Here is a 55045-nt window from a genome sequence, read left to right on the forward strand (position 1 = left end):
AACTCCTGCTGGCTGAGACCTATGCCTCTGCGGAGGTCACGTACTGCGTCCGGGAAATGCAAGCCGCCGCACCGCAATCCTGCAGAGTTCGACACCGTCTGCGGTGAGATGCTGGGAGCGCTGTGCTTCCCGTCTCCTAGCGCCGCTTCGCAATCAAGGACCGCGACACAACCACAACGAGCCCGATCAAAACCGTCCCCGCGATGAAGAGGAAGGCCGCCGCAGCGATCGCAGGGCTGATGTTTTCACGGATGCTGGAAAACATCTGCCGCGCCAACGTCCGCTGGTTCGGGCCTGCGACGAAGAGCGTGAGGACGACTTCGTCCAACGACGTCGCAAAGGCGAGCACCGCGCCAGAGAGTACGCCCGGCATGGCGAGCGGCAGGGTGACCCGGCGGAACACCGTGGTTGGCGAAGCACCGAGGCTCTGGGCCGCAAGCTCGACGCGCTGGTCGATGCCGGCAAGCGCGCCGGTGACGCTCACGACCACAAAGGGCACCGCAACGACCGTGTGGGCGATGATCACGCCCATGTAACTGTTGGTAAGGCCAAAACCCGCCAGCAGCACTTGCATGCCGACCCCCAGCACGACGGCCGGCACCACCATGGGCAGCAGGAAAAGTGTGCGCATCGAACCGCGAAAGAGAAGAAGGCGGTTGCGCAGGCCGAGCGACGCGGCCGTACCAAGCGCGGTTGCGAGCAAGGTCGTGCCCGTGCCGATGATCAGGCTGTTGACGATTGCCCGCCGCCAGGCGTCCGCGAAGAAGAGTTCCTCAAACCAGCGTAGGGACCACGACGGGATCGGATAGGTGAGGATCACGCTCGAGGTGAAGGCGAGCGGCAGGATGGCAATGAGTGGCGCGACGAGGAAGAGGATCGTCAGCGTGGCGAAGGTGGCCTTGGCGATTTTTATCGGCATGGTCACCGCCCCCCAACTTCGTCGCTGGAGAGCCGTGAGTAGACGCTGTAGAGCAGTAGAGTTGCGACCAGGAGTACGACCCCGAGCGCACCGGCCATGCCCCAATTCGCCGATCCCGTGGCGTAAAAGGCGATGATCGAGGAGATCATCTGGTCGCCCGGTCCGCCAATCAGCGCCGGCGTTATGTAATAGCCAATCGCAGAGATGAACACTAGCAGAGCGCCGGACGCCACACCCCTGAGGCTTAGCGGCAGCAGCACTCGCAGGAAAGCGCGCAGCGGGCGCGCGCCGAGCGAGGCGGCGGCCGGCATCAAGTTCTTCGGGATGGTGATGAGCACGGAATAGATCGGCAGCACCATGAACGGCAACAACACATGGGTCATGGCGATGATGACGCCGGTGCGGTTGAAGATCAGCGTCAGCGGCGCATCTATGAGGCCGATGGCGCGCAGGAGATCATTGATGAGACCCTGCTCCTGCAACAGGATGAACCAGGCCGCGGTGCGCACCAGAAGCGACGTCCACAGCGGCAACAACACCGCGCCAAGCATCAGATCACGCTTCCAACCCTCGAGCGAAGCGGCGATGATTGCGTACGGAAAGCCGATACAGGCGCATGCGAAGGTGACGAGCGCGGCTATCCAGAAGGTGCGCATGAGGATCACGGCGTTGACGGACTGGTCTGGTGGCAGATGCTCGATATCACCAGCCGCATTGCGACCAAGATCGACGGCGGCAAGCAGGTTGCGGTCGGTATAGGGCGAGAGCGCATCTGCGATCGCCAGCCAGAACTCCGGCTTCTCCCAGCGTTTGTCGATGGAAACGAGGTCGGCGGGTGGGTTCGCCGTATCTTTCAGTGCACTCGTCGTCTTGCCCATCAGCGTGCGAAACCCGGAGCGGGCGCTGTTGAGACGCCGCACCATGTCACCAAGCGCCTGATCGTCGTCGACGGACTTCAGGTCCTCCATCAGCGCCATCTGCATGGGTGTGGTGGGTGGAGACTTACGGTCCCAATCGGCCAGAACTTCCGCGCTGCGTGGCAGCAGCCGCAACACGGCCGGATCCGACACGGACTGCGCCATCATGCTGAAGAGCGGCCAAACGAAGAAGCCGATGAGGAAAAAGAGCAGCGGCGCCAGAAGAAGCAGCGATCGTCCAGTGCGGGAGGAGACTCCACTCATGGCGCAATGACCCGACAATCGCCGGCCGAAAACGCCGCAAAGACTTTGGTGCCTGGCGGAAACTCGCGCGACCTTCTGCCGAGTTTGGCGATCAGCGGGTGAGTGGCGTTCTGCAACTGCACGCGCAAATGATCGCCCTGATAAACGGAATCTGCAACTTCCGTTTCCAAGACGTTTCGACCCTCACTGCGCGTCTCGCTGAGATCTACCCGTTCCGGACGGATGGAGAGAAAGACGGATTGGCCGGAAGCGACGCTGCCGGAAACCGCCGACACAATTTGTGCCCCGGAACGAAGACGCACAGTCGCTTCCGCGCCTTGCACGGTTTCCACGACACCTTCGACGAGATTGGTCTCGCCGATGAATTCGGCGACGAAGCGCGTCGCCGGCTCGTCGTAGACCTGGCGGGGTGTCCCGATCTGCTCGATCTTGCCCTTGTTGAAGACGGCGACGCGATCCGACATCGTAAGCGCTTCGGACTGGTCATGCGTAACGAAAACGATTGTTAGGCCGAGGCGGCGGTGCAGATCGCGGATGTCGAGTTGCATCTGCTCGCGCAACTGCTTGTCAAGCGCGCCGAGTGGCTCGTCCATCAGCACGACACGCGGTTCGAATACAAGCGCCCGGGCCAGCGCCACGCGCTGCTGCTGGCCACCCGAGAGCTGCGAGGGCCGTCGGTCGGAAAGGGTTGAAAGCTGCACCATGTCGAGTGCACGTTTGACGCGCTCATCGATCCCCGCCTTGCCAATACCCCGCATCTGGAGCGGAAAAGCGATGTTTTCGCCGACTGACATGTGCGGGAAGAGCGCGTAGCTCTGGAAGACAACACCCATGTCCCGCTTGTAGGTGGGCACCTTATTGATGGCAGTTCCGTCGAGAAGGATCTCGCCCGCGGTCGGCTGCTCGAAGCCAGCGAGCATCATAAGAAGCGTTGTTTTGCCCGAGCCGGACGGGCCGAGCAGGCTGACGAACTCCCCCTTCCCGATGCCGAGATCGAGATGTTCAACCACGCAAAGCGGGCCGTAGAATTTCGTAATGCGGTCAAATCGAATGTATTCGGCCACGGCAGACTCCATCGCTAAAGGCGAAGGATGCGTCCTCAAGAAACGCACCCAGCCATCCAGGAAAGGGCGCTCCCGGTGGAGCGCCCTTCACCACGGATGTTCTTACTGGGCGAGCCAGGCGTTGAAGCGCTGCGTCAGCGTCTCGGCATTGTCGATCCAGAAATCGACATTGAGCGAGATGGCATCTGTCATGTTGGCAGGATCGGTTGGCAGGTCCTTGGAGAATTCCGCCGGTACTTTGGACGCGGCCTCCTTGTTCGGCAGACCGTATGCCACGAATTCCGGCAGTTTCGCCTGGTTTTCCGGCAGGCTCGCAAAAGCGATGAAGTCCTGCGCAGCCTCCTTGTTCTCCGCATCCTTCAACACGACCCAGCTATCGACGGCATAAATGCTGCCGGGAAAGACGACCTTGAAGTTCTTGCCTTCCGACCGATTGATGCCGGTGATGCGGCCGTTGTATGCCGAAGTCATAGCGACTTCGCCCGATGCGAGGAACTGCAACGGCTGTGCGCCCGATTCCCACCAGACGATGTTAGGCTTCAATTCGTCGAGTTTCTTGAAGGCGCGGGCGACCCCCTCCTCTGTACCGAGAACGTCATAGATCTGATCCTTGGAGACACCATCGGCGAGCAGCGCGAATTCCAACGTGTATTTTGGGCCCTTGCGCAGCGAGCGCTTGCCGGGGAACTTTTCGACGTTCCAGAAGTCCGCCCAGGAAGTCGGGCCTTCCTTCAGCTTGTCGCCGTCATAGGCGATGGCCGTCGACCAGACGATGGCGCCGACACCACAGTCATCGACCGCAGATTCGAGGAATTTGTCCTTACCGCCCATCTTGTCCCAGTCGATCTTTTCATAAAGACCGTCGGCACAACCGAGCGCCAGTTCTTCGGCTTCCACCTGCACCGCATCCCAGTTCGGTGCGCCGGCCTTGACCTTCGACTGGATGACGCCGATGCCGCCGTCCCAGGCTTCGTCGAGCACTGGCTTGCCGGACTTTTCGGAGAACGGTTTGAAGTAGATGTTGCGCTGGGCATCCTGATAGTTTCCACCCCATGAAACGACTGTTAGATCTCGCGCGAAAACCGGCACAGCAAGGCCCGCCGACAGAACGACGGCAGCCGCCGCCAGGACACCCGATTGAAAGATTGTCTTCATGGCATTCCCCTTTTCTTCGTTGGTGAAAGAGCCGCTGCGGCTCCGATGACGATCCCATGCAGACCGTTGTCCCCGTCCTGTTGCGGCGGTGGCTGCGGCCTCACCGGTCTTTGCGCCCATTCTCCCTTGGACGTTTCAACCGATGGATGCATTCTAGTCATTGCAGGCCAACGGGTTTTCCCGATTTGACCGTTGTCAGACGTGCTGCCCTCCGTTGATGTGGATTTCCGCGCCGTTGATGTAGGACGATGGCTCGGTGCAAAGGAAGTAGATGGTCTCCGCGACTTCGCGCGGTTCGCCCAGTCTTCGCATCGGCACTTCCGCCGCCACCAGTTCATCGGTTCCGGGCGACAGGATAGACGTTTCGATCTCGCCCGGCGCGATGGCGTTCGCCCTGACGCCGCGTTGGCCGAATTCGTGCGCCATTTCGCGGGTCAGTGAGGCCAGCGCCGCTTTGGACGCCGCATAGGCAACGCCTGCAAAAGGGTGGACGCGAGAGCCTGCGATGGACGTAACATTGACGATCGAGCCCTTCGCCGCTTCCAGTTCCGGCATGAGCGCGCGGGCGATCAAAGCGGTCGACACAAGATTTACGTTGAGCACCTGCGTCCAGACATCGGCATCGGTATCCAGCACACCGAGGCGACTCTTGCCCGGTCCCTTCGGCGAAATGCCCGCATTGTTCACGAGTGCATGCAGGCGCCCGTTCGGTAGGCGCTCGCGCACGGTCGCAGCCAGGCGGTCAATCTGCGTGAGATCGGCAAGGTCGGCCTGGATATGGCTCTCGCGTGCGGACGGCCAGGCACATTCCTCGGAAAAGGACTGGCGAGAAACGGTGAGAATGCGCCAGCCCTTCGACTGAAAGAGCTTGACCGTTGCGTGCCCGATCCCGCGGCTCGCCCCCGTCAGCAACATGTACCGGCAATCATCGGTCATCGGAGCGCTTCCTTTTGATGTTTGATGCATCGTAATATGCTGCCCATGAATTGCAAGTCTCCTATTCCAAGCGACGTCAAGCCCGGCACGCCTCCGGCTCGCTGCCCCGTTCGATGCGCTCGAGGATCGGCTTGCCGCCGAGCAGGATGTCGTCGACGATTGCCATCGAAGCGGCGGCGGGATCGTGCCGCTTCAGGGCTTCGACGACCGGGTAGTGGTGGTCAATCATCGCCCGTCCGCCCTCTATGTAAGCATCGGAAATATGTGGTCCCATCCGCAGCCAGAGCCGCCGCAGGATGCTGTTCAGCACCGGCAGACCGGCGATCTGCGGCAGCAGGAAGTGGAAGGCTTGGTTGAGTTGCGTGCCCTTCAGTCTGTCGCCGGCCTCGATTGCTTGTTCGTTTTCGCGCAAGATCCGCTCCAACGCTTCGATATCCGCGCTCGTCGCCACCTGGGCCGCAGTCTCCGCCGCCAGTCCCTCCAGGCGCACCCGTATTGCGCGGATCTCGCGGTAGCGGTTTTCGCTCAAGCCCGGGATGCGGATGTCGCGCGGCGAGCGGAAGATGATCGCCTCGTCATTGGCAAGCCGAAGGATTGCGTCGCGGATCGGCGTAACGCTTGTGCCGAATTGCTCTGCCAGATCCCGGATCTTCAGCCGATCGCCGGGTTGGAACCGTCCCTGGATCAGCGCATCGCACAACGCACCATAGACGACGCTGTTGAGGTTCTCATGATCCAGTGACGTGAATTGAGGCATGGAATTCGTCCGAAAAATGGAATAACAAGATACTTGATGCATCTTTTTCGCTGTGTTTCAAGTATGGCGTGTCGCAGACATCATTCACCGAACGGCCTGGCGCGACAATGTCGTCGTCGTCGTGGTCAGCTGACGGGCATAGATTGACGGAAATGCGGGCGACCGCGCCAACGGAGCAAGCATGACGGAGCCATCACCCACCGCCAAGAACGCCGATTCCATGTCGGCAACATGGAGCGCGACATCGCTTTCCGATGCGGAGGCGGCGGTGAAGCAGGTGTATGGCGCGAGCGGCTCGATCAGGCGGCTCTCAAGCGAAAGGGATGAGACCTTTCTTTTTACCCGCTCGGATGGAAAGGACTTCATCCTCAAGATTGCCAATCCCGCCGAAGACCCGGCCTCGCTTGAGTTCCAGGATGGTGCGCTAATGCATCTGGAGGCTGCGGCCCCCAATGTCCCGGTGCCAAGGCTCATGCTCACGAAAACCGGAGCGCCGAGCCATACGCTTTCCACCTCCGATGGCCCCCGCGTCATGCGCCTGTTGACCTTCCTCGGCGGCGAACTGCAGTACCGCACCTCGGCCTCAGAGACGCAGAGCCGCAACGTCGGCCGAGCGCTCGCACAACTTGGGCTGGGTCTCGAAGACTACAAAGGCCGCCCGCCCGCCGGAAAGTTGATGTGGGACATTTCTCATACACTCGACCTTGTCGCCCTGCTCGACCATGTCGGCATCGAGCGCCGAGCGCAGGTGGAGGCCATACTCGCCGAGTTCGAACGCTCAATGCCGGCGATCGCCGCGATCAAGCGCCGGCAGATCATCCATAACGATTTCAATCCGCACAACATCCTGCTTGATCCGGCAGAGCCGACCAAAGTTGTTGGTATCATCGACTTCGGCGACATGGTGCATGCGCCCTTGATCAATGACCTTGCCGTCGCCCTCTCCTATCACCTTGCGACCGACAACTGGGCCGCCCGCACCGGCGCCTTCCTCGAAGGCTTCCTGTCGGCGCGCGCGCTGGAGCCGGCCGAAATCGAGCTACTACCGCTTCTCGCCCGTTCCCGCCTCGCCATGTCCATCATCATTGCGGAGTGGCGTTCCGCACGTTTTCCTGAGAACCGGGCCTATATCATGCGCAACCACGCGACCGCATGCCGCGGCCTGCAGAACATAGTCGATCTCACTCCGGCCGGGCTGAAACGGCTCGCGCCCAACCTTTCCGAGGCTTGATCATGTCGATGGTGAATGCTTTTTCGCGTGCAGATTTCGACCGACTAGACGAGAGCGAAAGGGCGCTTATCGCGCGCCGAGAAAAAGTGCTCGGTCCCGCCTACCGCCTGTTTTACGAAAAACCGCTGCATCTTGTCCGCGGCGAAGGCGTTTTTCTGTACGACGCGGCCGGCGAGCGGTATCTCGACGCTTACAACAACGTCGCCTCGCTCGGCCATTGCCATCCGCGCGTTGTGGAGGCGATCACGAAGCAGACGGCCGTGCTCAACACTCACACACGCTACCTGCATGAAGGTATCGTCGCCTATGCCGAGGCGCTGACGGCCACCTTCCCCGAGGCGCTCAGCCAGGCCATGTTCACCTGCACCGGCAGTGAAGCGAACGATCTCGCCGTTCGCATCGCCCGCTTCGTCACTGGGGGCACCGGCATCATCGCGACGAACCTCGCCTATCACGGCCTGACGAGCGCGGTTGCCGAATTCTCGCCCTCGCTCGGCGAATCCGTGACGCTCGGCCCGCATGTGCGCACGGTGCCCGCGCCGGACAGCTACCGTCACTCGCCCGAACAGTTGGCGGTAAAATTCGGCCACGACGTGCGCGCCGCAATCGCCGATCTCAAACGTCACGGCATCAAGCCGGCCATGCTGATCACCGATACGATCTTTTCCAGCGACGGCATCTTCGAAGGGCCGAGAGGTTTTCTCAAGCCTGCGGTGGACGCGATCCACGAGGCTGGCGGCCTCTTCATCGCCGACGAGGTGCAGCCCGGGTTCGGTCGAACGGGCGAAACGATGTGGGGTTTCGAACGCCACGGCGTTGCACCCGACATGGTGACGATCGGCAAACCAATGGGTAACGGCTATCCGATGGCGGGTATCGTGCTGCGCCCCGAGGTTATCGCTGAGTTCGGCCCAAAGGCGCGCTATTTCAACACGTTCGGCGGCAATCCGGTCGCCGCCGCGGCCGGCAAGGCAGTGCTCGACACTATCTGCATTGAGGGGCTGCAGCAAAATGCGCTGGAGGTCGGCTCCTACCTGATGGGTGGCCTCAAGAGCCTTTCGGATCGATACCACGCTCTCGGGGACGTGCGCGGTTCCGGTCTCTTCATCGGCGTCGAGATCGTTGCCGACCCTGCCGCCAAGAGCCCTGATGCCGCGCTAACGACTCGGATCGTAAATGGTCTGCGAGATCGCCGCATCCTCATCAGCGCCTCCGGTCCCAATGCCAATGTTCTGAAAATACGGCCACCTCTCGTCTTTTCTCGCGAGAATGCGGACATGCTGTTGGATGCATTTGGCGACGTGTTGCGGTCTCTCTGAATAGGAGGCTTCGCGCCGCAGTCGGGTTTTACTACCGATTGACGCTTAGGCGAAGACACAGGTAGAACGGTCTCTCGAGTTTGCTCGCTAGCTTTGATTGTTGCGCGATTGGCATCGCGCTATAACAAACCTTCCTTTCAAAATCGCGGTCAGAACCCATGCCTAGGGCCGGGGCCTTACTTTTGCTTTGGAAGGACCCGTCACGGCCACGGCACCTCTAAGTGCTTCCAACAAAGGCATGGTTTCATCACACCTGACAAGCAGGTGTCGATGGAGCAATCTCGTCGAAGAAAAGCGCCTTACCAACGCCTGCGCGATAAGCGCGGCTAACCATTACGCAGCCAAGGAACCGCAGCACGCGGGTGAGTCCAATGCCGTCCACCAGTGGTCGCCATTGCCGCCTCCATCACAAGATAGATTGAAGGTAAACTATGAAGAGCTTGGACGAAAAACTTCTTATTATTCTGGGCGCCTTCCACAGTGTGCGGTATGGCGTGTCGCCATCCGTCTTACGCGGCGCCGCTGAAAATCATGCCAAGAAACAAGGGCTCGCGGGAAGTGAATACAGCCAGACCCTCGAAGTGGCCATTGGCTCTGGACTTATCGGACTCTCGTCTGACTCATCTCTCTCAATTCGGGCTGCGGGGCGGACGAGGCTAGGCAAACGTTAGCCAGAGCTTGGTGCGGCATGGGGGAACCGCCCCGAGTGGGGCGATACCTCATCCCACGCCTCGCCGAGCGTCGGCACTTCGGGCCGCACGAAGCAGTAAACCGGCTTTCGAGGATTCCAAGAAAACACTTCTCACCGGAAATCGCGCGTCTTCACCTTGATCTGATCGAGATGCAGATAGGGATCGACGATATCGCGCGGACGCGGCCCCTTCGGCAGGCCGCGCGGATCGGGCGCCGGCGCCCCATGATGAAATTCATCCCCCCGCCCATGCGGAAGCGGAAAGCTGGCATCCCGCTCGCCGACGCTGGCAAGTTCGCCTGACAAATCGGTCAGCCGATGGGCGACCAGATGCACGACCTCGCCTTCTCGCTGAATACGACCATAGACGCCGAGCATGCCGGCCCCGAGGACCACGCGGCGATAGCTTTCGAAGGTCTTAGCCCAGACAACCAGATTGGCAATGCCCGTCTCGTCCTCGATCGTGATGAACATCACGCCTTTGACGGAGCCCGGCCGCTGGCGGACAAGCACCAGGCCGGCCGCCTCAAGCCACCTGCCGTCACGCGTCTGCATCGCCTCCCGGCAGGTGACGATGCGGCGCTTCGTCAGATCCGCGCGCAGGAACGAGAGCGGATGGTCGCGCAGCGTCAGCCCGACATGCCCATAGTCCTCCACCACTTCGCCGCCCGCAGTCATCGGCCTTAGCGCCACTGACGGCTCATCGAGTTCGGCGACGGTCCGACTTTCCCGGGCAGATGCCGCGGCAAAGAGCGGCAGCGGCTCGTCGCGCAATGCCTTGATCGCCCAAAGTGCCTCGCGCCGGGCAAGCCTCAGTGAAGGCTGAAACGCATCGGCCTCGGCAAGCTGGACGAGCGAGGCTGCCGGAACCCCTGCCCGACGCCAGAGATCGTCGACGGTCTCGAAAGGTCGTTCATCGCGCACAACGACAATCGCCGCAGCGTCGACATTGGCCAGCCCCTTGGCCATGCGAAGACCAAGACGGACGGCAAAGCGACTTTCATCCGCTGTTGCCTCAAGCGTGCAATCCCAGCGGCTGGCGTTCACACAAACTGGCCGAACCTCGACCCGATGATCGCGCGCATCCCGCACGATCTGGGCCGGGGCGTAAAAACCCAACGGCTGCGCGTTCAGAAGCGCCGCGCAGAAGACGTCCGGGTGCCAGCATTTGAGCCACGAGGAGGCGTAGGCGATCAGCGCGAAGGACGCCGCATGGCTTTCGGGAAAGCCGTAGCTGCCGAAGCCTTCGAGCTGCTTGAAGGTCTTAATCGCAAAGTCCGGCTCATAGCCGTTTGCGACCATGCCCCGGACAAGCTTCTCACCGAACTTCGACACACCGCCGGTATGCTTGATCGGTCCGTCAAGAATGAAGCGTATCGGAGCTTTCAGCAAAGCGCCGCCTCAGCGGGAAAGCGGGAATTCGCGTCACGCGACGGGCGGAAAAAGGGCCGCCGCAGGAGCTTCAACATAGTGGCCCGAAGGGGAAGAGGGATCGACTGCCCCCGTCCGTCGCGTTCCGTGTACACTCTTTGTTTTCGAGCGACTGGCCGCGCGATAAAGCAAGTTACGTTTTAAATTGGACGGAATTCTGCTTTAAATTGGACGCCAATGGAGTTAACATTGGCCGCATGACCAATACAAATCGCCCGAACACACTCATCCAACGTAAGGCCCGCTCCATGGTCGAGACGGCGCTGTCGGACACGCGCGTCGTTCTCGTCGCCGGACCAAGGCAGGCAGGAAAGACCACCCTTGCGCGACAGTTCTCTGGAACAGAGCGGCCGTACTACACCCTTGATGACGCCGGCACACTCAGCGCCGCCAAATCCGACCCTGTAGGCTTCGTTCGCGGCCTCGACCGAGCGGTAATTGATGAAGTTCAGCGTGCGCCTGAGTTAATGCTTGCGATAAAGGAAAGCGTAGATCGCAGCGATGAGCCGGGCCGCTTCCTGCTCACAGGTTCAGCAAACCTCGCCACCGTGCCGGCGGTGGCAGACTCTCTTGCCGGCCGCATGGCCCTAATTTCGTTGCTGCCGTTTGCACAGGCTGAAATCCGATCGACCCCAGGCCGCTTTCTTGATCGCATTTTTGCGGGAGAGGTGCCCGTGATCGCGGACGGACTTGTGCTCGGCGACGACCTTGTTGAGACGGTTGTACGTGGAGGGTACCCTGAGGTCGTACGCAGGACGCAGCCCGGCCGGCGCACCGCGTGGCTTGAAGACTACGTGGCGCTTATCCTTGACAGAGACGTGCGCGACATTGCCAACATCGATCAGTTGGGCAGGTTGCCGCGCCTCCTTAATGTTCTTGCAGAGCATGCGGGACAGTTGGTCAATCATAGCGGATTCGGCGCGGCCCTCGGACTATCCAGTGTCACCGCTCAAAAGTATGTAGCAATCCTTGAGCGACTCTTCCTTGTCCGAACCCTCGCGCCATGGTCCAACAACCGGCTTAGTCGTCTGGTAAAAACACCAAAGTTGCATTTTCTCGACACTGGCCTGCTCGCAACCCTGCGCGAAGACGATGTCAACAGTATCCGTGAAAACAAGACGCGTTTCGGTCCTTTGCTCGAGAGCTTCGTCGCATCAGAACTCCTAAAGCTTGCATCTTGGTCCGAACGCCGACTTTCGTTCTCTCACTATCGGACGAAGGATCAGATCGAGGTCGATGTTGTTGTCGAGGACCGGCGCGGTCGCGTCGTCGGCATCGAGGTCAAGGCATCGTCGACGGTCAAGGCTGAAGACTTCAAAGGGCTTCGTCAGTTACAGGAGGCGGTAGGCGACCGCTTCCTGCACGGCATCGTTTTGCACGATCACGACCGCGTGACGCCATTTGGCGAAAAATTGCACGCCGCTCCGCTTTCGGTCCTGTGGACGATGTAAAATCACGTAAATCGCGCAAGCGGGTGGCCCGGCAGCTTCGATCGGGGACGGTCGGCCACAACGGTCCTCGCACCGACTTCTCGATCGGCTTCGGCGGCTTCAAGCAATCGGGCGTTGGTCGAGAAGGTGGTATCGAGGGTCTGACCGCCTTCATGGAGTCGAAGACGATCGTCATGGCATGACACCGTTTAGGCCCGTCGTCGCGGTAGGCCGCTGCCGCAACGACAGGCTTAGACCGCCTTGTCGGCAAGGAGCTCGGATTTGGCGGCTGGCGGCCATCCCCTGACAGGAACGCTGGCAACTCACATCTACGTAGCCGCGTTAGCGCTGGTCGCAGTTCATTTCAACGCAAGCGGCAGGCGCTACGCAGCGCACATTGAGCGCCTATATCGTCAAGCTTGCCCTGCGCAGGCGGCATGCGGATCGATCTCCGACCATGACGGACGCCGGCGGACACTCATGGTCGCCATGCATGTCGGCTGTGCGTGATGTTAATACTCATCCTCGCCTTGAGGCGATACGAATCATCGGCCAAAGGGCCCTCACCGAAAATCCCGCGTCTTCACCTTGATCTGATCGAGATGCAGATAGGGATCGACGATATCGCGCGGCCGCGGTCCCTTCGGGATACCGCGCGGATCGGGCGCCGGCGCCCCATGATGAAATTCATCCCCCCGCCCATGCGGAAGCGGAAAGCTGGCTTCCCGCTCGCCGACGCTGGCAAGTTCGCCTGACAAATCGGTCAGCCGATGGGCGACCAGATGCACGACCTCGCCTTCTCGCTGAATACGACCATAGACGCCGAGCATGCCGGCCCCGAGGACCACGCGGCGATAGCTTTCGAAGGTCTTAGCCCAGACAACCAGATTGGCAATGCCCGTCTCGTCCTCGATCGTGATGAACATCACGCCTTTGGCGGAGCCCGGCCGCTGGCGGACAAGCACCAGGCCGGCCGCCTCAAGCCACCTGCCGTCACGCGTCTGCATCGCCTCCCGGCAGGTGACGATGCGGCGCTTCGTCAGATCCGCGCGCAGGAACGAGAGCGGATGGTCGCGCAGCGTCAGCCCGACATGCCCATAGTCCTCCACCACTTCGCCGCCCGCAGTCATCGGCCTTAGCGCCACTGATGGCTCATCGAGTTCGGGGACGGTCCGACTTTCACGGGCAGATGCCGCGGCAAAGAGCGGCAGCGGCTCGTCGCGCAATGCCTTGATCGCCCAAAGTGCCTCGCGCCGGGCAAGCCTCAGTGAAGGCTGGAAGGCATCGGCCTCGGCAAGCTGGACGAGCGAGGCTGCCGGAACCCCTGCCCGACGCCAGAGATCGTCGACGGTCTCGAAAGGTCGTTCATCGCGCACAACGACAATCGCCGCAGCGTCGACATTGGCCAGCCCCTTGACCATGCGAAGACCAAGACGGACGGCAAAGCGACCGTCGTCCCCCGTTGCCTCGAGCGTGCAATCCCAGCGGCTGGCGTTCACACACACAGGCCGGACCTCGACGCCATGGTCGCGCGCGTCCCGCACGATCTGGGCCGGGGCGTAAAAACCCATCGGCTGCGCGTTCAGAAGCGCCGCGCAGAAGACGTCCGGATGCCAGCATTTGAGCCACGAGGAGGCGTAGGCGATCAGCGCGAAGGACGCCGCATGGCTTTCGGGAAAGCCGTAGCTGCCGAAACCTTCGAGCTGCTTGAAGGTCTTAATCGCAAAGTCCGGCTCATAGCCGTTTGCGACCATTCCCCGGACAAGCTTCTCGCCGAACTTCGAAACACCGCCGGTATGCTTGAAGGTCGCCATGGCGCGGCGCAATTGATCGGCTTCGCCCGGCGTGAACCCGGCGCATTCGATGGCGACCCGCATCGCCTGTTCCTGGAAGAGCGGCACACCGAGCGTCTTTCCAAGCACCTGCTCCAGTTCCGGCTTCGGGTAAATCACCGCCTCCTTGCCCTCGCGCCGGCGAAGATAGGGATGCACCATGTCGCCCTGGATCGGGCCGGGGCGCACGATCGCCACCTCGATGACGAGGTCATAGAAGGTACGCGGCTTGATCCTCGGCAGCATCGACATCTGCGCGCGGCTTTCGATCTGAAAGGTACCGAGTGTGTCGGCCCGCCGGATCATGGCGTAAGTGCGCGGATCTTCGGCCGGGATGCTCGCGAGATCGAGATTGATGCCCTTGTGTTCGGCGAGCAGATCAAAGCCGCGCTTCATGCAGGAGAGCATGCCGAGCGCCAGGCAATCGACCTTCATGAACTTCAGGATATCGATATCGTCCTTGTCCCATTCGATCACCTGCCGGTCAGCCATGGCTGCGGGCTCGATCGGGACGAGTTCGTCGAGGCGATCGTTCGTCAGGACGAAGCCACCCGGATGCTGCGACAGGTGACGCGGCGCCCCCATCAGCTGCCGGGCCAGATCGAGCGTGAGGCGCAGGCGCCGATCGGACAGGTTGAGATTGAGCTCCTCGGCATGTTTTTCGCCGATGTCCTCGCCCCAGCCCCAGACCTGCGACGACAGCATCTTCGTCATGTCCTCGGGCAGCCCAAGCGCCTTGCCGACATCGCGAATGGCGCCTTTCGAGCGATACCGGATGACGGTCGAGCAGAGCGCTGCATGATCGCGGCCATAGGTGTCGAAGACCCATTGCATGACGATCTCGCGGCGCTCGTGCTCGAAATCGACGTCGATATCCGGCGGCTCGCGCCGCTCCTCGGAGACAAAGCGCTCGAAGAGAAGGTCGTTGATTTCAGGGTCGATCGAGGTGATGCCGAGCACATAACAGACAGACGAATTGGCGGCCGATCCTCTGCCCTGGCATAGAATGTCCCTTGAACGGGCAAAACGCACGATCGAATTCACTGTCAGGAAGTAGGGCGCATATTGAAGCTTCTCGATCAGCCGCAGTTCGTGCTCGAGGTTCTTGCGGACTTTTTCCGGCAACCCTTCTGGGTAACGCCAGGCTGCACCTTCCCAGGTCAGTTGCGCCAGTGTCTCTTGGGCTGTCAGTGCAGGATTGGATCGCTCCTCCGGATATTGATAGGCGAGCTCGTCGAGCGAAAACCGGCACCGCTCCAGGATCTCGATGGTGCGGGTAAGCGCTTCAGGGTAGCGCGCAAAGAGCCGCGCCATTTCCTCGGGCGGCTTCAGGTAGCGATCGGCGTGGCGCTCGCGGCGGAAACCGGCCTCGTCGATCGTGATGTTGTGGCGAATGCAGGTGACGACATCCTGCAGGATGCGCCGCTCCGGCACATGAAACAGCACGTCGTTGGTGACGACCGTTGGCACGCCGACTGAAGCTGCCAGGTTGGAGAGCTGATGAAGGCGCAGCTGGTCGTTCGGCCGGCGGCGGAGTGTCAGCGACAGGTAGGCGCGGTCGCCGAATTCTTGCCTCAGACGGCGCAGCTCCCGCGCGCAGTCCTCGTCAGCGGCATCGGGAAGGAGAACCGCGATCAGTCCCTCGCCATAGGCAACGAGATCGGACCAGGCAAGCCGGCATTTCGCCTTGCCGCCGCGCTTCTTGCCGAGCGACAGCAGCCGGCAAAGCCGCGCATAGGCCGGCCGGTCGGTCGGAAAGACGAGGACCGATAGATCGCCTTCAAGATCGAGGCGGCAGCCGACGACCAGCCGCACGCCGACATCCTTGGCCGCCTGGTGCGCTCGCACGATGCCGGCGAGGCTGTTGCGATCGGCAATGGCCAGCGCCTCGAGCCTAAGTTCGGCGGCACGTTGGAATAGCTCTTCGCAGGAGGATGCGCCGCGCAGGAAGGAGAAATGCGAGGTCACCTGCAGCTCGGCATAAAGCGGCGTCGTCATCCGAAAATCCCGTGCAGGAACCATTGGTGGCTGCCGGTCTCGCTGTGTTCGCCGTCGCCGGCGCGATAAATCCAGTAGCGCTCGCCGGCGTCATCCTCGACCTGGAAATAGTCGCGTACGGCAACGAGCTCGGCATCGCGCTTCCACCATTCGCCGAAGACGCGTTCGGGGCCGTCGGCACGTTTCACCCGTCGGCGCACACCACGCCATGTGAAACTGACCGGCGGATGATCGGGCAGAAGCGCCATCGTCTCGATCGCTTCAGGATGGAGAAGCAAGCGCACCGGTCTTGGCCAATGGCCGGGCCAGGCGAGACCTTCGTCCGGCGCCATCGGCGCGATGCGTTTGATGGAGCGTTCGGGCACGTCGCTGGCGACCGGTTGAAAACGATACAGCCGGCGTGCGCCGATGCGGTTTCCCAGGATGTCGATCAGGCCGGAAACATCGGCCTCCGGTTCCTCGACCAGCGAGGAAACGACCTGTCTTGCCACCAGCGGCTCGGCGTGGGTTGCCGTCAGCGACATGATTTCGATCCCGAAGCCCGGATCGATCGTCTCGATCCTATCAGTGATGAGCCGGATCAGGCGCTTGGCGTCGCGAACGGGCGTCGCGGTGCCTGCGCGGATCGCCTGGTAGGTGTTATCAACGCGATGGAAGAGAAGGTCGACGCGCCGCGCGCCGAGGCCTCTTTCTTCCAGTACCAGACAGAGCGCGCCCACAAGCTTCGCGGCATAGCGCGCAATCGTCTCGGCGGCCGCAATCGGTTCACCGAAGGAACGGCGAACTTCGATAAGCTCAGGCGTGCGGACCGGATCGATCGGCTCGGCAACCTCTCCCATGGCCTGGTCGATGCGACGGCCAAGTTCGGGTCCAAATCGAAGGGCAAGCGGCGCCCGCGGCACGCCGGCCACCTCACCGATCGTGTTGAAGCCCAGCACGCGAAGGCCATGGACGATTGCAGGATCGAGGCGAAGCGCTGCGACGGGCAGGTCACGGATGGTTTCCTGCTGCGCCCCCGGAGCGACGACCAGCGTCGGATGAGCGAGAAACCGGGCGCCGGCATGGGCCGCCCCCCAGGTATCGGCAACCGCAGCCCGCGCCTCGATGCCGGATCCGAAGAACCGGTTGACCATGCCTGACAGCATCAGGTCCTCGCCGCCATGCAGGTGATCGGCACCGGTCGTATCGATCACCAGGCCATCGGGCGGATCGGCAGCAACGATCGGTGCATAGCGCTGCAGCGCCCAGAGCGCCAGGCGTTCGAGCGCTTCTTCATCGGCGGCCGGATCGGCGTCCATGACGACAAGACCTGCGACGAGCGCCTGGGCTTTCGTGGCGGCCATGCGGGGTCTCAGGCCTGCGGCAATCGCCGCGGCATTTACCGAGAGCACCACACGCCTTCGCTGTTCGCGACCGACGAGGACGAGAGGCGTTTCAGCCGGCGGCGCTGCGTCGCCGAGCTTGCGCCTCAGGCGATCCGTGGGCCAGCTCGGAAGGAAGAGCGATACGACCCTTGACATCTGGGGCCTCCACTTCGAAATCTGCACTTTCGCCGGCACGGCAGCGGATGAGTTCGACGAGCCAGCGCGCGCGGCCGACGCCTGGAACCGGCAAGGGGACGGACGGCATGACGGACACGCGCCAGCGCGTGACCGATGCCGTCGGCTGCCCGAAATCCGAGGCTTCGGCCTGTCGTCGCCAGCGGCGGATCGCAATGCCCAACGTGCCGGAACTCTCGGCTGCAAGCTGCAAGCGGCGCGAGGCGGTCATCGAAAGGCGCGCGAGCTCGCCGACGACGGCACCGAGGCCGCCGTGGCGAAGCCCCTCTTCCATGCAGGAAAGAAGCGCCTTTTCGTCGCCGGCCTCCACATAGATGACGCGGCTCGGCGAAAGACCGACTTGAGCCAGCGCCGGCGCGAAGAGATCGGGCCGCGTCACACACCAGAGCACCTTGCCTTTCGAGCGGGCGGCAATGCCCGCGCAAAAGAGAGCCGCCGCCGCGCCGTCGATCGCACCGTTGCCGCCGCCGGCGACCTCATGCAACGAGCCGAGTACAAGCCCCCCACCCGGCAATCGCCGATCAATCTCGGTGACACCAAACGGCAGCACCTGTCGTCCACGGCCGCTTGCGCCTTCAAGGCGCTGGATGCGCTCGCGAAGTTCTGAGACGACGGTATTGTCGACTGGACGGGGCATTTTGGAAGGAACAACTCCTTAGGGCTATGCATTAGCGCTTCCTGTTGATATGTTCTCTATTTGTTCCTATTTGAGTTGCGAGTCAACGAAGTTCAGAAAAGAGACTGTTGATTGCGATCGAGACGCCAGCACGGACACGCTGCTTGGTGCAATGAACAGATCGAATGCCGGGGAACGGGGACAGAAGCGAGCAGTCGTTGATATGAAGCTAGGTGAGAAAGGGAGACTCAACTTTGTGCAATCTCTACAACATCACGACGACACGTGATGCCGTGATCGCATTCACCAAGGCATTCCGCGACAAGGCAGGCTGGAACCAGCCATCCTATGACGTCTATCCCGGCTATCAGGCGCCCGTAGTCCGCGTCGGCGAAGACGGAGAGCGAGAGATCGCGCGTGTCACCTGGGGCATGCCCTCGCCGCCCGCTTTCGTGAAGAACTACGATCCCGGCGTCACCAACATCCGAAACGTCGCCTCTCCGCACTGGAGACGCTGGCTCGGGGCGACCAGTCGCTGCGTCGTCCCCTTCAACTCCTTCGCCGAGCCGGATCCGGCGGCCAAGGTTCCCGGCGGTAAAATCCCCAATGCCTGGTTTGCCGGAACTAAGGAGCGGCCGCTGATGTTCTTCGCCGGCTTCTGGACGCCATGGAAGGGTGTCAGGCGCGTGCGCGATGGTGAGCGCGAATACGAGCTCTTCGGCTTCCTCACCACATCCCCGAACGAGATCGTCTCGCCAATCCATCAAAAGGCCATGCCGGTGATCCTGACCACACCTGACGAGGTCGATCTGTGGCTCACCGGATCCTGGGACGAGGTGAAGCACCTGCAGCGGCCGCTTCCGGGCAACATGCTTGTTGTCGTCGAGCCTCCTGCCGCCCTGCCCGAAGAAGACCTGCTGCTATGACCAGTCGTTGGGTCGCGTGATCGGTGATGGAACGCTCTGAGCGCACGCGAAAGATCATCCATGTCGACATGGATGCCTTCTACGCCTCGGTGGAGCAGCGGGACAATCCCGTACTTCGCGGGCTTCCGATTGCCGTTGGCTTTGGCGAGGCGCGCGGCGTCGTGGCTGCCGCAAGCTACGAGGCGCGCAAATACGGCGTCCATTCGGCCATGCCGTCGGTCACCGCCAAGCGGAAATGCCCGGAGCTGATTTTTGTGACGCCGCGCTTCGATGCTTACCGCGCAGTCTCACAGCAGATCCACGCGATCTTTGCCGAATACACGCCGCTCATCGAACCGCTCTCGCTCGACGAGGCCTATCTTGATGTCACCGATAACCTCAAGGGAATGGAACTTGCGACGGAGATCGCCGAGGAGATCCGCGCCAAGATCAAGGCAAGGACAGGCCTGACCGCTTCGGCCGGCGTTTCCTATAACAAGTTCCTCGCCAAGATGGCGTCCGACCAGAGGAAACCGGATGGCCTCTTCGTCATCACGCCAAAGAACGGTCCGGCCTTCGTCGAGGCGCTGCCCGTCAAGAAATTCCATGGCGTCGGTCCGGCAACCGCCGAGCGCATGCAGAAGCTCGGGATTGAAACGGGCGCCGATCTGAAGGATCACGATATCGCCTTCTTGCAGCAACACTTCGGAAAATCGGGACCTTACTTCTACTGGATCGCCCGCGGCGTCGACGAACGTCAAGTGAAGGCCGACCGGGTGCGCAAGTCCATCGGCGCGGAAGACACGTTCTCCGTAGACGTCCATGATTTCGAGACCGCCAGGGCTGGCCTCGAACCGCTGATCGAAAAGGTCTGGCGCTACTGCGAAGCGAACGGCATTCGCGCCAAGACCGCGACGCTCAAGGTGAAATGGGCGGATTTCACTCAGATCACTAGGAGCAAGACAACAGCGGCACCGATCGCAAGTGCCGCAGAGCTTGCCGCGGTCATGACGATGCTGTTGTCTCCACTCTTCCCTGCCCCAAAAGGCATTCGGTTGCTGGGCGTGACACTGTCGTCACTCGATGAAGCAACGAGCGAAAGCAAGCCACAGCTTGCCTTCGCGCTCTAAAACAGCTTGCTCGTCTGCCAGGACACCGAACGACCGAATGAGGGTTGGCGGATCAACTATGCGCCGGCTACCAAAAGTGGGATGGGTCATGCGGCCAGCTTCCCCTCGCCGTGACAGACCGAGTTGCAAATGACGGCACGTCCGTTCAGCCCATTGAGAATGCAGCAGCGCGAGCCGCACCCACCAAGGCTCACTCCATTCACTCGTATAAATCATGGAAATCGTGATCACCGAACGGGCGGCCTTTGCAGGGAACCTTATTCAGTAAACTCTTAATTAACCATAACCTTGCAGACTTTGTTCAGTCGCCAATCAAATTGTAGCGTACAGCGGCAACTCAGAACCGTAACCCCGCCCACGGGTTGCGGTTTTGCCCATAAAGCCAGGCACCTCTCAACCACAAGCGCAAGGTTAAGCGATGAGTTATGACTGGAGCGGCGCGCGGCATCGCCGGATGAAGGTTGCACGTCTTGGCGCCGCGCTCACTGTGGCGGCCACCGTCGTTGCCGTTGTAGTCCAGGTCATGGGAAGTGCGCTCTAGAGCGACGCAATCGCCGTGAACGGATGAGTTCGGCTCATCGATACGATGACCAACTCTGCGTCCTTGTTTCCCGAAGAGGAAAGGTTCGAATATGATCGACTGGAATACGGACGGTCACGGCAACATAAGGGCATCAACGGTCGCCGGCTGGAACACTGCAATCGACGAGACGGGCGAGCTTTTCCTGAGGATCGAATTCAGCGCCGATCCGGATCTCGAAAACGTGTCGGCGCTGCAGTTCAGATTGACCGCGCAGCAAGCAATGCAAATTGCGGAAAGGCTGACGAACACTTATCGGCAGTCCTCGACGGCGAGCGAGCGCCCAGACCAATCCTTGCTACTGACGTCGCAGGGGCGCCCCGCGCCATAATGAGTGGACAGACCAGGAAGGGGAAAGGACGTGGCTACCCGCAAAGAAATCGCCGATCGTGTGATTGCCAAGTGGCAAGCAAGGGGCATTGCAATTGACCACACCGCCGAGTTCCAGGCTCTGCTCAGACTCTGGATTGCGGGTGACATTTCCATCGATGACATCCGGCGGAGGCACCTGAAAATGCTGCGCGAACGTGCCCGAACGGCAAAGCGCAATTAAACGACGAGACACGTCTTGTGGCATCGCCGGCTAATGTTGAGCCCAACGACGCATCGCCACGGCAAACCCGCTTCCGGTTTATTTCACTGATAGGACGACCAGGCCTGCAATTGGGTCGGTTACGCCGAGCCCTCCTCCGAGGTCCTCGAGCGTCTCACGAAAGCTGTCAAGCGTGGCGACCATCTGCGGCCGGCTCGCCGCCAATGCTTCCATGCTCTCCCATTCCGCGATAATGCAGTATCGTCCCTCGCCAGCCTCGATGATGTTGGCATGACGCAGACCCGACCAGCTTTGAGCTATGTCCCGGTGAGCGCCGAGAAAAGCCTCAGCCATCCCCGGCTTGACCTTGAAGCGGACGACATTGAATGCGGTCATGAGCGCCTCCCTGAGCCTTGTTCTGCCTCTGATAATCTGCCGTCCAAATTGCGCTTTTGGCTAGAGCCTGCACCCGACCGAGAAAGCCTCAAGTACAGGCTCGCCAATCGGAGATATATGGCCGGAGTTCGAGGAAACTAGTCCGGGATCGGAAAGCTTCTGAGTGAGTGCCGACGCCGCCTCGGCGCGCCAGCTAGTTGCTCCAAACCGCTCAAGCATAGCTCGTAGCTGTGTATTTTCTTGCCGAAGGCGATATGCCAGCAGTCTGCGGCTCTTCTTCCAGTGCGGCAAGGTCGTCGGCAACTGGTTCAGCAACAACGAACGCCGTGTTGCTGGCGAGGCCGCGACCGCTGCGTTTCTGTCCTTGGCGACGACACAGCCGTCAGGCTTGCCTCTTGGCCAAATCCAATCAGCTGCCGGACACCATAAGCGGTATCGGCAATGCCGTCTCGGCCTCGTCGAGGATTTCGAAAGTGAATTTGCCAGATGCATCGACCTCAACCGAGTAGCTGAGGCGATCCTGCACGCGGTTGTTCTCGTCGAAGGTCAGTACCTTCGGCTTCAAGGAAGTAAGCCGGCTTTCGTCGAGGTAAACCGAATTGCATATAATGATCTGGTCGCCGGGCTGGCATGTGCGCGCGGCCGCGCCATTGAGGATGCAGCACCTAGAACCGCGTTCACCGAGGATGACGTAGGTGGAGATGCGCGCCCCGGAATTCTTGTTCCAGATCTCGACGAACTCCATCGGCAAGATGCCGGCCTCCTCACAGTGGTCCGGGTCAAGAGTGATCGACCCATGATAGTTGAGGTTCGCCTCGGTGACATAAATGCCATGGAGCTTCCCTGCGACCAGCTTTCTCATGCTTTTTCACACCTCGCGGTTGATCAGGTTTCGTCGCGCCCTGGCGCTGCCGACGAGGCAGAAATCTTCGCGCACGGCCAATCGCCAAGCAGAGAGAAGGCCCCGCCGGGGAAGGCGGGGCAAGGTTCGCACCCAGATGGCTCTCTGAACGCGGGGAAGAAAAACTCCATCGGCCAAGCCGATGCGCTCAGATACGAACAAAGCCGCCCGCAAGGAAGGTCGCTTTCGACAATTCCGGTACGGCTTTGCTAATATATCAACCGGCTCGAATGACGATCCTAATCGTGTCGGCACCAGCTTTTCCCCTCCCGCGTTGTCGCAATCCGTACGGCGTATGTACTAGCCCGCCCCCCGACACGACTAATTCAGTATATTTTTCAGCCCGTTAGCTTGCCGAAGGAGGATATTTAGCGCTTCTTGAGATACCTTCGACGGTTCCGCTATCGGTTCGCCTGCAGCCAGGAACAAACCGCATTTTCGCATCGTTTTACGACGCAACGGATTTTCTCGAACATGAATGGCCGATACGGCACGCAGCTATGAGCGAGCAATCATGACGTGTCGAGGTCCCTAGGAGCGTGGGGCTATCCGGCCCGCGCCCCTGTAGCGTAGAGCGTTTGCGCCGTGTCGACACACCGACTTCGGGAACTATTCCGGGATTCCGCGACGCGAGTTTGCATCCGCATCAATGCTAAAGAGTGGATGCTGCGCGCCGCAATTTTCCGAAAATTTGACAGCCAAGAGCGGAAAAACGAGAATTCCGCTCCACATGTCAAAGTTAATTTCCAATGCGCCTCCAACGGCGCATTATGAGACTATCGCTGGACTTTAAGAAGGGCTCCGGCGGCTGGGAGATCATATGCGCTTTCGCCCTAAGGGAGGGATTGCGCTATGCTTTCTCCACGCCGATCTGGATACATTCTTCCTCAAGATTTTACGGTCGTCTCAACGGTCTTTGAGAAGGTCGCGAATGCGCGGGCAATAAGCCGCGAGAGCGAGGAGGGTGAGTGCTTGGCCCGATATGCGCTGCAACTGTACATGTCCGGGACGCGTGATGAGTTGGACCTCGAAGCGCGCTTGAAGGAGTTCTGCCAGCCGATCGACACGGGGATTCCAGCCGGTGGAGGTACCACCGTCGGAGATTTGCTTCCCGACTTGTCGGCATGGGCACGAGCACTGACTGCCTCACCAAGCACGGCGACCAAAAGATCAGACGTTTAATCGAGACGGTAAACTTCGACCTCCTCCGCCCGCTCGCCGACCCTCTTAAATGAGGGATGACGCAGCTTGCCGTCCTGCGTCCAGGCTCGATACTCGACCTCGGCGACTAGCAGCGGTTCGGAGAAGATCGCGCCCTTGCGCTTCAGCGCCACCGGCGGCCGTGCTGCGGGGATAGCCTCGAGCAGTTCGCGAAGCTCCTCCGATACCTTGCTACTCCATCCCGTCCCGCACCCGCCGACGTAGACGAGCTCGTCCCCCTTCCTCGCCGCCAGAAGCAGGCGGCCGATCGCGCCTGGCATCGTCGAAGGCTCATATCCGACGATCACGAACCAATCGCGCCAAGCACATTTAACCTTGAGCCATTCCGGCCGGCGCCCGGATCGATAGGGCGCGTCCCGCCGCTTCGCGATGATCCCCTCAAGGCCGAGTTCGCAAGCTGCACGGAAGAAATCGGCGCCGTCAGCCTGGACTTCCTCGGAGAAACGTATGGTGCCAGCCGTACCGGCGACGATCGGCTCGAGCAGTTGCCGGCGCTCACCCAAGGGCATCATCCGAAGGTCCTGGCCGTCTAGATAGAGGAGATCGAAGGCAAAGAAGATGATCTCTCCGGCATCGCGCAGGCTCGGCCTTCTCCCGACCGCGCGCTGCAGCAACCCGAAGTCCGAGCGGCCCCGGTCGTCGAGCACAACCGCCTCGCCGTCTATGATCATGGTCGCATGGCCGAGCTCGCGCGCATCGGCGACGACGGAACCGAACTTCTTAGCCCAGTCATATCCGCCGCGAGTGATCGCCCTCACCTCGCCTGGCTCGACATGGATCGCCAGCCGATACCCGTCCCACTTCACCTCAAAGGTCCACTCCGGACCTTTCGGCGGCTGATCGACGAGGGTAGCGACGCATGGCTCAACGCGCCGCGGCATAGGTTCGGGCAGCGGCGTGGAGGTTGGTTTCTTTCTAAGGGTTCTAGCCATTTAACGTTGACGATTTGCTCGTCTCTGGATTATCGCGGCTAACGCAGCGAGTCGACTTTGCGGCAGCTTGACAATGAAAGTATCAATGTCGCGTCCGAAGTTCGACCATGCTTTGTCGCCGTCGATACCCTTATCGATCACGCCGGCCTCTTCGAGTTCGGAGCGCTCCATGTTTATGCGTGCAACGGAAATCTGCAGCAGATCCGAGCCAGTGATCATCGCCCCACTCCCTGCTGTCGAAGGTTCATAGTTCCATGAGTAGGTTGCCGCGCTTCGTTGTCCGGTTCCGCGGCCTCTTCCTCCTCTACCAGCTTTTGGTAGCAATCCTCGATATCCTGCGCGATGCCGTCGGCGTCGTAGAGGTAACCATCTGTGCCGCCGTCATTTTCAATGATCTCGGCCAATGAGTTCATTACCACGCGACCGAGGTATTGTAGGGCGTCGCGATGATGATCGGCGCCTCCGCTCGCGAACGCCTGGCGCGCATCGTCAATCGCCTGACGCATGGCCTGAAATGACCCGTCGATATGGAGCTTCGTGTTCACTGCACCGCCTCCTCAACGCACCGCTTGGCCCTAACGCAATACTCGTGGATAGGTTCACTTTACTATCGACAGACAGTTAAACGCCACAATTGATTCGATTCGATTGGCGTACCAAGCGATCTCATTTGCAATCGGTCAGCGCAGAGGAACATTCCGCATCCGCGGCCGTTGTTTGCATTGCTGATGATCCACTGCCCAACGGATCAAGGCGGGCCTTCATCGAAATTTTTAAGAATGGAGACCCTTTTGTGTAGCACGGTTGGTATAGCACGCGCGCTCTAGGTCCCGTCGAGAATGACGGGGCCATTTCGCTTGCCGAATGGCGACTCTTAGCGATCTCGCCTGTTTCCCAAGTGCGCTCGCGGGCGGTGTGGCAGTAACCCTGGTTCGGCGTGGGTGGGGAACTCTTGTCGGATGCAAGCTTCGACGCGATGGCGGTTGGCCGTAAGGAATGCCTACGTTGATAAACCGGGCATGTGTCGCCTTATGAACAATCGTCGATGCAATAGTTTCAGTCGGTGAGGACAGGACAAATCCCGGATCGAGTTGGCATCTGCGCAAAAGCGACAAGACGATGGACTACTTTGCGTACCTTGCCCGTCAAGCGGGAAAACTCCGTGCTCACGCAGCGGATCGTAGATCAATTAAGTTCCAAGTCCTTTGAACGTGATGGGCCCCCAACGGTATCGGCAGATACCTGAAGAGCGCGTCCTAGATCTCGTCACTACGGAACCGTTTCCAAAGACAGCAGTTTGTAGTCTGCTCCCAGGTTTTCCCATTGCCCTGCGGAGAGAGGAATTGGCCCCCGATAGCTCCAGGGGGCCAATTCTTGCTGTTCTGCGCAGCCAGCACGTGCATGTGGGGCACCTATGAAGTGCGCCCCGGCCTCTTTTCTGAAAACCCGGCCACCCTATCAGATAATCCTTTGCCACCGCGCAATTTGTAGGATTCGACATGGTGGCGCGGAACAAGTCCCCTGGATTGCGGTTTAGACGACGAGCCCAAGCTATCCACTTCCCCTGCGAGGGCTCATTGGACAGTGAACCTCTCTTGGCCCCGTTGGTTGCACTTTGGGGCCATTTTTTTGGCGTCAGGAACGTTCGGCGCCTCAGGGCGTTTCCTGTTGCCTATGATCCATTACCCCCGCGAATCTAGGCCGATCTCCATCGATAGTAAGGTGAATGGAGCCTATTGGCATTACGCCGACCTCTGGCCCCGCTCTCCCCGGACGGGGCCTTCTTTTTTTACGGAGGGGAACCCGAAGGACGGCGACCGTATCCACTGAGGCTGCAGATTCAGCTACGTCGGGTCAATCGGCAGATACCTGAGGAGAGCGTCCGAGGAGACTTGTCGGTGGGAACGGAACCGTTTCCAGAGACAGCGGTTGGTAACTGGCTCCCAGGTTTTCCTTGCCCTGCGGCGCGAGAGGAATTGCCCCCCGACGCTCCGGGGGGCCGTTGCCGGTGCTCACTCTTTGCGAACTCGTGCCGGCCGCTCCACCGCTCGGAGACATGGACGGTTGCCCCTTGCCTACGGTCGTGATTTGTGGCGCCATCAAAATCTAGGCGGCAACAATTCGGGGGAATCCAATGATAGACACGCAGTCCAGTATTTTGGACCAGGACCTATCCGATTTGATCAGGGGCCAAATTGAGCAGCGCCACACAAACGAATTTCGGGCAATACTCTCAACCGGCAATGAGATTACGATGCACGGACCCTTTACTATTGGGCGCGACTTCATCATCTACAAAACTGCGAAGGATGACAGCGGCAAGTGGGCAATGACGCCCTTTGCTCATATCGTGCAGTTGGTAATTTGACGAAGACTTCGGCGCTTATCTAATTGCGACCACACGGCGAGAAGTGTGCTATTCTTCTGGGGTTGCCATGCGGCGACCGGACACAACCGACCCCTCCCTAACCGCACGGACCGCGAGGCTCAAACGGCGCTTGCGCGTCTCTTTGCCAGAAATGACGAGCTGACAATGGCGACGAATGCATCAGCATTCACAGCGCTCCAAATAGGAGGAAAGCACCATGTCAAGTCGTCTCGTTTTCTCGCTACTCATCGCTTCCGTGGGCATCCTTATGGTTTGGGCCTTCAGACCCGCGCCGACGATCTTCACTGGTTATGAAACACCGCCTAGCGCAGCCAAAACCGACCGCATAGACGCCGTACCTCGTTGAGGGAATCGGACGGCCAATAGACCGCGAAAGAAGGCGGCCACCCTCCCGCATAGGCGGCGGTCATTGCATGGTCGCGCATTCCAGGGGCACAACTTGCATTTGTTGCGCCGTTGAGTGAACATTATACTTGGGGAAATTTCGAGGGGCAATTGTGAAACCCACGCTGACTGCTACATTGCTAATAGCCGGGGTGCTCTCGTTTTGTAGCGAGAACGCGATCGCCGCGAAGAACGGCATTTTCGTCTACGGTTGCACGTCCGACGGGAAACCGGCGCGTATGCGCGTGGTTGCCCCACTTAAGTACAAGGGCGCCGTAGAGGCAGGATTTCGCAATATGATACGGCAAAAAACGTCAGATTGGTTTCTTGCGCAGAAGAAGACCGTTGATCTGACAGAATTCGAGCAAGCCCTCGAAGTCATGATGCAATCAAGCGGCGGCAAGCTCCCAACGCAAAGCCCTTCCGCCGTTGCGAGATCTGTTGAGATTGGCAAGCGCGCAGCCTCACTGAAACTCTATTGCGGCGGTTAACATAGTGCTGGAAGCGACCACCGGCGTTCTTCGCGGGCTCGCCCGCCTACTTCTGCCCACATTCGAAGCCTGAAGTTGGTTGTGAACAAAGCCGGCGTCGCCTTCCTCGTGCTCATCTGCATTCTCCTTGCCCTGGTATTAAGGATCCTAATGTTCGACCCGGGGGTCGAGACGGCACAACCAGATCTGCCGGCGATGGTCCTCGCCAATTAGGGCCCTCCGCTTGGTCTGCGACGGAACAACGGGGCGTCCGGGGTGTTGCTGTAGATCGCAACGAACTGGGAGTGCCTCATGAAGATAGTCGTCATCGCAATTGTCGCCTCGATCATGAGCATACTTGTTTTCAAGTATGTCGACGGGACGTTCGGGACTTCCGAGGTCGTCGCGACTGCGGAGCAACTATCTGAAGACTAACAGGCGCCGTCCTCCCTAAAACATCGGCTGTCTCGCCTTTGTCGGCGAGTGCCTGCGCGAACTTCTCATGGCGCGCGTTTTTTAGGACTGGCATTGATCCAACCTCGGAGAGTGGGGATGGCATTCAAGATGACCGAATTCGCTTGCTATTCCCTCGCCGTTGGCGGCTAGCTCTTTCGTCAACAGGAGACGCGCAAATGGCCAAAGGTCAGGTACGAAGCAATAAGGAAGCCAGAAAGCCCAAGAAGGACAAGGACAAGGCTGCCGCGAAACCCGCTGCGCCGACGTTAGGATCTCAGGTGAAGGACACCAATAAGAAGTAACGCCCACGGTCGCGCGGGCTGCGTTAATCTGGACATCAATGACGCCGCGACTCCAGGGTCCGTGCTCAAATCGGGCCGTAGGCGATGATCCAACCTCCTGGCGAACTCGTTGACTTCAGCGGCGCCGAAACCTTGTGTGGCAGGATCACAACCCGTTTTCCAGGCCTCCCGGCGAGGACTGGCGCCGAATGGACCTCCGTTTGTGTCCGGTTGACCTAAAGCAGAGCTTGGAGAAAGCGGGGCTGAGCTACAAGCGAGGCGCCGACCCATGGAATGGTTCATCATTCGGTAGACTGAAGGCCGCTGCGATTTCCCCCGTCCGGCTGTAGGCAAAGGAATTGGAAGTGTTGGCCTATATTGATCAGATCATCATGCTTTGCGCCGGCCTCTGGATGACGGCAGCAGGGTTTGGCTACGTTCAGACCAACACTCAGGTACCATGGCTCGCTCAACTCACGAGGCACTTTCGATGGATGGGGCCGCTGCTGATCGCTATCGCGATTGTTCTCTTGCTTGCCGCCCCTACCGCATAAACCGCGGTCCTTGGGTCGTCGCGCTTGTCTGCCTCCTTATGCCCACATTCGAGGGCTGAAGTGGGGCATGGATAAAGCCGGCGTCGCCTTCCTGGTGCTCATCTGCATTCTCGTTGCCCTGGTATTGAGCATCCTAATGTTCGAACCGGGGGGCGAGACGGCACCACCGGAGCCGCCGGCGATGGTCCCCGCCAATTAGGGGGACCCCCCGCTTGCTCTGCGAAGGAATAATGGGGCGTCCGGGGTGTTGCTGTAGATCGTGACGAACCGGAAGTGCCTCATGAAGATAGTCGTCATCGCAATCGTCGCCTGGATCATGAGCATACTTTTTTCAAGTATGTCGACGGGACGTTCGGGACTCCGAGGTCGTCGCGACTGCGGAGCAACTATCTGAAGACTAACAGGCGCCGCGCCACGTTGCCCAATCGGTTACGCTCAGCGGCGGCCGGATTTCTGAAATATTAGCAGTGATAGACGAAGGCGTGAGGCGGTGAAGTCCTCGCTAAGATCGGGCGAGTGTTCCCTCTGATCGAGCCGCATATGCGTCATCTGCTGTCTTGCCTTTGGCGAGTGCCTGCGCGAACTTCTCGTACCGCGCGCTTTTCAGGACTGGTCTTGATCCAACCTTGGAGAGTGGGAATGCATTCAAGATGACCGAATTCGGTTGCTATCTCCCGCCGTTAGCGGATAGCTTTTTCGTCAACAGGAGACGCGCCAATGGCCAAGGGTCAAGTACGAAGCAATAAGGAAGCCAGAAAGCCCAAGAAGGACAAGGACAAGGCTGCCGCGAAACCCGCTGCGCCGACGTTCGGATCTCAGGTGAAGGACACCAATAAGAAGTAACGCCAACGCCGACATTCGAGCGGGCTGCGTTAACGGACACCGCGCCTTACGCACTGGTTCGTCGTCAAGGCCAAAAAAGTAGAACTGACGCGGCGATAAAGACGAGCGACAGTAACGCGAATCCTATTCGGTTTTCGCCGCTAGCCAGCCTCCATCGATTTGTTGCCGGATCCCTCAGCTGCCACCACCGCGTCGGCCTGTTGGTAGCTCGGTGGTTGATATCTTTCACGTAGAACATTTGCTTGGTTCAGCCACTAATACGCACCAGAACGATCCGGGAACAACTTATGTGGCAAAGCGGAACAACTAACCCCACTAGATTATGGGATTTCAGTTTGTCGCGGAACATACCTGCGGCTTCCACGGTTGTGAACAGTCACAACCCGGGAGGAAACCTATGGCAGACGACAAGAAGAACGTTGGTCGCGATCGCGGACGAGTTGCCGCCGGACAGGCTTACGAACTCAATTACTTCAAGCGGAAGCACGGCCTCACCGATGACCAGGCCCGCAAGATCATCAAAGAAGCAGGCAACTCGCGAGAGAAGGCGAACGCATTAGCCGAGAAACGAAAGAAGGGCTAAAGTCGGCGTCGCGAACACAAAAACGGGAGCGACGTATGGCTACCACACGAGCCGGTATCTCCGCCCGCGTCAAGATGATTTTCATCGAAATACTCGGCGTCAAAGCCGCGGACCTTGCCGACACCGCTGCAATCGTGGACGATCTTGGAACTGACCCGCTGAAAATATCCCAGTTGTCGATGTTGATCGAAGAGGAGTTTGGGATATTCATCGCCGAGGAGTCGATGGAGCAACTCGTGACAGTTGGGGATGTTATCGATTTCGTTTGGGGATCCAAACGCTTGTATGGCCAATAAAAAAGCCGAGTAAAAAACCGACATTATACATTCGCCTCGACGGCCACTGCCAAACTATAAATTTACTTATAGTTGGCACTTCCACCTGACATTGGGGCGATATGGACGAAACACGGTCCGCGTTCTTGGGTGACCTACGAGGCGAATTCGACAGCCGCGAGAACGTCTTCGAACTTTCGCAATGTCCTCCTCTCGCCGGGGGTCCGTGAAGAGATAGAGGACAGCCTTCGCGAGCAATATGAAGTGCGACGGGCCGGGCATGACCTTTGACGGGATCCGCAGTTCGAGGCTCCGAAGCCGGACATAGTCGGTGGGCGTCAGGTAGGCGAGCGTGCGCAGCTGGTGGACGCGGACGGCGATGACGTGATCGGTTGGTGTCTGGGCCGAGCCGATGCTTATGCAGCAGAGGCTTGCGCCTCCGGTAGGACCTGCTTTGCGGCGCCAGGAGCCTATACCTGATTGATTGCCCAAAGATGCTTTGCGCCGAGACGCCACCGGCCCTCCTTGCAGCCGTTGGCGAACTCGTCGTGCGATTGGCATTCGGCGACGACGACGAAGCCTGGGCGGCGAACTCGCCTCTTCTCCTGCGTGATGCGTCGAGGCGCATCCGCTCTTCGCGGAGGCTTCGGTATTCGAGGGCGGCCATAGCCGCCATTTCTGATGCGATCGGCAGGAAGGACCTGTTCTGCAGTTTGTATTCGCCACGCTTCAGGCCGACGAACACGGTGCGCCGACCGTGGATCAGCATGCCCGTGAGAGCGATCCGATATTCCTCGGTCGGATCTTGGGACTGGATCGATGCGGGGATCATCATGCCGGCGTCCATCAGTGAGGCGATGCATTTGCCGACCTCGTCGACGCCAAATGCCGTCGAGAGGCGGTGCGCCGCGCCCGGTACTTGTTCCCACGCTTCGGCATGGCGATGGCGGCCTGGTACTGTTTCGCGGACACGTGCTCGGTCATGCAGCCACCTCGCCGGGGCGCCCCGGCCCGAGCTCTTGGAACAAACACCGCTCGGTCGCGGTTGCACCACTAAAGAGGAGGCCTCCATGCCCAAGTCCCCAATCCCGACCATTCCAGATCCCGAATTCCCGCCGGACCTGCCGCCGGACGCTCCACCAGATCTGCCGGAGCCCCCGATCGAGGAGCCGGAGCCCGACGTCGGTCCCGACGTACCTCCTATTCGCCCTGTGCCCGGCGCAATTATTCCGCCGAAAATGTAGGCGCGACCGCAAGATAAGGAGAGGCCGGTGGAAATCCAGAGTTGGAGCAAATGCGTGATCATCCAGCTTCCGGAGCTCGACGGGGTGCAAATCGTATGGACCCCGGGTCGAGCGGCTAAGCTCCTGAGCGAGAACTGGCCCATAGACTTTGGCGTCGCGTACTCGGACGCGCTTTACAAATGCACCGACGCGGCGATGGGCACGTATCCATGGGAGCAAGCTCGCGCCGCGTTCATTGAAGCGATCGCCGAGGCAAAGGTCACAAGGCTGCGCTGAATCCATTCGTCTTATGCTGCCGCACCTCCCGGTTCGCGGAACAAAACTTATGCGGCTCCATTAGGCCTGCAAGAAGGGAGACCGATATGACCGACGACCCCAAAGAGCCGAGAAAGCCCGTGGAGGTCCCGCCCGGCGAGACACCCGACCCCATGCCAGACAATCCGGATCGCCCCATTGAGGAGCCCGGACCGGACGACGTCCCGGAAGAGGCGCCAGACGTCACCCGTGTGCCAGGTGAGGAAATACCGGCTGAGATGAGCGGTTAAGCTTGCTAAGCTTCCCGGTCGGATCTCTCCGTTGGAACAGAATTCCCTAATATACGTTTCGGAAAGGCCAACCCTACGGAGGCCGCGATGATAAACATCTGGGATGCGAACGTTGAAGTGACGTTTGATAATCATTTTCACGTCATCAGGAATGCCCGAGAGGCGGTCGCATTCCTTATGAAGTCCTGGCCAGAGACGAAGAGCGCGAGTTACGCAGCGGCCCGGAAAGCTTGCCTGGATGCTGCCGAGGGAACGATTCCTGGCGCGGAAGCCAGGGCCGCCTTTGAAGCTGCTGCGAAAGAAGCCGGCATTCTCCGATAACGTTGGTGTCGCCCGGCCCGAGGTAGGCTGCCGCCGCGCGCTCTTCAAGGGCAGCGAGAGACCGATGGCACCATCACGAAGACGGGTGATCACTGCGAGTTTATAGTCTCGCACGCCGTTGTCGGCGCTGTTGATGGATTTTTGATGCGGAAGATCTAGGCTTCGAGATCTCTTCGCGGAGGTGGTCGGGGTCGGTCATGAGTGCGTCACCCCATACTCAACCGCAAGGCTGCTCAGTCATTCCGCCCCTTCCGCGCAACGCGGCGATGGCTTTCCGCGCTGCTTCATCTTGACGGCATCGGTCAGCGCAGCCTTGAAGCGTTCGTGCTCGTCCCAGAACGGTCCGCCGTGGCGGGCAGATCCATTCTGCGAGAGACGAGCCGATACCGCGCAGCTTCTCAGCGATGATCAGCCGTTGTTTCAAGCTGAGCCAGTGCACGAATACGGGCGGCCTTTTCGATGAATTAGGCATAGCCATCTTTGCTGCACGCAGCAGCTCTCGTCCTTCCTTCGCGGCTTTCTCAGCCGCGTTGGCTTCCTTCATCTCCCAGTAGCGAACGACGTCGGTTTCGTTGTTCCACCAAGCTTTGAGACGGCATTCCGTCCATTGCTTCTGGGTTCGCCCTTGGCGGCGTGCATCCGGCCGATCGACGGCTTTCCCATCGCCGATTTCAAAGAGGCGACCGTCACCCGGTACGTAGCCAGTGAAGGCAATGGACAAGCGGGAATTCCAACAGAGCAAGGTAGCGATGCTCGACTTCTTCGACGACCTGATCGGGGTTGAGCGCGGCAACGCGCACCGAAACGCAGGTAGCGCCTAATAATGGCTGAGAATTCCGCGATCTCCCGGACCACCCACACTTGGATGAGCTGCACCAAGCTCAGCTCGGCATGCGACGGCTGCTACGCCGAAGCGGCTGATGGACAAGGGTTACACAAGGTACCATGGGGCAACCGCGCGCGTCAGCGCACCGGCGCCCATACTTGGAATGACCCGCTGCGCACGAAAACCGCAACACCCCGACGAGCAGGAAAGCGGGGCCCCAAATCAGCGGAACTCCGGCGTTGGAGCCGATGCACCACGATCAGCAAAGCCTTACGTCGTGCGAACTTTTCCGACTTCTTGTACGTGTCCCGGCTCTTCGCGGTAGGCTTGTTCCAGGCGGTCAATCTTCGTTGATCGCAGGCGGCCGCTGGAACGGAGGAAGGCCAGCATCGCCTCAATGTCATCGCTGCCACCGGGAGGCTCGCCGTAGGGCACAGGGCGTCGAGACAGCTTCTGCGCCCAGTAACGGATCTCGCGCTCGGCCGGCGGGTAACACATGCCGAGGCGGTAAAGCCGAGTATCTGTTCGAACCCATCGTGGGGGCACCATATCGTCCATTTGGACGATGGGAGACGTGTGCCCATGCTCCCCGTCGCGGGTCACAGGCTCGCTGAAGAACCAGCCGTATAGCCACGGGCGCCGGCCGCCTTCGCTGTCCTCCTCGATAAGCCACCCTTCAATGATCGGAGCAGCATCGAACTCCGTAACGGTCGGCCGAGCTGCTATGAACGGATCCACGTCAGGGAAATAGGGATCGGGAGCATTGAGAGGGTCTTCGAATGGTACGCCCTTGCCGAGTTCGCCGTCAGCGTGCTCGCTGCAGACGACCTTAGGGAGGCCGCCGAAGGTGTGCAGACGCCCACGGCGTCCGCAGACCTCGCAGATGTGAAAGGATCGCGCGGCGGCTAGCCGGGAGGCATCGTCGATCGCGCGGCGAGCATCAGGTGCGATCTGTGCGATGGCATAATGCATGTGCAGAACGCCCTTCTTCTCCATCACCTCGAGCACCGTGAACGAGCCTCCTGCAGCCATCACTTTGTCGGCCTCGGTGAAGAATGCGTGCAGGATGCCCAGCCAACCTTCGCCGCACGCAATCGCCAAAGGACGACGGTCCAATCCGAGATGCGGATACCGGTCGTTCGGGCGGATGATCAGTCTCACTGTTTGGCTCTCTCGTTTCTTCCGCTTAGAGCAGGAATTCCGCGGACCAGTTGTTGCGCCAGGTTGTACAGCGTCAGGAGCCGTAGATTGGAGCTCGAGGTCCACCGGTCAACCGGCAATGATCCGGCGAAGGTCCGGCTAGGTCCACCAACATCGCCGGGAAAATCCTGCTCCGGCGCTAATGCCGCCGGTTGTCGTTGGTCGATGTTGCGCTTTCCAGGAAAACGATGCCGGAATAGAGGACCGGTGTTCCATCGCGATCCTGGAAACACCGACCAAAAGCAACGACCGAGACATACAAGCCAGCCCGCGTCCTGACGCGGTAGAACGACTGCTGGGCTCGTCCGCTCACGATCTTTTCCGTAATTGTCTTTGCCAACCCTGGTCGATCCTCCGGATGGACCCGGTCGAGATAAAGTTTCAGCGGCAGTCCCTGGCTCGTCTCGCTCGCGGCGAGACCGAAGAGCGCAGCCAGGGCCGAATCTCCATAGACAAGGTCGCGAACGATATCCCAGGTGAAGATCCCGGAGTCCGTCGCATCCGCATCTGTGAGTTCGACAATAATCGTGCGCTCTCCGTCCTCCTTCATTGTTCCGCCTAACCCCCTGCCATCAATTGCCGTTGGCCACTCGTCGCAAACCCAATTCCGTTCGGGTGCCCACGCGGGGTGTGCCGATCGAACAGCTGGCGCAAGCCATCATGAAGCCGTTTGTTGAAGCCGCCATCACAGTCCTCGAGCAGATCGAGATAGAATGTCGCGATCGTCCCGAATTCGGCTGCGTCGCGCGGCACGCGTCGTTCGATCGATTGAAACAACTGCTTAATCGTCTCTTCGAGTGAGCGGAAGCGCTCAATATCATACCCGTAAACCGTCTCATCCAGTTGGCACTGGGCCGTTTTAAATTGGATCACGAGGTCTGCGACGCTCGTAGCGGTGTTCGTGTCAGATCGTTGAATTCTCATTAGCACGCACTAACAGACACGACTACCCGCACCGCTACCCGCCACGTCAGATTCTTTCGCGCGCGCAGCATTTCTTGTAACGAACGGCGCGCGCGTGGCCGATAAGCAGCATTGTTTCGCAATCCAACTCCAGGTGAGGCCCCGCTTGGACCGGCACTCAGATCCAAATGGCCGGTTGTGCGTCAAGGTAACGGCTTCCGCCCGGGCTCAAACTCAGCGTCGGAGCTGCAGGATATAGCGAGCAAGCTTTCGGCTCTCGCGCAACAAATCAAATCAATCGCGGCTACCCCGCTCGGCGACGCTATCGATCTCGACGAAAGCAGCGAGCGGTCGCGGAAAGCGGCAATAGAATAACTTGGAAACATTGCTGCTATTGCGGATTGACCGGACGCTGTCCCCGCAAACTCTCTACGCTAAACCGCCCAATTTCCGAAGTCCGAAGGCAAGCGGCGCGGCGTGTCTGCGACCGCGCCGTTAAATTTGGCGAACAGAGCCTGGCGGCAAAGATAGAGCGCCTTTTGTTTGCCTCCGAGCCGTTGAGCCACGACGAAGTTCATTTACGATGCAAGGTTCTTCGGCCGGGCATATCGAAGGTGATGGCCGGATAACACCAACGACGGATCATGCCGTAAAATGCTATCAACCATCACGATTAAAGCCGCCCGCGATGAAGATGTGCCTGTACTCGGAAAGTACGGGGCTGACCTGATGGCGCTTCATCATCAATGGGACCCCGAGCGCTTCATCCCGACGGGAACCGGCACGGAGGCATCTTATGCCAGATGGTTGGGAAGTCAGCTTGAAAAGTCCGAGGTCGTGGTCCTCGCCGCTGAGCAAGATGAAATGATCGTCGGTTACGCCTATGCATCTGTTGAGGGCCATGACTACATGGCGCTCCGAGGACCGGCGGGCGTCATTCACGATCTTTTCGTCGAGCCCGAAAAGCGCAGCCAAGGCATCGGCCGGATGCTGCTCGAGGCAGCTGTTGCAGCGCTTAAAGAGCGAGGAGCAAACCTTATCGTGCTTTCCACGGCGCACAGAAACGAAGCTGCTCAACGGCTCTTTGCCGCAGCGGGCTTTCGCCCGACGATGGTCGAGATGACACTCGACGTGAAAGCTTAATTTCTCGGCATCCAGGGCGCCGACACCTCACCTGGCCAGCCACCAGCGACCGGACATGTCGGCGATGCGCGAACATCTGGGCTCGAACTTTTCCGGTGTGTTGAAGCCGACAAGCCGAACGCTCGTACCATGCTGATGCGAACCGTGTCGCCGTCGGTGACCGTAAAGGATTGAACTTGAAAGTCGGCAGAGGACGTTGCCGGCTGATTGGAGCTGGGTCCGCTCGTCGACAGCCTTTCGGTCGACATCTGGCCGACCGCGACCGTTATCACCATCAGCAGCAACCAAGGATTTTGAAGTCTCTCTGGCTGAAGCGTCGCCGGCGGACACTACGCCAAAGATGGCGCGCGGCAGTCAACGCTCTCTGGTTTGCGTCAATCGGGTTGATGAACGAGATTCCGGCGCCGAGCCGCGCGAGGGGACCATAAAGGTCAATCTTCTGGCGCATGTCCGTGAGGACTGGCGCTGCCAGGCGGCAGGCTGCCCTTCGCGCAAGACCTGGTCGATGCGACGGCGATAAGAGGTGACCTAGACCTTTTTCCCCCAAGCCAAAAGGCGAGGTATCTTGGCCGTGGCATTCCGCCGATCGCCAACGAGAAAGGCCCGCCCCTCACCTACTAGGGGCCTCGCCGTCGAGCGATATCGATGACGTTGTCCCGCGACGCGCTCGACTCCTCGAAATCAAGATCGCCTGTGCGTTGCCGCATAGACTACAGATCACAATGTCATTTCTTGACAGATCGTTCCAGAATAGCTATTTCACGGCGATGGCGCGAAAAAAGGAATTCGACAAAGACAAGGCGGTGGGTGCCGCAATCGACGTGTTTCGCGAACACGGCTTCGAGGGCACATCGACTGAGATGCTGGTGCGCGCGATGAAGATCGGACGACAAAGCCTCTACGACACCTTTGGAGACAAATGGGCGCTCTACCGATTAGCAGTGGAACGTTATGCATTCGAAGAAACTGAAGCCCACGTGACGATGTTGCGCAGCCAGCGACGGGCCGTCGACGGGATCGCGGCAATGATAGAACGAGTGGTGGAGCGCGCCCATTGCGCCTGCCTCGGCGTCAATTCGATTTGTGAATTTGGCCAGAGCCGGCCGGAACTTAACGCGCTCCATCATGCTGCCGACAATCGCTTGAGGAAAGCGGCAGTGGAGTGCATCAAGCAAGCCCAGGCCGAAAACGATGTCGAAAAATCGCTGTCGGCAGAGGCTGTTGCCTCCTTCCTCATTACCAGCATCGCTGGCATTCGTATCGCGGCCCGTGGAGGTAGCCCTCGCGCGGAATTGGAATCTCTCGGAGAACTGGCAATCCGTGCAATCCGGTAGCACCCCAAAAAAATTTGCACAATTCTGGAACAATCAGTCAAGAAAGGAGCTGACTATGAAAGCTGTGGTCATGAACGGCATGGGCGATAGCGACGTTATGGAATTCGTCGAGCGCCCAGAGCCTGTGGCAACGCCCGGACACGTTATCGTTGAGGTCCGCGTGGCAGGTGTGAATTTCATGGATATCGGCGTTCGGCAGGGCATGGCGTGGACGGAAACCCCGAACCCGAAAGTGCTTGGCGTCGAGGGCGCCGGCCGCGTGCTCAGTGTTGGCGACGGCGTTACGGATCTTGCCGTGGGCGATCACGTCGCCTGGGTCTATGCCCCCGGAAGCTACTCCGAGCGGCTGTCGATCCCGGCAACGTCGCTCATCAAGGTCCCCGACTTCATTGATGACCGAACGGCCGCATCAATCATGATGCAGGGCCTGACCGCCAGCCACTTTGCCACCGATTTCTATCCCGTCCAACCTGGGGACATCGCGCTCGTTCATGCTGCAGCGGGCGGCGTAGGACTGCTCCTGACGCAGATCATAACGCTCCGAGGCGGGCGCGTCATCGGGCGCGTGTCATCGAAAGACAAGGTCGCCATCGCGCAAAATGCCGGCGCTGAGCACGTGATCGTCGATACAGAAGGAGAGTTTGTCAACGAGGTGCTCCGCTTCACCGGTGGTCGGGGAGTGGACGTGGTCTATGATGGCTCCGGTCCCAAGACATTCAAAGCGTCCCTCGAAGTACTGCGGCGGTCAGGAACGCTCTGTTGGTATGGCCCGGTGCTGGGTGGGCCGGGCCCGCTCGACATCATGAGCCTGCCGAAAAGCGTCAAGATCGGCTATGGCGTCTTCTTCGATCATATCCACTCACCCGAACTCTTTCGCGAGCGCGCCGGCCGGCTTTTCGATTGGATCGCGGACGGGTCGTTGAAGGTCACTGCAGGGGGAAGCTACCCTCTCAAGGATGCTGCGCAGGCACATAAGGACATGGCCAGCCGCAAGACAACTGGCAAGCTGCTCCTGATTCCAGGAGGGTCGTGAACAACCCACGTTTGGATGAGCAGTCGACAGCCCCGACAACCATTCTTCCGTGTCGCTTGTTTGTAAATTGGCCGCGATATCCTGAGAGCTACATCCAACAGGTCGCGACGGGAACCAGGCGGACTGCGAGCATCGCTCCTCGGGCGGGGTCGCCAGGTTAGGTACCGCCGCCGCGCTCAGCTCACTTTGACACACCAGTGAACGAGCAATATCGATGATCTCCCCGGAGATGCTGCGAAAACTCCATCCTGTCCCTTAGCGATCGGGAGAGATTCTCACTGAAGATAATGCTCAATGCAATGAAACTTGGCGCGTCGGCTGGCTCACGGGACGCATGGGCGGAGCGTTGCGCGATATAAGTCGCGCAACCAACCGTCCAGATGCCGTGACCACATCTATTATGGCGTCGTAATATTCCTCATCCTTGGTCAGCTCATCTACGACCCGTTGACCGTAAGCGACGGCAGCCCCATCCGATGAATACTTTCGACCGACTTCGTCGCGGCTAACGACGCCTGCTGTATGGATATTAAATAGATAGCGGCGCATGAGATCCCACTCCGTACGTGATGCCGCTGCGCTGATGAAACAAAGCGCGCTGCCAGCGACAATTCGAGGCTTGACATGAGCGCGCAACTTATCGGGCCCTGACCGCCTTGTCGCGTGACAGGAGCGTGACGGTGACATTTACGGCTATCGGGCCATGGTGCACTGGAAAAGCGGTGACCACCGTGCAACGCCGCATTCCTCCAGCCCAGGGGCAAGGTCAGCCGAACGCTGCGGTGATCCCGACACTCAATTGGCGTGGGGTGCTACGCGCCACACCTTGTTTCCGACATCATCGGCGACCAGCAACGCGCCGTCGCGAGCAATCGCAACGCCCACCGGCCGACCCAAAGCCTTACCTTCGGCGCTTAGGAAACCCGTGAGGATATCGCGCGGCGGGCCGGACGGCCGGCCGGCGGCAAAAGGCACGAAAATGACCTTGTAGCCGCTGCGCGGGATGCGGTTCCATGAGCCGTGTTGACCGACAAAGGCACCGCTTTTCATCTCGGGCCCGAACAGATCGCCGGTGTTGAAAGTCAGGCCGAGTGACGCCGTGTGAGGCCCGAGCGCGTAGTCAGGCTTGATAGCGACGGCCACAAGCTCCTGGTTCTGGGGTTCGACGCGATCATCAACATGTTGGCCATACCAGCTATAGGGCCAGCCGTAGAAGGCACCATCTTGTACGGACGTCATATAGTCGGGCACGAGGTCAGGGCCGATCTCATCGCGCTCATTGACGACGACCCAGAGCTGGCCTGAATCAGGCTGCCAGGACAACCCATTGGGGTTGCGAAGACCGGATGCGAACAGCCGCGTCTGTCGGCTGGCGAGGTCGATCTCGTGGACCGCGGCTCGTCCTTTCTCCTCATCCATGCCATTCTCGGCTACGTTGGAATTGGAGCCCACGGTTGCATAGAGCTTTGTTCCGTCGCGGCTGGCGATGACATCCTTTGTCCAGTGATGGTTGCGACCTGAAGGCAGGTCGACGATCTTGTCAGGCGCCCCGGTGATTTGCGTTGCGCCTTCCTGATAGGGAAAGGCGACGATGGCGTCGGCATTGGCGACATAGAGTATGCTGTCGAGCAATGACATTCCAAAGGGGGAGTAGAGCCCAGTGATGAACGGTGTCTTGGTTTCCGCCACGCCGTCACCATCTGAATCACGCAGAAGCGATATGCGGTTGGCGCTCTTCGTCTCGGCACCGGCTCTAGCCTGGAAGAGGCCCATGAAGAAGGCCCGGATCGAAAAGCCCGCGTCGGGCTTCGGCGGCGCATTGCTTTCGGCCACCAGAACATCGCCATTGGGCAGCACATGGAGCCAGCGTGGATGCTCCAGATCGCCGGCGTATTCCTTGACTTCAAGCCCTTGCGCCGCGACGGGCATTTGCCCATTGGGCCAGGGCGTGGCCTCGGCGACGTTCACGGAAGGCAACCACTCCGCTTTCGGTTCAACGAGAACCGGATCCGGTCCATAGGTCTGCTCGATCGGCACCGTGGCTTCATGCCGGGACAGCGCAACTAAGCCCCCACCCGCGGCAACCACAAGCGCAGCGACAACAAGAACGGTGATCAGCAGCTTTTTCATGACCGGCTCCTCAATGACCGAGCCAAACGATTTCGGCGCGAAGGTGTTTCAATCCTCAGGAGGCAAACTCGAAAAATATGCCGAAACATTCTCGATATCTGCGTCAGACAGGTATTCTGCCGCACTCTCCATCAAATGGCTGAACGGAGTTCCCGATCGCGAGCCTTCGCGAAAGAGCTTCAGTTGTGCCGCGAGAAATGCCTCGGGCTGACCGTCAAGCCTTGGGTAGGACGGGTTACGTTGCGAATTTTGGTGGCAGCCCAAGCATGCCGGAACTTTTTGGGCGGGACGGCCGTGCTGCGCAATCTGCTCGCCCTGCCCCACCCGATCGTCTTTTAGTGGTTGCACCACCGCATTGCGCTTCAAAGCTGCGAAATGGCTGGCAAGAGCGCGAAGATGCCCCGGATCCACCGACTGCACGGGAAGTTGCATCATGCCGCTTGGTCTACGTCCCTCGAGATAGGCGTTGAGGCTTTCGAGCAGATAGGCCTCCTTCTGTCCTGCAAGAACAGGCGTGAGCGGGCTAAAGCCCATCCCATCGGTCCCATGGCAGCGGGTACATTCTGCCAATGCATCTTCGAATCGGAACGCATGCATGGGTGGCTGTGGCCTCTCGCGATAGGCGAGCAAACGATAGGTGGCCGCATCCATAGCCGGAAGCTTTCGCAGGAACGCAACCATGCTCCAGATTTCGTCGTCGCGCGCCTGGGTCGGCCACGCCGGCATGCCGGTGAAGCGAACCCCGTGCTTCACGATGCGAAACAGTTCTGCGTCCTCCCATTGCTCGACTACAGCGGAAAGATCCGGCGGTTGCGGCAACATCGCAAGTGCTGCGGGGGACCGCGGTTCGCCCGGCGCACCGTGGCAGGTGGCACAGCCACGGGCAAAGTGACCGGCTGCCGGTGGGATGCCGTTATCAGGTAGCCTCTCCGGGGCATCAACGGCGAGCGCATAGGTGCGAACAGCCGAACGCATGGCAAAATGCAAAAACCACTCGGTTATCCTCCAATGGCCGGATGACGCACCGACGTTAAAGAAGCCGATCCAGGTGGCAAAAAGGACGACGATCGGCAGGATGGCGAGCCCGACGGCTAGGTGCTTCCATCGAACATGCATCAGGCGACCCTCCGGTTTGGCTCTGCAAGCAGACCGGAAAGCAAGGCGACCCCACCTGCGAGATAGGCTGCGGCGCCAACCATCAGCATGACAACGGCGCCGAGTTGCTGATCCTGAGCCGCCGTCAAGGTCGTGCCGAAACAGGTGACATCGCCAAATTGATAGAGCGTGCGTGGGCTGAGCGCCAAAAGGGCGCCGAGGAGCGTCATATGAACGGTCGTCAGCAGCAAACCGAAGGCGCCTGCCGCATTGCTTGAAGACCTGTTCGTGCTCCCGGCCGCAAGACACGTGGACCATAGGAACAACCCGGCGGCTAGAAAGCAGGCCTGCTCAAGGGCGGTGCCCCAAAGCGAACTCTCCGCCAACCGACGTGCAGCCGGTGCATGCCAACCCCAGACCACCAGGAGTTCGACGAGCGAGGCGACGATCGGCAACCCGGTGAGCACGGGCCGGCGACAGCTGGCGAGACGGGGAGCAACACCTATAGCGATGAGAGGTGCTGCGACTGCTACGACCCCCATATGCGCGAGCATGTGGGCGGTCACCGAGCCGCGCCACGCACTCAAAAGCGGGCCAAGCCAGATAACGGCCAAAAGGAGGCAACCATTCGCAAGCCAGAGCGCCCTCATCGCAAGCACTCCGAAACAAAGATCGTCGGCAGTGCCGTCATCAGGACGGCGACGAAACTCAAGCCGGCAAGCAGCAAGGTTGCAAACCCCTGAAACAGAAGGCGATCGTGGCGCGTCGGATCGTCATGCGGAGGATCGTGCGCACCGAAGCCCCACTGGCGCCACGCAAGGAACGCCGAAAGCCCAATGGCTGCGAGCGCTAAAACCGTGATGACGGCGATGCCTAGGCGCAAGGATTTGAACTCCATCCCGAACAACGCTGGTTTGGCACAGAAAATCGCCGCGCTGGCGTAGCATATCAGGAAGTGCCCGGCCCAGATGGCCGGCCCCGTGAACAGCGTCCAGAACGTTTCGATTTCCCTTGGCAGCAGACGCATTAAAGTGCCTCCGGGAAAAGACCGATCACGAAGAAGGTGATGAGCGCCGTAATTGCCAGGAAATGCCAGTAGAGGGCCACGTTGCGCAGGTCCATGTCGTGGGTTTTCGTAAGGCGCCCGGCAAGGCTTCGCGCAAGACAATAGGCTAGCATGACAGCGCCGACACAAGCATGAACGACTGTCCAGCAAACCAGCACCCAGACGATGGCCGGGTAAACATGTGCGGTCGGGTTCATGGCGTGCAACCAGGGCCCCGCGATGCCAGCCGCGGATGCGACGACCGTCAGGGCGAGGGCCACGATCAAAGCGGCACGCGCGAACGCCGTACGCGCGAGGGCGTTGAAATGTCTTGCAGCCAAGGTGGCGAGCCACGCAAAGACAAAGAGCGCTGCCGAAACCAGTGGCCACATCATTCCGGGACCAGCTGATCCCGCCGTGAAGTCTTCGTGTATCGTCCAATAGAAAAAATAGCCGAAGATCAGGCTCGCAAAGGCGGTACTGTCGCCCACCATCGTGATGAACATGGCCCACCAGCCGACTGAAGACGGACCGGATGCGTAAAGCGGCAAGGCGAGCCCAACGCCGACGTCCTTCTGCGGCTTCTCGGGAATTTCCCCGGTCCCCGTCCAGAGCCAATAGAGGATCGCACAGAAACAGGTGAAGGCGGCGATTGCCCCTGCGATCCACCACTTAAACGTCAAGGCGATGAACACGGCACCGAGCGAGAAAGCCGAGAGGATGGTGACCTTTGAGGTGCCGCCAACGCGCAAGACCTGTTCCGGCCGTGCATCGAGCACGGAGGTGACCAGGCCTTCGCGACGCCCTTCCTTGGCGTCGGGAAGATACCATCGCCCCTCGCTGATCTCGCGGGCAAGCGTCGGTTGATCCCAAAGTGGATAGCGGCTCGAAACGAAGGGAACGGAGCGCACACCCCAGTTTTCCTCAGGCTCGCTGACCCATTCAAGCGTTCCGGCATTCCACGGGTTTTGTTCGGCGCGAGGCTCCCGGTGCTTAGGGCGCAGGACATCCCACACCACGATCAAAACGCCGAAGGCAAACACGATGGCGCCGACAGACGACACAAGGTTCAAGAGGTTCCACCCAAGGTCGGCCGGATAGGTAAAAACCCGACGCGGCATGCCGAAAAGGCCGGTCAGATGCATTGGAAAGAAGGTGACGTTGAAACCGACAAACATTAGCCAGAAGGCAATGCGTCCGAGCGTATTGGACAGACGTTTTGCATCGATGAGGGGGTAATAGTAGTAGATCCCCGCAACGACCGGGAACAGCATCCCTCCAATCAGGACATAGTGGAGGTGGGCAACCACGAAGTAAGTGTCGTGCGCTTGCCAGTCGAAGGGCGCAATTGCCACCATGACGCCGGTTAGCCCGCCGATGACGAAAATGGCGATGCCGCCTGCCCCGAACAGCATTGGAGTAGAAAGGATGACGCGGCCAGCAAGCATGGTGGCAATGAAGACGAAGACTTGAACCGCCGTTGGGATCGCCACTGCCTCGGAAGCGGCCGAAAAGAAGGCAAGCGATATCTGGGGCAGTCCTGTCGCGAACATGTGGTGTACCCACAAGCCGAATGACAGGAAGCCGGTGCCGACCGCGGCAAGCACGATCCAGGAGTAACCCACGATCGGACGCCCCGAAAAGGTCGGAACGATCATCGCCATCAAGGCAATCGCCGGCAGGAAGATGATGTAGACCTCCGGATGGCCGAAGATCCAGAAAAGGTGCTGCCACAGCAGCGGATCGCCGCCGCGTGCCGGATCGAAGAAGGGCCAGTCGAACATGCGCTGCATTTCAAAGAGGATATCGCCGGCAATCAGCGGCGGAAATGCAAAGAGGATCATGCCGGCGACAATCAGCAGATACCAGGCGAAGAGCGGCATCAGATTGATACGCATGCCGGGTGCGCGACATTTCATGATCCCGACGATGAGCTCCACCGCCGCTGCAATCGAAGCCACCTCGATGAAAGAGAGGCCTAGCAGCCAGATGTCGGCGCCAATGCCGGAAAGTTTTTCGTCGGTTGCCAACGGCGGATACATAAACCAACCGGAGGAAGGCGCTGCATCAAAGAAAATCGAGCCGCACACAAAGATGCCACCGAGAAAAAAGCTCCAGAACCCGAACGCGCCCAGTCGCGGAAACGGCAACTCTCGAGCCCCGATCATCGGCGGCAACAGAAAAATCGCCACTGCCTCGAAGATTGGCACGGCAAACAGGAACATCATGACGGTCCCGTGCAGCGTGAATAGCTGATTGTAGAAGTCCGCCGAAACCAGATCATTGTCGGGCATGGCCAATTGCGCCCGCATAATCAATGCCAGCGCGCCGGCAAAGAGCAGAAAGATGAAGGCGGTGGACGCATACCACAGCCCGACCTGCGTGTTGTTGACGCTCGTCCAGTAGCGCCAGCCGTGCGGATTCTCCCAGACTTTGCGCAGCCGCTCGCTCTGCGCTGCGCGCTCCTCTTCACTCGCGCGGGCGCCCGGCTCGGTCATCTCAGTCCTTTCAGCCAGGCGGCGATTGCACGGATATCTTGCGGCGCCAGCATGGAGAAAGCGGGCATGGCCGCACCAGGCTTGATCGCACCCGGGTTCGCGATGAAGCCAGCAATGTTGTCCTCGGTGTTGGCGACGATCCCGGCTCCTAGCATCTGCCGAGACCCTAGGTGAGAAAGATCGGGTCCAGCCGCGCCTGCGGCCTCCGTGCCCGCAACGCGATGACAGGAGCCACAGCCATGGCGCAAGAAGAGAGCACGCCCCTCTCCCGCGACGTTTATCGAGGCTTTCGCCTGGCTGGCAAGCCATGCGTCGAACGCGTCGGGTTCCATGGTCACTGCGGTGAGCGCCATGAATGCGTGAGACGTCCCGCAAAATTCGGCGCACGCGCCGCGAAATACCCCCGTTCTTTGCGCCATCAGCGAAAGGCGGTTTTCGCGACCCGGGATCATATCCATCTTGCCCCCGAGAGAGGGTATCCAGAAGGAATGGATCACGTCATCGCTCTTCAGTAAAAATTCTATTCGCCGACCGACCGGCAAGCGGATCTCGTTTGCCGCTGCGATTGTGAGGCCGCGATGGACATAGACCACCTGCCACCAATATTGCCTGCCGGTGACTTCGACCCGAAAATCCGTAGCATCGCGAAAAGTCGGCGAAGGTCTAAGCGTCGGCATTAACCAGAATGCATATGTCAAAAGGGCAAAGAGCGTCACAGTTGGGAACACGCCGCCGCCCCACAGGACGAGCCGGCTTGCGGCAGGCTCTGCGAAAACTCGTCTTTGACTGCGCACGGCAAAGCAGACGAAGGCGACCACCGCGAACCAGATCGCGGCTGCGCCGATCGACATGACGACAAACAGGGTCAACGTCGCCTCTGCTTCCGAACCCGCAGGGCTCAACGCGGATTGAGTGCCCTGGCAGCCAGGCAGAGCAACCGCGATTAAGGGCAGCCTTTGGAGCAATTTTCGTCTTTGAGATCGGAGGCGTGGCGTTTTACTGTCCTTTCCAGAAGAGTTGATCGCTTAACCCGAGCCTCCCCGCAAAGTTCCAGAAAGCGTTCCCGCGCCGATTTTAACTTCTCGGGATTGGTAGGTGTTGAACGGTGAGCTACGCACCGCACTCGACAGGGAGGTTCCGATGCTCGTTGCCGCTTACGGCCTGATCGGTAAGGATGCAATCTGCGATGGTGCGATGGGCACAATCAAGAGCGGACAAATTCGTGCGCGTTATCGAAGTTGCCCATCGCATGAACGGCGTTTCGCTCGATTGAGCGAGGCGCGCCGCATTGCCGCAGGAACCGAAGGACGGCTGCCGCCACTCCCAAAAGCAGAGAAGACTTCGCGACGCGATCGGCATTCTCCTGAACGCCAAGATCGCAAATCCTCAGCGCGCGCGGGGATCGCCTCTGCCCCTAGCAAACAGCGGGCGTCCGCAAGGTTGCGGTCAGTGACAATTTCCAGCCGTCAGCCAGAAGGGTTTTCGTTTTCAGGCTTGTTGGCATCTCCCAAGGCGTTCTTGGCACCCTCGATCGCGCCCTCGGCAGCTGCACCAGCCGTTGCTTGAAGCTGGCCGCGAAGGCGATCCGAAACTTCGCCAGCGGTCTCATCCTCAAAGTCCGTTGCGGGGAGTGCCGCTCCGATGGCCGCACCGATCGCAAAGGCCAGCGCTCCGCCAACCAGAGGCTGATCTCGAAATGTCTTGAGCATGGCGGCATTCAGCTGCGCCCCGTGATCCTGAGCACTCTCATGGGCGCTCCGAATGCTGTCGGTTGCTGACCGGGCGGCATCTGAAACGGCACCGGAAACACCGCTGGCCGCCCCCTTCACCTCACGCCATGTCGCTGATGCCCAGCCGGTTGTTTCATCGAACAAACTGCCTGCCTCATCCCGGATTTCCGCAATCGCCTGGCCCGACGTATCGGCGAAACCGCGATAGACGGTTCCACTCGGATCGACGAAGTGACCGGCCCTTCGGCCGGCCGCATCGGTCTTCGCGCGAAAACGACTGCCGTCCTCATCCTCAAAATGGCTGTAGCGCTCGCCAAAATTTGCCTCGATCGGTCCCACCCGTCGCAAATTGCCCTTTACTCGCGCAAGCGGGTAATCATCCACTCCCTTGTCAACGCCCGACGCTTGAGGCGCTCGCGAGGCGGGATCGGCAAGGAGCCATGCAAGACCGATCCCTGTCAATGCGACTGGGATCGGGTTCGCCTTCATTGCCCCACCCAGATTGTTGAGGAAGTCGGCACCTCCGCTCCTTCTGGCATAGGCGATGAATTCATCCATTAATTCGCCAGGCGACATTCGCTCTTGAATGGCATGCAGTTTTTCTTCAATCCTTTGACGGTCGGTCTCGATCTCCCGTTGAAGGTCCGCGGACGAATGCATGTCGACGTTCATTTCACTGTCTCCTTGGCCACGTCGAGGTCGCGCTGGAGCGACGCCGTCGTTTTTTCAAACCGAATGCTGCGGTTTCCGAGCCTGGCAAGGCTGCGCGAAATCATAACCCACGCGAGGACGCCGACGACAAGACCAACGGCGACCGCTGAGAGCGCATGGGCATTTGCCTCTTGCATTCCCTGCTGCATCAAAAAGGCGCCCAGACCCTCGACCACCGCGCTCAGAAGCACGCCGATCGCGGCAATAGCAAAGATAAGGCCAACCATGAGCGTCTCGATGCTGCCGATCGCCCGGTCAATATTCTCGCTTGCCTCGGCCTTGGCGAGGTCGATCTCCTTGCGAAACAGTCCGGCTATATCGGTCACCAGTCCCGTCATCAGGTCGGGTAAAGAGCGGTCGTCACGGGGGTTATGCATCGCGGAAGTCCTTTTCAAATGACCAATCGTCGCCTGCGCGTGGGGATGACGAGGAGTTCGATGTCTTGGTGGCCGTTCGCTTTGCCGAAGCGATCAGAAATCGGCTCGCTGCCAGTCCCGCAAGCGCTGCCATGCCAAGAAAGGCAAGGGGCTGCTTCCGCCCATAGTTTTCTGCAATCGACGCGATTTCACCGAGATCCCGGTCTTCGCATTCGCGGGCCAGCCGTCCGATCGAATTTCCAAGGTCCTGGGTGTAGCGGCCAAGCCCCGGTTGATCGGAATCGCGAAGTTCAGATCCCACCTTCTCCATGGCGCCAGCAAGACCACGCAATTGGCGCGCCAATGCCCCCTTTTCGTCATCCACGACTTTGGCTGCCGCCGCTTTTGCCTGGCCCGAAAGATCGTCGCTCGCGACGTTCTGGTCGACGCGGGGCCAACCTGCATCGCTCTCGCCCCCCCCAGAATAAGGGCCGCCTTCTTGTGAGGGCGAAATAGGTTGCTGTTGTTGTTGTTGAATACGGTTCTCCGGGTTTTCGATCATCACAAACCTCCTGGTTCTCTGACGCGGGCCCTTCGTTGCGATCCAACCAGCGGATCGCTATCTTGTTCCCTGCCTCATACGGCACTCGGCTTGGCGTTTGTTCGATCCGAAGGCGCTGCCCAATGAAGACGCTGGGCGACTGCGATCGATCTCGTGGAACAACCCCGCCCTGCGCAGGGACTCCCTCAGCCCCTGCACAGCACCGCAGCGTCCGCCAACGGACGCTGCGGTGCTGCTAGCGTAGGGCTCTACTGTCCGATCGTGTTGAGGAAGATGCCGTTCCTCTTGCTTTGCTCAAGAAGGGCCTCAACCCCCTCGATGAGGGCCTAGCTCGAAAACGGCTTGGAGAGAATTGGGGCAGTTTGGGCGCTCCCGAACCTCAAGATAAGAAACGCTATCGATTTCTCCTTGCAGGCGTCTGCTACCGGAAGCCCGCTATCCCCTGAAGGTTCTTGTCCAGCATGACGACATCGACTGGCGGCCCACCTTGAACTAAGCTCGGCGTCCCTCCATTCGCTCCTTGAAACCTCGATGAGGTCGTGGTGGTAGGAGATTTTCTTGGACCAGGCGTGGGTTTCTATCGGTTGTCTGCATTTTGCTGATGGATTGGAACTTTTCCCGGTCTTTTCGGGTTCACGCAACAACCTTTTCGTGTGGACCAGGTGCGAATGGAGAGGAAAATGAAATGGCTTCCTGTCACCGCAGTTCTTATCGCTGGCCCAGCCTTTGCCCAAAGTGCCGAACTTGAATCGGCCTGCACGTCGGTCGCAAGGAATTTTTTCATGACCGACACGCTGAATGTCGGGGTCGTGCAATCGTTCCCTGAGCTTAAGCCCCCTGGCGTCCGCTTCAAATATTCTGAGAGATCGGATACGAAGAAGGCCGAAATGTCAGATACGTTCGACTGCGAATTCGATCAGCCAAATCCGATCACAAAACTCCTACGCTTCTGCGTCTCCCGGACTTGCTACTCTTCCGACCAGGAAGATGGCGAACGCCGACGCCGATTTGAAGAAATGCAGCTTCTCATGCAAAGAGGCAAAAGCGCCAGAAAATAAGCATGGCACCTTCTAACTGATGGGTCTCGGCGGACGGCGTTCGAGGGCCAACGCTAAACGAGATTTGCGGCGCCAGACCATCGGGCGTGCCAGTGAGGCTCGGCTCACGATGGCACGTCGACTATCCGCAGCAATCACATTTCCTACAAAGCAGAGAACGTCCGGCGTTGACTTCTTGATGCTAAAAGCACCACCCGACTTCGGCAAATGCAACTTGCGTAAGCGCAAAGAATTGCGGACTAGCCTCCGCTCATGGTTCGAGTGCTCCGGTCGGGAGTGGAAAAGACCAAATGCTTAGGAACCAAAAGCGTTTCGCCGAGTTTGAACATTGCCTTTAACGGGCTGAGAACAAGGAACCGAACATCATGAAGAACGTACTGCTCGCCGCGGTCTTCCTCGGCGCATCGAGTTTGGGCGCGCTCGCGCAGACCGCCACACCTCCGGCTACGGCAGATGGTGATACGCCTGCCGTGGCAACACCAGACACCACCAATCCAACAGCGCCCGTCGCCGGTGCCAACAGTTTCACTGAAGAACAGGCCAAGGATCGCCTTACTGATGCCGGCTACACCGATGTGACCGGTCTAAAGCTCGACGACAAGGGCGTCTGGCGTGCAACTGCCTCGAAGGACGGCAAATCCATGCAGGTCGCGCTCGACTACCAGGGCAACATTGTTGCCAACTAACTCCAGCAACGAGGAAATTCCCATGAAAACCGTTAGTGGACTTTTTGACGACTATTCGGACGCCCAAGCAGCAGTGTCAGCCCTTGAAGATCGCGGCGTGCCGTCGGACGACATCAGCATCGTTTCCAACAATGTTGGCGATTGGTACGGCACTGCAGACGAAAGCAACGCGGCTGAAGGCGCTGGGACGGGCGCCGGTGTCGGCGCTGCGGTCGGTGGCATTGGCGGCCTGTTGACTGGTCTCGGGCTCATGGCCATCCCGGGTGTCGGGCCGGTGGTCGCAGCCGGTTGGCTTGCCGCGACCGCGGCGGGTGCTGCCGCCGGCGCGGTAGCAGGTGGTGCCGCCGGCGGGATTATCGGAGCGATGACGGATTCGGGCGTTCCGGAGGAACATGCCCATGTCTATGCGGAAGGCGTACGGCGCGGTGGCACGGTCGTCACGGCACGGGTCGACGACGCGCTCCAGGCGGATGCCGAAGCGATCCTGCGCCGAGGGACCTGGGTGGATCCTGTCCAACGCCGCGCCGCCTACACGGAACAGGGCTGGACACGCTTTGACGAGACGCTCGATCCCTACACCGCCGACGAAGTCGAGAAGGAACGTCAACGTCTCGAGAGCATGCGCTAGTTTGAACCAAGGCGGCCATGATGCGTTCAAATCACCTGAACCGTAAACTGGCCTTCGCACGTTCCTGATGATTGGCAGGCTCTCTCGTCCCGGCGCCCAACTCAGGCGCAACAACGGCACCTGACAAAAGCGCTTAGACGTTTCGTAGAGTTTGACGAAATTGACCGTGGAACGATTTGCATACCGACAGGTTGCGTCCTCCCGGGTGTCGAAAGGAATGGAGCCATGGTTGCCCCGCGAGCGAACTGGAAAGGCTACATCAAGTTCGGAGAGGTCACCTGTCCAGTGGCACTTTACACCGCCGCGTCCTCGTCCGAACGCATCAGCTTCCATAGGCTCAATCGAAAAACAGGCAACCGGGTAAAGCGCGAGTTCGTTGACAGCGAGTCGGGAGAGCCCGTTCAGGCCGACGATCAGGTAAAAGGCTATGAAATCGAGGGTGGACGATACGTCGTCCTGGAACCTGAAGAAGTCGCAGCGGTGGTTCCGGAAAGCGACAAGACCCTGAAGATTGAGGCCTTCATTCCCTGCTCGCAGATCGACACAACCTATTTCGACAAACCCTACTATCTTGCACCCGACAAGATGGGCGGGGAGGCTTTCGCACTGCTCCGTGATGGGATGGCTAAGGCCAAGGTCGCCGCGATCGCCAAGACCGTGCTTTTTCGCCGGCTACGAACCGTACTTATCCGCGCACACGGCAAGGGGCTGGTGGCGGCAACCCTCAACTTTGACTATGAAGTGCGATCTTCGAAAGAGGCGTTCCAGGAGCTTCCCGACCTCAAGATCGAGGGCGAGATGCTGGAACTTGCAGAGCACATTATCCGCACCAAGAAAGGCAGTTTTGACCCCGGCGACTTTGATGATCGGTACGAGGCGGCTGTTGCCGAGCTGGTCAAAGCCAAAATCGAGGGGCGTGCCCTGCCGAAGAAAAAGTTGCCCGTAGCATCCAAGCCCGGCGATCTGCTCAAGGCGCTCCGCGAGAGCGCAGGCGTCAATCCGAGCAAGTCGAAGTCCAAGCGTCAAGCGGCCAACGCAAACAAGGGCGCTCGTCGGCAAAAGGAGTCGAGCTCGTCTTCCAAGTCGAAACAGGCGGCAACGTCGCGTCGCACCGGCTGACGGGAGATTGAGCCATGGCTGTCCGCCCGTACTGGAAAGGCTATTTGAAACTCTCGCTGGTGACGTGCCCGGTTGAGATGATGCCGGCCACGTCCGATAGCGAAAAAGTTCGCTTCCACACGCTTAATCGCGAGACCGAGAACCGTGTCGTCAGTCACTTCGTCGATGCGGTAACCGGGAAAGAGGTCAAGGAAGACGATGAGGTCATGGGTTACCAGCGCGGGGAAAAGGAGTATGTCGTGATCGAGGACGAGGAGCTTGAGACCGTCGCACTCGAAAGCACCAGGACCATTGATATCTCGACGTTCACCCCGCGCGACAGCCTCGAGTGGATATGGCTCGATACGCCTTACTACCTTTCTCCGAGCGAACCGGTCGGCCAGGAGGCCTTTTCTGTTATCCGAGATGCGATGGAAGCTCAGAAAATGGTCGGTATTTCACGACTGGTCATATCGCGTCGGGAACGAGCCGTCATGCTCGAGCCGCGTGGCAAGGGGATCGTGCTCTGGACATTGCGCTACGGCGACGAAGTTCGTGGCGAAGAAACGTACTTCACCACCGCGAGCGACGCCAAGGCGGACCCCGAAATGATGCCGCTTGTGCAGCGATTGATAAAGAAGCTGACGAAGGATTGGAGCCCCCGCATGGTGGAGGACCCCGTGCAGGAACGCCTGGTTGACATCATCGCTGCCAAGAAGAAAGCGATAAAGAAACCGTCCAGGGCCAAGTCCAAATCGTCAACCACACCATCGCCACCCAGCAACGTCGTCAACATCATGGACGCCTTGAAAAAGTCGGTCGCAGCGGAGCGTCGTCCCCGGAAATGAACCATCCGCGACCCTTAGACCTTGACGACGGCACGGCTGGCTCTCGTCAGCCCACGGGCAGGTTCTGCGCCAGCGCGATGGGATCGATGACCCTCTCAAGTTCAAAAACATAAAACCGATCGTCATCTCGCATGGCCATCAGTCCCATCAAGCTGTCGTCATTGATCCGTCGAAAATGGTCGACGATCGGCTGGTCGTCATAGATCATGGCCGCGCTTGCGACGCCTTCAAAGGCAACCGTTTTGATCGAGGCGACGGGACCCTTTGCCTGAAGGCACCGTTGAAGACCGGCAAAAAGCACGGCGGCAAGGGCCGTTCTTCCAAACGCATGAAAGCGAAGTGCGAGGGGAAGCGGAACCCACTTCGGATCGATGGCTCGCAGTTTTCGCCCACCGACGTGAAAAAGAAGGGCATCGGCCCGCAGATCCGGATTGAACCGTTTGCCGAACCAGCCGAGGTTCTCCAAGACGCCATCGAAGGGATGACCAGTTGGAACTCCCCGACCTTGCCAGAGGCCGGCAAGCTCGCACGGTTCCAGCGGCGGAAGCCGCAGAAACTGTTCCAGCGCCCGTTGCTGATCATTTACCGCATTGTCTCTCCTCACCTCTACGCCTCCCGGCTTCTCGTTTCAATCGGCCCCCGCGACGCGCCTGCCGCAAATCTTCCAATGTCGGAAACCATCAGCCCCGCTTGAGTTCAGAGGTCGGCGACGTTTTTTCGGACCAGGTCCTTACCAGTTCATCGAGTGAACCCCGCGGCCAGGTAGCCTAGACAAGTTCATCGCACCCATGGAGGGAAATAGAGATTACGGACCGTTCTGATATCTGCTATTTCGCCGTAAGACCTGGTTAGAAGGACTACTCCAACATGCGTGGCGATCGCGCGCTCGTAGGGGCGATCTCCCATCGAGGAGTATCGGATAGCGCGCGTGTATTTTTTTCCTTGCCCTTTGCCTTTACATCCTGCTCCTCGTCACTAATTGTGCCTGTCCACGTGCCTTCCTTGTCTCCGGTTCGCTTCGCTCGGCTTCCGTTTCTGCCCAGCGTTGACGAAGTTCTAACCGCGAACGTCGCTCGGCGGTTCGGCCCTGATTTTGGTGA

61 protein-coding genes and 2 pseudogenes (2 of these 63 only partly in view) are annotated in these 55045 nt (G+C 59.7%); 31 read left to right on the forward strand and 32 right to left on the reverse strand.

Annotated features, from left to right (window positions below):
* The 7 genes from OVA00_RS38295 to OVA00_RS38325 all read right to left on the reverse strand — a co-directional run.
* Positions 1 to 95 carry the beginning of a helix-turn-helix domain-containing protein gene (locus OVA00_RS38295; RefSeq protein ID WP_442780596.1) on the reverse strand. The gene continues 136 nt to the left of window position 1, outside the view, so only the first 95 of its 231 coding nucleotides appear in the window; it begins with the start codon at positions 93 to 95; the stop codon falls past the left edge of the window.
* Between the two features lie 41 nt (positions 96 to 136).
* Positions 137 to 919 (reverse strand): ABC transporter permease, encoded by a 783-nt coding sequence (locus OVA00_RS38300; protein WP_113080428.1) that lies wholly within the window; start codon positions 917 to 919, stop codon positions 137 to 139.
* 2 nt (positions 920 to 921) lie between these two features.
* Entirely contained in the window at positions 922 to 2100 is a 1179-nt protein-coding gene (locus OVA00_RS38305) for an ABC transporter permease (protein ID WP_113080429.1), read from the reverse strand.
* Positions 2097 to 3176 (reverse strand): ABC transporter ATP-binding protein, encoded by a 1080-nt coding sequence (locus OVA00_RS38310; RefSeq protein ID WP_113506311.1) that lies wholly within the window; start codon positions 3174 to 3176, stop codon positions 2097 to 2099. The genes OVA00_RS38305 and OVA00_RS38310 overlap by 4 nt, the downstream gene beginning before the upstream one ends.
* Before the next feature lie 90 nt (positions 3177 to 3266).
* On the reverse strand, positions 3267 to 4319 hold the full coding sequence (locus tag OVA00_RS38315; protein WP_268091001.1) for an ABC transporter substrate-binding protein: 1053 nt from the start codon (positions 4317 to 4319) through the stop codon (positions 3267 to 3269).
* Positions 4320 to 4514: 195 nt separating this feature from the next.
* Positions 4515 to 5255 (reverse strand): SDR family NAD(P)-dependent oxidoreductase, encoded by a 741-nt coding sequence (locus tag OVA00_RS38320; RefSeq protein WP_034800406.1) that lies wholly within the window; start codon positions 5253 to 5255, stop codon positions 4515 to 4517.
* A gap of 76 nt (positions 5256 to 5331) precedes the next feature.
* Positions 5332 to 6012 carry a GntR family transcriptional regulator gene (locus OVA00_RS38325; RefSeq protein ID WP_268091002.1) on the reverse strand — a complete coding sequence of 227 codons (681 nt, stop codon included), beginning with the start codon at positions 6010 to 6012 and terminating at the stop codon, positions 5332 to 5334.
* Positions 6013 to 6193: 181 nt separating this feature from the next.
* Here OVA00_RS38325 and OVA00_RS38330 point away from each other — a divergent pair, with 181 nt between their 5' ends.
* Both OVA00_RS38330 and OVA00_RS38335 read left to right on the forward strand, forming a co-directional pair.
* Entirely contained in the window at positions 6194 to 7243 is a 1050-nt protein-coding gene (locus OVA00_RS38330; RefSeq protein WP_034800402.1) for a phosphotransferase, read from the forward strand.
* Between the two features lie 2 nt (positions 7244 to 7245).
* Positions 7246 to 8562 (forward strand): aspartate aminotransferase family protein, encoded by a 1317-nt coding sequence (locus OVA00_RS38335; protein ID WP_268091003.1) that lies wholly within the window; start codon positions 7246 to 7248, stop codon positions 8560 to 8562.
* Between the two features lie 802 nt (positions 8563 to 9364).
* Here OVA00_RS38335 and OVA00_RS38340 read toward each other — a convergent pair.
* A pseudogene (locus tag OVA00_RS38340) lies at positions 9365 to 10603 on the reverse strand (helix-hairpin-helix domain-containing protein); the annotation flags it as partial.
* 278 nt (positions 10604 to 10881) lie between these two features.
* Between OVA00_RS38340 and OVA00_RS38345 the strand changes: the two are divergent.
* Positions 10882 to 12135, forward strand: coding sequence for an ATP-binding protein (locus OVA00_RS38345; protein ID WP_268091004.1), 1254 nt, complete (start codon positions 10882 to 10884; stop codon positions 12133 to 12135).
* A complete protein-coding gene (locus OVA00_RS38350) occupies positions 12123 to 12317 on the forward strand; it encodes an aldehyde dehydrogenase family protein (RefSeq protein ID WP_210338357.1) in 195 nt (64 codons plus the stop codon). The genes OVA00_RS38345 and OVA00_RS38350 overlap by 13 nt, the downstream gene beginning before the upstream one ends.
* A 360-nt stretch (positions 12318 to 12677) precedes the next feature.
* On the opposite strand, the gene OVA00_RS38355 is transcribed toward OVA00_RS38350, so the two are convergent.
* From OVA00_RS38355 to OVA00_RS38365, 3 genes are read right to left on the reverse strand one after another with little or no spacing between them, the layout of a single operon-like run.
* On the reverse strand, positions 12678 to 15944 hold the full coding sequence (locus tag OVA00_RS38355) for an error-prone DNA polymerase (protein ID WP_268091005.1): 3267 nt from the start codon (positions 15942 to 15944) through the stop codon (positions 12678 to 12680).
* On the reverse strand, positions 15941 to 17464 hold the full coding sequence (locus OVA00_RS38360) for a Y-family DNA polymerase (protein WP_268091006.1): 1524 nt from the start codon (positions 17462 to 17464) through the stop codon (positions 15941 to 15943). The genes OVA00_RS38355 and OVA00_RS38360 overlap by 4 nt, the downstream gene beginning before the upstream one ends.
* On the reverse strand, positions 17379 to 18140 hold the full coding sequence (locus tag OVA00_RS38365) for an ImuA family protein (protein WP_268091007.1): 762 nt from the start codon (positions 18138 to 18140) through the stop codon (positions 17379 to 17381). Before OVA00_RS38365 ends, OVA00_RS38360 begins: the two co-directional genes overlap by 86 nt.
* A gap of 233 nt (positions 18141 to 18373) precedes the next feature.
* On the opposite strand from OVA00_RS38365, the gene OVA00_RS38370 reads away from it, so the two are divergent.
* The 5 genes from OVA00_RS38370 to OVA00_RS38390 all read left to right on the forward strand — a co-directional run bounded on the left by OVA00_RS38370 (position 18374) and on the right by OVA00_RS38390 (position 21287).
* The gene (locus tag OVA00_RS38370) at positions 18374 to 19045 is read left to right on the forward strand and encodes an SOS response-associated peptidase (RefSeq protein ID WP_060520190.1); all 672 of its coding nucleotides are present in this window, start codon (positions 18374 to 18376) and stop codon (positions 19043 to 19045) included.
* Between the two features lie 26 nt (positions 19046 to 19071).
* On the forward strand, positions 19072 to 20154 hold the full coding sequence (gene dinB, locus OVA00_RS38375; RefSeq protein WP_268091008.1) for a DNA polymerase IV: 1083 nt from the start codon (positions 19072 to 19074) through the stop codon (positions 20152 to 20154).
* Between the two features lie 418 nt (positions 20155 to 20572).
* Positions 20573 to 20695 carry a hypothetical protein gene (locus tag OVA00_RS38380; RefSeq protein ID WP_256385321.1) on the forward strand — a complete coding sequence of 41 codons (123 nt, stop codon included), beginning with the start codon at positions 20573 to 20575 and terminating at the stop codon, positions 20693 to 20695.
* Positions 20696 to 20786: 91 nt separating this feature from the next.
* On the forward strand, positions 20787 to 21065 hold the full coding sequence (locus OVA00_RS38385) for a hypothetical protein (RefSeq protein WP_110819415.1): 279 nt from the start codon (positions 20787 to 20789) through the stop codon (positions 21063 to 21065).
* A gap of 30 nt (positions 21066 to 21095) precedes the next feature.
* Positions 21096 to 21287 (forward strand): hypothetical protein, encoded by a 192-nt coding sequence (locus OVA00_RS38390; RefSeq protein WP_034800379.1) that lies wholly within the window; start codon positions 21096 to 21098, stop codon positions 21285 to 21287.
* A 78-nt stretch (positions 21288 to 21365) separates the two neighbouring features.
* On the opposite strand, the gene OVA00_RS38395 is transcribed toward OVA00_RS38390, so the two are convergent.
* Complete coding sequence (locus OVA00_RS38395; RefSeq protein ID WP_060581446.1) at positions 21366 to 21662, reverse strand: antibiotic biosynthesis monooxygenase; 297 nt, start codon at positions 21660 to 21662, stop codon at positions 21366 to 21368.
* 409 nt (positions 21663 to 22071) lie between these two features.
* On the reverse strand, positions 22072 to 22524 hold the full coding sequence (gene panD, locus OVA00_RS38400) for an aspartate 1-decarboxylase (RefSeq protein WP_060606845.1): 453 nt from the start codon (positions 22522 to 22524) through the stop codon (positions 22072 to 22074).
* A gap of 422 nt (positions 22525 to 22946) precedes the next feature.
* Between panD and OVA00_RS40225 the strand changes: the two genes are divergently transcribed.
* Positions 22947 to 23081, forward strand: coding sequence for a DUF982 domain-containing protein (locus tag OVA00_RS40225; RefSeq protein ID WP_113189691.1), 135 nt, complete (start codon positions 22947 to 22949; stop codon positions 23079 to 23081).
* Between the two features lie 660 nt (positions 23082 to 23741).
* On the opposite strand, the gene ligD (OVA00_RS38405) is transcribed toward OVA00_RS40225, so the two are convergent.
* From ligD (OVA00_RS38405) to OVA00_RS38415, 3 genes are read right to left on the reverse strand one after another with little or no spacing between them, the layout of a single operon-like run.
* A complete protein-coding gene (gene ligD, locus OVA00_RS38405; protein WP_113505569.1) occupies positions 23742 to 24716 on the reverse strand; it encodes a non-homologous end-joining DNA ligase in 975 nt (324 codons plus the stop codon).
* Positions 24717 to 24935 (reverse strand): hypothetical protein, encoded by a 219-nt coding sequence (locus OVA00_RS38410; protein ID WP_110819417.1) that lies wholly within the window; start codon positions 24933 to 24935, stop codon positions 24717 to 24719.
* Positions 24932 to 25261, reverse strand: a complete 330-nt coding sequence (locus tag OVA00_RS38415) for a hypothetical protein (protein ID WP_060606852.1) — start codon at positions 25259 to 25261, stop codon at positions 24932 to 24934. Before OVA00_RS38415 ends, OVA00_RS38410 begins: the two co-directional genes overlap by 4 nt.
* Positions 25262 to 26850: 1589 nt before the next feature.
* Between OVA00_RS38415 and OVA00_RS38420 the strand changes: the two genes are divergently transcribed.
* The 13 genes from OVA00_RS38420 (at position 26851) to OVA00_RS38480 (ending at position 33061) form a co-directional block, all read left to right on the forward strand.
* Entirely contained in the window at positions 26851 to 27084 is a 234-nt protein-coding gene (locus OVA00_RS38420) for a hypothetical protein (RefSeq protein WP_060606857.1), read from the forward strand.
* 518 nt (positions 27085 to 27602) lie between these two features.
* Positions 27603 to 27980, forward strand: a complete 378-nt coding sequence (locus OVA00_RS38425; protein WP_060634941.1) for a hypothetical protein — start codon at positions 27603 to 27605, stop codon at positions 27978 to 27980.
* 291 nt (positions 27981 to 28271) lie between these two features.
* Positions 28272 to 28394, forward strand: coding sequence for a hypothetical protein (locus tag OVA00_RS38430; RefSeq protein WP_256386710.1), 123 nt, complete (start codon positions 28272 to 28274; stop codon positions 28392 to 28394).
* Between the two features lie 197 nt (positions 28395 to 28591).
* Positions 28592 to 28717, forward strand: coding sequence for a hypothetical protein (locus tag OVA00_RS38435; protein WP_256386711.1), 126 nt, complete (start codon positions 28592 to 28594; stop codon positions 28715 to 28717).
* Between the two features lie 347 nt (positions 28718 to 29064).
* Positions 29065 to 29250 carry a hypothetical protein gene (locus tag OVA00_RS38440; protein ID WP_083523701.1) on the forward strand — a complete coding sequence of 62 codons (186 nt, stop codon included), beginning with the start codon at positions 29065 to 29067 and terminating at the stop codon, positions 29248 to 29250.
* Between the two features lie 67 nt (positions 29251 to 29317).
* A complete protein-coding gene (locus OVA00_RS38445; RefSeq protein ID WP_268091015.1) occupies positions 29318 to 29449 on the forward strand; it encodes a hypothetical protein in 132 nt (43 codons plus the stop codon).
* A gap of 518 nt (positions 29450 to 29967) precedes the next feature.
* Positions 29968 to 30093: a hypothetical protein gene (locus OVA00_RS38450; RefSeq protein WP_255381443.1), complete on the forward strand. Its 126-nt coding sequence runs from the start codon at positions 29968 to 29970 to the stop codon at positions 30091 to 30093.
* 397 nt (positions 30094 to 30490) lie between these two features.
* Positions 30491 to 30676 (forward strand): DUF3606 domain-containing protein, encoded by a 186-nt coding sequence (locus OVA00_RS38455; RefSeq protein ID WP_060606866.1) that lies wholly within the window; start codon positions 30491 to 30493, stop codon positions 30674 to 30676.
* A 35-nt stretch (positions 30677 to 30711) separates the two neighbouring features.
* Entirely contained in the window at positions 30712 to 30972 is a 261-nt protein-coding gene (locus OVA00_RS38460; RefSeq protein ID WP_090300806.1) for an acyl carrier protein, read from the forward strand.
* Positions 30973 to 32021: 1049 nt separating this feature from the next.
* The gene (locus tag OVA00_RS38465; RefSeq protein WP_268091016.1) at positions 32022 to 32195 is read left to right on the forward strand and encodes a hypothetical protein; all 174 of its coding nucleotides are present in this window, start codon (positions 32022 to 32024) and stop codon (positions 32193 to 32195) included.
* 27 nt (positions 32196 to 32222) lie between these two features.
* Entirely contained in the window at positions 32223 to 32471 is a 249-nt protein-coding gene (locus OVA00_RS38470) for a DUF982 domain-containing protein (RefSeq protein ID WP_034800356.1), read from the forward strand.
* Between the two features lie 86 nt (positions 32472 to 32557).
* Positions 32558 to 32740: a hypothetical protein gene (locus OVA00_RS38475; protein WP_268091017.1), complete on the forward strand. Its 183-nt coding sequence runs from the start codon at positions 32558 to 32560 to the stop codon at positions 32738 to 32740.
* 87 nt (positions 32741 to 32827) lie between these two features.
* Positions 32828 to 33061, forward strand: coding sequence for a DUF982 domain-containing protein (locus OVA00_RS38480; RefSeq protein WP_034800350.1), 234 nt, complete (start codon positions 32828 to 32830; stop codon positions 33059 to 33061).
* 217 nt (positions 33062 to 33278) lie between these two features.
* On the opposite strand, the gene OVA00_RS38485 is transcribed toward OVA00_RS38480, so the two are convergent.
* The 4 genes from OVA00_RS38485 to OVA00_RS38500 all read right to left on the reverse strand — a co-directional run bounded on the left by OVA00_RS38485 (position 33279) and on the right by OVA00_RS38500 (position 35960).
* On the reverse strand, positions 33279 to 33782 hold the full coding sequence (locus OVA00_RS38485; RefSeq protein WP_268091018.1) for a hypothetical protein: 504 nt from the start codon (positions 33780 to 33782) through the stop codon (positions 33279 to 33281).
* Positions 33783 to 34157: 375 nt separating this feature from the next.
* Entirely contained in the window at positions 34158 to 35048 is an 891-nt protein-coding gene (locus OVA00_RS38490; RefSeq protein WP_268091019.1) for a hypothetical protein, read from the reverse strand.
* A 178-nt stretch (positions 35049 to 35226) separates the two neighbouring features.
* Complete coding sequence (locus OVA00_RS38495; RefSeq protein ID WP_268091020.1) at positions 35227 to 35637, reverse strand: PAS domain-containing protein; 411 nt, start codon at positions 35635 to 35637, stop codon at positions 35227 to 35229.
* Between the two features lie 8 nt (positions 35638 to 35645).
* Positions 35646 to 35960 (reverse strand): hypothetical protein, encoded by a 315-nt coding sequence (locus OVA00_RS38500; RefSeq protein WP_268091021.1) that lies wholly within the window; start codon positions 35958 to 35960, stop codon positions 35646 to 35648.
* Positions 35961 to 36644: 684 nt separating this feature from the next.
* Between OVA00_RS38500 and OVA00_RS38505 the strand changes: the two genes are divergently transcribed.
* From OVA00_RS38505 to OVA00_RS38515, 3 genes are all read left to right on the forward strand, one after another.
* Entirely contained in the window at positions 36645 to 37133 is a 489-nt protein-coding gene (locus OVA00_RS38505; protein ID WP_034800331.1) for a GNAT family N-acetyltransferase, read from the forward strand.
* A 767-nt stretch (positions 37134 to 37900) separates the two neighbouring features.
* Entirely contained in the window at positions 37901 to 38467 is a 567-nt protein-coding gene (locus OVA00_RS38510) for a TetR/AcrR family transcriptional regulator (protein ID WP_112977356.1), read from the forward strand.
* A gap of 55 nt (positions 38468 to 38522) precedes the next feature.
* Positions 38523 to 39500 carry a quinone oxidoreductase family protein gene (locus OVA00_RS38515; RefSeq protein WP_060606883.1) on the forward strand — a complete coding sequence of 326 codons (978 nt, stop codon included), beginning with the start codon at positions 38523 to 38525 and terminating at the stop codon, positions 39498 to 39500.
* Positions 39501 to 39791: 291 nt separating this feature from the next.
* On the opposite strand, the gene OVA00_RS40230 is transcribed toward OVA00_RS38515, so the two are convergent.
* The 10 genes from OVA00_RS40230 to OVA00_RS38560 all read right to left on the reverse strand — a co-directional run bounded on the left by OVA00_RS40230 (position 39792) and on the right by OVA00_RS38560 (position 49627).
* Positions 39792 to 40187: a DUF6894 family protein gene (locus OVA00_RS40230; protein WP_371590207.1), complete on the reverse strand. Its 396-nt coding sequence runs from the start codon at positions 40185 to 40187 to the stop codon at positions 39792 to 39794.
* 108 nt (positions 40188 to 40295) lie between these two features.
* Entirely contained in the window at positions 40296 to 41630 is a 1335-nt protein-coding gene (locus OVA00_RS38520; RefSeq protein ID WP_268091022.1) for a PQQ-dependent sugar dehydrogenase, read from the reverse strand.
* A gap of 48 nt (positions 41631 to 41678) precedes the next feature.
* Positions 41679 to 42746: a c-type cytochrome gene (locus OVA00_RS38525; RefSeq protein ID WP_063894947.1), complete on the reverse strand. Its 1068-nt coding sequence runs from the start codon at positions 42744 to 42746 to the stop codon at positions 41679 to 41681.
* Entirely contained in the window at positions 42746 to 43375 is a 630-nt protein-coding gene (locus OVA00_RS38530) for a cytochrome c oxidase assembly protein (RefSeq protein WP_060606886.1), read from the reverse strand. Before OVA00_RS38530 ends, OVA00_RS38525 begins: the two co-directional genes overlap by 1 nt.
* The gene (locus OVA00_RS38535) at positions 43372 to 43752 is read right to left on the reverse strand and encodes a hypothetical protein (protein ID WP_060606889.1); all 381 of its coding nucleotides are present in this window, start codon (positions 43750 to 43752) and stop codon (positions 43372 to 43374) included. Before OVA00_RS38535 ends, OVA00_RS38530 begins: the two co-directional genes overlap by 4 nt.
* Complete coding sequence (gene ctaD / locus OVA00_RS38540) at positions 43752 to 46268, reverse strand: cytochrome c oxidase subunit I (RefSeq protein WP_060643574.1); 2517 nt, start codon at positions 46266 to 46268, stop codon at positions 43752 to 43754. The genes OVA00_RS38535 and ctaD overlap by 1 nt, the downstream gene beginning before the upstream one ends.
* Positions 46265 to 47137: a cytochrome c oxidase subunit II gene (gene coxB, locus OVA00_RS38545; protein WP_234824594.1), complete on the reverse strand. Its 873-nt coding sequence runs from the start codon at positions 47135 to 47137 to the stop codon at positions 46265 to 46267. Before coxB ends, ctaD begins: the two co-directional genes overlap by 4 nt.
* Positions 47138 to 47734: 597 nt before the next feature.
* Complete coding sequence (locus OVA00_RS38550) at positions 47735 to 48670, reverse strand: DUF3618 domain-containing protein (protein WP_268091023.1); 936 nt, start codon at positions 48668 to 48670, stop codon at positions 47735 to 47737.
* A complete protein-coding gene (locus tag OVA00_RS38555; RefSeq protein WP_034800315.1) occupies positions 48667 to 49086 on the reverse strand; it encodes a phage holin family protein in 420 nt (139 codons plus the stop codon). Before OVA00_RS38555 ends, OVA00_RS38550 begins: the two co-directional genes overlap by 4 nt.
* Positions 49079 to 49627 carry a nutrient deprivation-induced protein gene (locus OVA00_RS38560; protein WP_268091024.1) on the reverse strand — a complete coding sequence of 183 codons (549 nt, stop codon included), beginning with the start codon at positions 49625 to 49627 and terminating at the stop codon, positions 49079 to 49081. Before OVA00_RS38560 ends, OVA00_RS38555 begins: the two co-directional genes overlap by 8 nt.
* A 680-nt stretch (positions 49628 to 50307) precedes the next feature.
* Between OVA00_RS38560 and OVA00_RS38565 the strand changes: the two genes are divergently transcribed.
* The 5 genes from OVA00_RS38565 (at position 50308) to ku (OVA00_RS38585) (ending at position 53945) form a co-directional block, all read left to right on the forward strand.
* Positions 50308 to 50685: a hypothetical protein gene (locus tag OVA00_RS38565; RefSeq protein ID WP_034800313.1), complete on the forward strand. Its 378-nt coding sequence runs from the start codon at positions 50308 to 50310 to the stop codon at positions 50683 to 50685.
* A 365-nt stretch (positions 50686 to 51050) separates the two neighbouring features.
* The gene (locus OVA00_RS38570) at positions 51051 to 51371 is read left to right on the forward strand and encodes a PepSY domain-containing protein (RefSeq protein WP_029742951.1); all 321 of its coding nucleotides are present in this window, start codon (positions 51051 to 51053) and stop codon (positions 51369 to 51371) included.
* Between the two features lie 22 nt (positions 51372 to 51393).
* Positions 51394 to 51999: a general stress protein gene (locus tag OVA00_RS38575; protein WP_029742952.1), complete on the forward strand. Its 606-nt coding sequence runs from the start codon at positions 51394 to 51396 to the stop codon at positions 51997 to 51999.
* Between the two features lie 225 nt (positions 52000 to 52224).
* Entirely contained in the window at positions 52225 to 53118 is an 894-nt protein-coding gene (gene ku, locus OVA00_RS38580; protein ID WP_060606904.1) for a non-homologous end joining protein Ku, read from the forward strand.
* A 14-nt stretch (positions 53119 to 53132) separates the two neighbouring features.
* Positions 53133 to 53945, forward strand: coding sequence for a non-homologous end joining protein Ku (gene ku / locus OVA00_RS38585; protein WP_268091027.1), 813 nt, complete (start codon positions 53133 to 53135; stop codon positions 53943 to 53945).
* 46 nt (positions 53946 to 53991) lie between these two features.
* Here ku (OVA00_RS38585) and OVA00_RS38590 read toward each other — a convergent pair whose 3' ends face one another.
* Together OVA00_RS38590 and ligD (OVA00_RS38595) are read right to left on the reverse strand one after the other, a co-directional pair.
* Positions 53992 to 54549, reverse strand: coding sequence for a DUF4334 domain-containing protein (locus tag OVA00_RS38590; protein WP_268091028.1), 558 nt, complete (start codon positions 54547 to 54549; stop codon positions 53992 to 53994).
* Positions 54550 to 55033: 484 nt separating this feature from the next.
* Positions 55034 to 55045, reverse strand: a pseudogene (ligD, locus tag OVA00_RS38595) (non-homologous end-joining DNA ligase LigD); its annotated part runs 127 nt beyond the window's last position; the annotation flags it as partial.

This window comes from Ensifer sp. SL37, from assembly GCF_026672675.1.
GTDB classification, from domain to species: Bacteria; Pseudomonadota; Alphaproteobacteria; order Rhizobiales; family Rhizobiaceae; genus Ensifer; species Ensifer adhaerens.

Excerpts from the sequence above, each read along its gene's own strand:
- OVA00_RS38385 (WP_110819415.1), top strand. The coding sequence starts at position 20,787 with ATGATCGACTGGAATACGGACGGTCACGGCAACATAAGGGCATCAACG.
- OVA00_RS40230 (WP_371590207.1), bottom strand. The coding sequence starts at position 40,187 with ATGTCACCGTCACGCTCCTGTCACGCGACAAGGCGGTCAGGGCCCGAT.
- OVA00_RS38565 (WP_034800313.1), top strand. The coding sequence starts at position 50,308 with ATGAAATGGCTTCCTGTCACCGCAGTTCTTATCGCTGGCCCAGCCTTT.
- OVA00_RS38510 (WP_112977356.1), top strand. The coding sequence starts at position 37,901 with ATGGCGCGAAAAAAGGAATTCGACAAAGACAAGGCGGTGGGTGCCGCA.
- OVA00_RS38550 (WP_268091023.1), bottom strand. The coding sequence starts at position 48,670 with ATGAACGTCGACATGCATTCGTCCGCGGACCTTCAACGGGAGATCGAG.
- OVA00_RS38325 (WP_268091002.1), bottom strand. The coding sequence starts at position 6,012 with ATGCCTCAATTCACGTCACTGGATCATGAGAACCTCAACAGCGTCGTC.
- OVA00_RS38505 (WP_034800331.1), top strand. The coding sequence starts at position 36,645 with ATGCTATCAACCATCACGATTAAAGCCGCCCGCGATGAAGATGTGCCT.
- OVA00_RS38395 (WP_060581446.1), bottom strand. The coding sequence starts at position 21,662 with ATGACCGCATTCAATGTCGTCCGCTTCAAGGTCAAGCCGGGGATGGCT.
- OVA00_RS38435 (WP_256386711.1), top strand. The coding sequence starts at position 28,592 with ATGGCCAAAGGTCAGGTACGAAGCAATAAGGAAGCCAGAAAGCCCAAG.
- OVA00_RS38430 (WP_256386710.1), top strand. The coding sequence starts at position 28,272 with ATGAAGATAGTCGTCATCGCAATTGTCGCCTCGATCATGAGCATACTT.
- OVA00_RS38460 (WP_090300806.1), top strand. The coding sequence starts at position 30,712 with ATGGCTACCACACGAGCCGGTATCTCCGCCCGCGTCAAGATGATTTTC.
- OVA00_RS38520 (WP_268091022.1), bottom strand. The coding sequence starts at position 41,630 with ATGAAAAAGCTGCTGATCACCGTTCTTGTTGTCGCTGCGCTTGTGGTT.
- OVA00_RS38455 (WP_060606866.1), top strand. The coding sequence starts at position 30,491 with ATGGCAGACGACAAGAAGAACGTTGGTCGCGATCGCGGACGAGTTGCC.
- OVA00_RS38330 (WP_034800402.1), top strand. The coding sequence starts at position 6,194 with ATGACGGAGCCATCACCCACCGCCAAGAACGCCGATTCCATGTCGGCA.
- OVA00_RS38320 (WP_034800406.1), bottom strand. The coding sequence starts at position 5,255 with ATGACCGATGATTGCCGGTACATGTTGCTGACGGGGGCGAGCCGCGGG.
- OVA00_RS38450 (WP_255381443.1), top strand. The coding sequence starts at position 29,968 with ATGGCCAAGGGTCAAGTACGAAGCAATAAGGAAGCCAGAAAGCCCAAG.
- OVA00_RS38305 (WP_113080429.1), bottom strand. The coding sequence starts at position 2,100 with ATGAGTGGAGTCTCCTCCCGCACTGGACGATCGCTGCTTCTTCTGGCG.
- OVA00_RS38530 (WP_060606886.1), bottom strand. The coding sequence starts at position 43,375 with ATGAGGGCGCTCTGGCTTGCGAATGGTTGCCTCCTTTTGGCCGTTATC.
- OVA00_RS38525 (WP_063894947.1), bottom strand. The coding sequence starts at position 42,746 with ATGCATGTTCGATGGAAGCACCTAGCCGTCGGGCTCGCCATCCTGCCG.
- OVA00_RS38555 (WP_034800315.1), bottom strand. The coding sequence starts at position 49,086 with ATGCATAACCCCCGTGACGACCGCTCTTTACCCGACCTGATGACGGGA.
- OVA00_RS38345 (WP_268091004.1), top strand. The coding sequence starts at position 10,882 with ATGACCAATACAAATCGCCCGAACACACTCATCCAACGTAAGGCCCGC.
- OVA00_RS38380 (WP_256385321.1), top strand. The coding sequence starts at position 20,573 with ATGAGTTATGACTGGAGCGGCGCGCGGCATCGCCGGATGAAGGTTGCA.
- ctaD (WP_060643574.1), bottom strand. The coding sequence starts at position 46,268 with ATGACCGAGCCGGGCGCCCGCGCGAGTGAAGAGGAGCGCGCAGCGCAG.
- OVA00_RS38475 (WP_268091017.1), top strand. The coding sequence starts at position 32,558 with ATGACCGACGACCCCAAAGAGCCGAGAAAGCCCGTGGAGGTCCCGCCC.
- OVA00_RS38575 (WP_029742952.1), top strand. The coding sequence starts at position 51,394 with ATGAAAACCGTTAGTGGACTTTTTGACGACTATTCGGACGCCCAAGCA.
- OVA00_RS38560 (WP_268091024.1), bottom strand. The coding sequence starts at position 49,627 with ATGATCGAAAACCCGGAGAACCGTATTCAACAACAACAACAGCAACCT.
- OVA00_RS38420 (WP_060606857.1), top strand. The coding sequence starts at position 26,851 with ATGATAGACACGCAGTCCAGTATTTTGGACCAGGACCTATCCGATTTG.
- ku (WP_268091027.1), top strand. The coding sequence starts at position 53,133 with ATGGCTGTCCGCCCGTACTGGAAAGGCTATTTGAAACTCTCGCTGGTG.
- OVA00_RS38360 (WP_268091006.1), bottom strand. The coding sequence starts at position 17,464 with ATGTCAAGGGTCGTATCGCTCTTCCTTCCGAGCTGGCCCACGGATCGC.
- OVA00_RS38445 (WP_268091015.1), top strand. The coding sequence starts at position 29,318 with ATGGATAAAGCCGGCGTCGCCTTCCTGGTGCTCATCTGCATTCTCGTT.
- OVA00_RS38570 (WP_029742951.1), top strand. The coding sequence starts at position 51,051 with ATGAAGAACGTACTGCTCGCCGCGGTCTTCCTCGGCGCATCGAGTTTG.
- panD (WP_060606845.1), bottom strand. The coding sequence starts at position 22,524 with ATGAGAAAGCTGGTCGCAGGGAAGCTCCATGGCATTTATGTCACCGAG.
- OVA00_RS38465 (WP_268091016.1), top strand. The coding sequence starts at position 32,022 with ATGCCCAAGTCCCCAATCCCGACCATTCCAGATCCCGAATTCCCGCCG.
- OVA00_RS38365 (WP_268091007.1), bottom strand. The coding sequence starts at position 18,140 with ATGCCCCGTCCAGTCGACAATACCGTCGTCTCAGAACTTCGCGAGCGC.
- ku (WP_060606904.1), top strand. The coding sequence starts at position 52,225 with ATGGTTGCCCCGCGAGCGAACTGGAAAGGCTACATCAAGTTCGGAGAG.
- OVA00_RS38355 (WP_268091005.1), bottom strand. The coding sequence starts at position 15,944 with ATGACGACGCCGCTTTATGCCGAGCTGCAGGTGACCTCGCATTTCTCC.
- OVA00_RS38315 (WP_268091001.1), bottom strand. The coding sequence starts at position 4,319 with ATGAAGACAATCTTTCAATCGGGTGTCCTGGCGGCGGCTGCCGTCGTT.
- OVA00_RS38300 (WP_113080428.1), bottom strand. The coding sequence starts at position 919 with ATGCCGATAAAAATCGCCAAGGCCACCTTCGCCACGCTGACGATCCTC.
- dinB (WP_268091008.1), top strand. The coding sequence starts at position 19,072 with ATGGAACGCTCTGAGCGCACGCGAAAGATCATCCATGTCGACATGGAT.
- OVA00_RS38535 (WP_060606889.1), bottom strand. The coding sequence starts at position 43,752 with ATGCGTCTGCTGCCAAGGGAAATCGAAACGTTCTGGACGCTGTTCACG.
- ligD (WP_113505569.1), bottom strand. The coding sequence starts at position 24,716 with ATGGCTAGAACCCTTAGAAAGAAACCAACCTCCACGCCGCTGCCCGAA.
- OVA00_RS38480 (WP_034800350.1), top strand. The coding sequence starts at position 32,828 with ATGATAAACATCTGGGATGCGAACGTTGAAGTGACGTTTGATAATCAT.
- OVA00_RS38335 (WP_268091003.1), top strand. The coding sequence starts at position 7,246 with ATGTCGATGGTGAATGCTTTTTCGCGTGCAGATTTCGACCGACTAGAC.
- OVA00_RS38410 (WP_110819417.1), bottom strand. The coding sequence starts at position 24,935 with ATGATCACTGGCTCGGATCTGCTGCAGATTTCCGTTGCACGCATAAAC.
- OVA00_RS38495 (WP_268091020.1), bottom strand. The coding sequence starts at position 35,637 with ATGAAGGAGGACGGAGAGCGCACGATTATTGTCGAACTCACAGATGCG.
- OVA00_RS38515 (WP_060606883.1), top strand. The coding sequence starts at position 38,523 with ATGAAAGCTGTGGTCATGAACGGCATGGGCGATAGCGACGTTATGGAA.
- OVA00_RS38310 (WP_113506311.1), bottom strand. The coding sequence starts at position 3,176 with ATGGAGTCTGCCGTGGCCGAATACATTCGATTTGACCGCATTACGAAA.